The sequence below is a fragment of the Microcoleus sp. T3_D1 genome, assembly GCF_036700405.1.
In the GTDB taxonomy this organism is placed as follows: domain Bacteria; phylum Cyanobacteriota; class Cyanobacteriia; order Cyanobacteriales; family Microcoleaceae; genus Microcoleus.
In genome coordinates this window covers 1-57177 of sequence record NZ_JAUBOV010000047.1, presented here as the reverse complement: position 1 = coordinate 57177, position 57177 = coordinate 1, and the positions used below count along the sequence as shown (strand labels likewise).

At 45.1% G+C, this 57177-nt stretch carries 54 protein-coding genes and 1 tRNA gene; 28 read left to right on the top strand and 27 right to left on the bottom strand.

The window, feature by feature from the left end; genetic code table 11:
• The first annotated feature begins 364 nt into the window (after positions 1-364).
• Positions 365-1318: a 7,8-didemethyl-8-hydroxy-5-deazariboflavin synthase subunit CofG gene (gene cofG, locus QT992_RS20850; protein WP_333337401.1), complete on the top strand. Its 954-nt coding sequence runs from the start codon at positions 365-367 to the stop codon at positions 1316-1318.
• Positions 1319-1676: 358 nt separating this feature from the next.
• Here cofG and QT992_RS20845 read toward each other — a convergent pair whose 3' ends face one another.
• The 3 genes from QT992_RS20845 to cpdA form a co-directional block, all read right to left on the bottom strand.
• Positions 1677-2453, bottom strand: a complete 777-nt coding sequence (locus QT992_RS20845) for an SDR family NAD(P)-dependent oxidoreductase (RefSeq protein ID WP_333314277.1) — start codon at positions 2451-2453, stop codon at positions 1677-1679.
• A 202-nt stretch (positions 2454-2655) separates the two neighbouring features.
• Positions 2656-4134: an alpha-amylase gene (locus QT992_RS20840; protein WP_333314275.1), complete on the bottom strand. Its 1479-nt coding sequence runs from the start codon at positions 4132-4134 to the stop codon at positions 2656-2658.
• Between the two features lie 191 nt (positions 4135-4325).
• The gene (gene cpdA, locus QT992_RS20835) at positions 4326-5105 is read right to left on the bottom strand and encodes a 3',5'-cyclic-AMP phosphodiesterase (RefSeq protein ID WP_333337403.1); all 780 of its coding nucleotides are present in this window, start codon (positions 5103-5105) and stop codon (positions 4326-4328) included.
• 197 nt (positions 5106-5302) lie between these two features.
• Between cpdA and QT992_RS20830 the strand changes: the two genes are divergently transcribed.
• Positions 5303-5373: transfer RNA gene (locus QT992_RS20830), tRNA-Cys, on the top strand.
• A gap of 355 nt (positions 5374-5728) precedes the next feature.
• On the opposite strand, the gene QT992_RS20825 is transcribed toward QT992_RS20830, so the two are convergent.
• Entirely contained in the window at positions 5729-6541 is an 813-nt protein-coding gene (locus tag QT992_RS20825) for a hypothetical protein (protein ID WP_333337405.1), read from the bottom strand.
• Between the two features lie 118 nt (positions 6542-6659).
• Here QT992_RS20825 and QT992_RS20820 point away from each other — a divergent pair, with 118 nt between their 5' ends.
• Together QT992_RS20820 and QT992_RS20815 are read left to right on the top strand one after the other, a co-directional pair.
• The gene (locus QT992_RS20820) at positions 6660-7685 is read left to right on the top strand and encodes a hypothetical protein (protein WP_333337407.1); all 1026 of its coding nucleotides are present in this window, start codon (positions 6660-6662) and stop codon (positions 7683-7685) included.
• A gap of 8 nt (positions 7686-7693) precedes the next feature.
• Entirely contained in the window at positions 7694-8329 is a 636-nt protein-coding gene (locus tag QT992_RS20815; protein ID WP_333337409.1) for a hypothetical protein, read from the top strand.
• Here QT992_RS20815 and QT992_RS20810 read toward each other — a convergent pair.
• The 3 genes from QT992_RS20810 to QT992_RS20800 all read right to left on the bottom strand — a co-directional run bounded on the left by QT992_RS20810 (position 8326) and on the right by QT992_RS20800 (position 10629).
• Positions 8326-8898, bottom strand: coding sequence for a hypothetical protein (locus QT992_RS20810; protein ID WP_333337411.1), 573 nt, complete (start codon positions 8896-8898; stop codon positions 8326-8328). The two genes, QT992_RS20815 and QT992_RS20810, sit on opposite strands and share 4 nt — an antisense overlap.
• Positions 8882-9727: a bis-aminopropyl spermidine synthase family protein gene (locus tag QT992_RS20805; RefSeq protein WP_333337413.1), complete on the bottom strand. Its 846-nt coding sequence runs from the start codon at positions 9725-9727 to the stop codon at positions 8882-8884. The genes QT992_RS20810 and QT992_RS20805 overlap by 17 nt, the downstream gene beginning before the upstream one ends.
• A 431-nt stretch (positions 9728-10158) precedes the next feature.
• Positions 10159-10629, bottom strand: a complete 471-nt coding sequence (locus tag QT992_RS20800) for a DUF4079 domain-containing protein (RefSeq protein WP_333337415.1) — start codon at positions 10627-10629, stop codon at positions 10159-10161.
• 96 nt (positions 10630-10725) lie between these two features.
• Between QT992_RS20800 and QT992_RS20795 the strand changes: the two genes are divergently transcribed.
• Positions 10726-12207 (top strand): ankyrin repeat domain-containing protein, encoded by a 1482-nt coding sequence (locus tag QT992_RS20795; RefSeq protein WP_333337417.1) that lies wholly within the window; start codon positions 10726-10728, stop codon positions 12205-12207.
• 401 nt (positions 12208-12608) lie between these two features.
• Here the strand turns inward: QT992_RS20795 and QT992_RS20790 are convergent, their stop codons facing one another.
• Entirely contained in the window at positions 12609-13541 is a 933-nt protein-coding gene (locus QT992_RS20790; RefSeq protein WP_333314260.1) for a 2OG-Fe(II) oxygenase, read from the bottom strand.
• A 236-nt stretch (positions 13542-13777) separates the two neighbouring features.
• Positions 13778-15322 carry a bifunctional phosphoribosylaminoimidazolecarboxamide formyltransferase/IMP cyclohydrolase gene (gene purH / locus QT992_RS20785; RefSeq protein ID WP_333337419.1) on the bottom strand — a complete coding sequence of 515 codons (1545 nt, stop codon included), beginning with the start codon at positions 15320-15322 and terminating at the stop codon, positions 13778-13780.
• A 473-nt stretch (positions 15323-15795) separates the two neighbouring features.
• On the opposite strand from purH, the gene QT992_RS20780 reads away from it, so the two are divergent.
• Positions 15796-17688, top strand: coding sequence for a PAS domain S-box protein (locus tag QT992_RS20780; RefSeq protein WP_333314257.1), 1893 nt, complete (start codon positions 15796-15798; stop codon positions 17686-17688).
• A 204-nt stretch (positions 17689-17892) separates the two neighbouring features.
• Here QT992_RS20780 and glcD read toward each other — a convergent pair whose 3' ends face one another.
• The 3 genes from glcD to QT992_RS20765 form a co-directional block, all read right to left on the bottom strand.
• Positions 17893-19368 carry a glycolate oxidase subunit GlcD gene (gene glcD / locus QT992_RS20775; RefSeq protein ID WP_333314255.1) on the bottom strand — a complete coding sequence of 492 codons (1476 nt, stop codon included), beginning with the start codon at positions 19366-19368 and terminating at the stop codon, positions 17893-17895.
• Between the two features lie 69 nt (positions 19369-19437).
• A complete protein-coding gene (locus QT992_RS20770; protein ID WP_333337421.1) occupies positions 19438-20322 on the bottom strand; it encodes a DUF6671 family protein in 885 nt (294 codons plus the stop codon).
• 193 nt (positions 20323-20515) lie between these two features.
• Positions 20516-20908: a transporter gene (locus tag QT992_RS20765; RefSeq protein WP_333085435.1), complete on the bottom strand. Its 393-nt coding sequence runs from the start codon at positions 20906-20908 to the stop codon at positions 20516-20518.
• Positions 20909-21031: 123 nt separating this feature from the next.
• On the opposite strand from QT992_RS20765, the gene QT992_RS20760 reads away from it, so the two are divergent.
• From QT992_RS20760 to QT992_RS20750, 3 genes are all read left to right on the top strand, one after another.
• Complete coding sequence (locus QT992_RS20760) at positions 21032-22243, top strand: glycosyltransferase family 2 protein (protein WP_333314252.1); 1212 nt, start codon at positions 21032-21034, stop codon at positions 22241-22243.
• A 162-nt stretch (positions 22244-22405) separates the two neighbouring features.
• Entirely contained in the window at positions 22406-22636 is a 231-nt protein-coding gene (locus QT992_RS20755) for a hypothetical protein (protein WP_333314250.1), read from the top strand.
• The gene (locus QT992_RS20750; protein ID WP_242719033.1) at positions 22611-22907 is read left to right on the top strand and encodes a type II toxin-antitoxin system RelE family toxin; all 297 of its coding nucleotides are present in this window, start codon (positions 22611-22613) and stop codon (positions 22905-22907) included. The genes QT992_RS20755 and QT992_RS20750 overlap by 26 nt, the downstream gene beginning before the upstream one ends.
• 38 nt (positions 22908-22945) lie before the next feature.
• Here QT992_RS20750 and QT992_RS20745 read toward each other — a convergent pair whose 3' ends face one another.
• Positions 22946-23203, bottom strand: a complete 258-nt coding sequence (locus QT992_RS20745; protein ID WP_333227602.1) for a BrnA antitoxin family protein — start codon at positions 23201-23203, stop codon at positions 22946-22948.
• A gap of 205 nt (positions 23204-23408) precedes the next feature.
• Between QT992_RS20745 and QT992_RS20740 the strand changes: the two genes are divergently transcribed.
• From QT992_RS20740 to QT992_RS20710, 7 genes are all read left to right on the top strand, one after another.
• Complete coding sequence (locus QT992_RS20740; RefSeq protein ID WP_333314248.1) at positions 23409-23624, top strand: hypothetical protein; 216 nt, start codon at positions 23409-23411, stop codon at positions 23622-23624.
• On the top strand, positions 23617-23910 hold the full coding sequence (locus QT992_RS20735) for a hypothetical protein (protein WP_333314247.1): 294 nt from the start codon (positions 23617-23619) through the stop codon (positions 23908-23910). The genes QT992_RS20740 and QT992_RS20735 overlap by 8 nt, the downstream gene beginning before the upstream one ends.
• Before the next feature lie 83 nt (positions 23911-23993).
• Positions 23994-24254: a hypothetical protein gene (locus QT992_RS20730; RefSeq protein WP_333314246.1), complete on the top strand. Its 261-nt coding sequence runs from the start codon at positions 23994-23996 to the stop codon at positions 24252-24254.
• 181 nt (positions 24255-24435) lie between these two features.
• Positions 24436-24636 carry a hypothetical protein gene (locus QT992_RS20725; RefSeq protein WP_333314245.1) on the top strand — a complete coding sequence of 67 codons (201 nt, stop codon included), beginning with the start codon at positions 24436-24438 and terminating at the stop codon, positions 24634-24636.
• A gap of 42 nt (positions 24637-24678) precedes the next feature.
• Positions 24679-24891, top strand: coding sequence for a hypothetical protein (locus QT992_RS20720; protein WP_333337427.1), 213 nt, complete (start codon positions 24679-24681; stop codon positions 24889-24891).
• A 79-nt stretch (positions 24892-24970) separates the two neighbouring features.
• Positions 24971-25195 (top strand): DUF433 domain-containing protein, encoded by a 225-nt coding sequence (locus QT992_RS20715; RefSeq protein ID WP_333031785.1) that lies wholly within the window; start codon positions 24971-24973, stop codon positions 25193-25195.
• Positions 25196-25198: 3 nt separating this feature from the next.
• Positions 25199-25558: a DUF5615 family PIN-like protein gene (locus QT992_RS20710; RefSeq protein ID WP_333243936.1), complete on the top strand. Its 360-nt coding sequence runs from the start codon at positions 25199-25201 to the stop codon at positions 25556-25558.
• Positions 25559-25637: 79 nt separating this feature from the next.
• On the opposite strand, the gene QT992_RS20705 is transcribed toward QT992_RS20710, so the two are convergent.
• From QT992_RS20705 to QT992_RS20685, 5 genes are all read right to left on the bottom strand, one after another.
• Positions 25638-26690 carry a YqaE/Pmp3 family membrane protein gene (locus tag QT992_RS20705; RefSeq protein ID WP_333337431.1) on the bottom strand — a complete coding sequence of 351 codons (1053 nt, stop codon included), beginning with the start codon at positions 26688-26690 and terminating at the stop codon, positions 25638-25640.
• Positions 26691-26791: 101 nt separating this feature from the next.
• Complete coding sequence (locus QT992_RS20700; RefSeq protein WP_333377631.1) at positions 26792-27412, bottom strand: tetratricopeptide repeat protein; 621 nt, start codon at positions 27410-27412, stop codon at positions 26792-26794.
• Between the two features lie 235 nt (positions 27413-27647).
• A complete protein-coding gene (locus tag QT992_RS20695) occupies positions 27648-27881 on the bottom strand; it encodes a hypothetical protein (RefSeq protein ID WP_333337436.1) in 234 nt (77 codons plus the stop codon).
• A gap of 86 nt (positions 27882-27967) precedes the next feature.
• Positions 27968-28282, bottom strand: coding sequence for a hypothetical protein (locus QT992_RS20690; RefSeq protein ID WP_333337438.1), 315 nt, complete (start codon positions 28280-28282; stop codon positions 27968-27970).
• An 87-nt stretch (positions 28283-28369) separates the two neighbouring features.
• Positions 28370-28651, bottom strand: a complete 282-nt coding sequence (locus QT992_RS20685; protein ID WP_333337441.1) for a hypothetical protein — start codon at positions 28649-28651, stop codon at positions 28370-28372.
• A gap of 117 nt (positions 28652-28768) precedes the next feature.
• Here QT992_RS20685 and QT992_RS20680 point away from each other — a divergent pair, with 117 nt between their 5' ends.
• Entirely contained in the window at positions 28769-30142 is a 1374-nt protein-coding gene (locus tag QT992_RS20680; protein ID WP_333337444.1) for an ATP-binding protein, read from the top strand.
• Between the two features lie 303 nt (positions 30143-30445).
• On the opposite strand, the gene QT992_RS20675 is transcribed toward QT992_RS20680, so the two are convergent.
• The 3 genes from QT992_RS20675 to QT992_RS20665 all read right to left on the bottom strand — a co-directional run bounded on the left by QT992_RS20675 (position 30446) and on the right by QT992_RS20665 (position 35955).
• Positions 30446-31108, bottom strand: coding sequence for a Uma2 family endonuclease (locus QT992_RS20675; RefSeq protein WP_333337447.1), 663 nt, complete (start codon positions 31106-31108; stop codon positions 30446-30448).
• 93 nt (positions 31109-31201) lie between these two features.
• Entirely contained in the window at positions 31202-31777 is a 576-nt protein-coding gene (locus tag QT992_RS20670) for a Uma2 family endonuclease (protein WP_333337449.1), read from the bottom strand.
• Positions 31778-31941: 164 nt separating this feature from the next.
• Complete coding sequence (locus QT992_RS20665; RefSeq protein WP_333337452.1) at positions 31942-35955, bottom strand: magnesium chelatase subunit H; 4014 nt, start codon at positions 35953-35955, stop codon at positions 31942-31944.
• A gap of 534 nt (positions 35956-36489) precedes the next feature.
• On the opposite strand from QT992_RS20665, the gene QT992_RS20660 reads away from it, so the two are divergent.
• The 3 genes from QT992_RS20660 (at position 36490) to QT992_RS20650 (ending at position 39894) form a co-directional block, all read left to right on the top strand.
• Complete coding sequence (locus QT992_RS20660) at positions 36490-37479, top strand: calcium-binding protein (protein ID WP_333337454.1); 990 nt, start codon at positions 36490-36492, stop codon at positions 37477-37479.
• Positions 37480-37648: 169 nt separating this feature from the next.
• Positions 37649-38698, top strand: a complete 1050-nt coding sequence (locus tag QT992_RS20655; protein ID WP_333314229.1) for a calcium-binding protein — start codon at positions 37649-37651, stop codon at positions 38696-38698.
• 71 nt (positions 38699-38769) lie between these two features.
• Positions 38770-39894 carry a calcium-binding protein gene (locus tag QT992_RS20650; RefSeq protein WP_333337457.1) on the top strand — a complete coding sequence of 375 codons (1125 nt, stop codon included), beginning with the start codon at positions 38770-38772 and terminating at the stop codon, positions 39892-39894.
• Positions 39895-40000: 106 nt separating this feature from the next.
• Here the strand turns inward: QT992_RS20650 and QT992_RS20645 are convergent, their stop codons facing one another.
• On the bottom strand, positions 40001-40477 hold the full coding sequence (locus tag QT992_RS20645; protein WP_333314227.1) for an ankyrin repeat domain-containing protein: 477 nt from the start codon (positions 40475-40477) through the stop codon (positions 40001-40003).
• 39 nt (positions 40478-40516) lie between these two features.
• Between QT992_RS20645 and QT992_RS20640 the strand changes: the two genes are divergently transcribed.
• Positions 40517-41779: a lipid-A-disaccharide synthase gene (locus QT992_RS20640; RefSeq protein ID WP_333337460.1), complete on the top strand. Its 1263-nt coding sequence runs from the start codon at positions 40517-40519 to the stop codon at positions 41777-41779.
• Positions 41780-42117: 338 nt separating this feature from the next.
• Here the strand turns inward: QT992_RS20640 and QT992_RS20635 are convergent, their stop codons facing one another.
• Together QT992_RS20635 and QT992_RS20630 are read right to left on the bottom strand one after the other, a co-directional pair.
• Complete coding sequence (locus tag QT992_RS20635) at positions 42118-42288, bottom strand: YqaE/Pmp3 family membrane protein (RefSeq protein ID WP_333314223.1); 171 nt, start codon at positions 42286-42288, stop codon at positions 42118-42120.
• 39 nt (positions 42289-42327) lie between these two features.
• Entirely contained in the window at positions 42328-43272 is a 945-nt protein-coding gene (locus tag QT992_RS20630) for a fused MFS/spermidine synthase (protein WP_333337463.1), read from the bottom strand.
• A 614-nt stretch (positions 43273-43886) separates the two neighbouring features.
• Between QT992_RS20630 and QT992_RS20625 the strand changes: the two genes are divergently transcribed.
• The 4 genes from QT992_RS20625 (at position 43887) to QT992_RS20610 (ending at position 48848) form a co-directional block, all read left to right on the top strand.
• Positions 43887-44957 (top strand): ATP-binding protein, encoded by a 1071-nt coding sequence (locus QT992_RS20625; protein ID WP_333337465.1) that lies wholly within the window; start codon positions 43887-43889, stop codon positions 44955-44957.
• Positions 44958-45475: 518 nt separating this feature from the next.
• On the top strand, positions 45476-48037 hold the full coding sequence (gene priA / locus QT992_RS20620; protein ID WP_333337468.1) for a primosomal protein N': 2562 nt from the start codon (positions 45476-45478) through the stop codon (positions 48035-48037).
• 120 nt (positions 48038-48157) lie between these two features.
• Positions 48158-48466 (top strand): type II toxin-antitoxin system HigB family toxin, encoded by a 309-nt coding sequence (locus QT992_RS20615; protein WP_333310847.1) that lies wholly within the window; start codon positions 48158-48160, stop codon positions 48464-48466.
• Positions 48441-48848 carry a transcriptional regulator gene (locus QT992_RS20610; RefSeq protein WP_333310845.1) on the top strand — a complete coding sequence of 136 codons (408 nt, stop codon included), beginning with the start codon at positions 48441-48443 and terminating at the stop codon, positions 48846-48848. Before QT992_RS20615 ends, QT992_RS20610 begins: the two co-directional genes overlap by 26 nt.
• A gap of 2 nt (positions 48849-48850) precedes the next feature.
• On the opposite strand, the gene QT992_RS20605 is transcribed toward QT992_RS20610, so the two are convergent.
• The 3 genes from QT992_RS20605 to gltD all read right to left on the bottom strand — a co-directional run bounded on the left by QT992_RS20605 (position 48851) and on the right by gltD (position 54292).
• On the bottom strand, positions 48851-50989 hold the full coding sequence (locus QT992_RS20605) for a tetratricopeptide repeat protein (protein WP_333377627.1): 2139 nt from the start codon (positions 50987-50989) through the stop codon (positions 48851-48853).
• Positions 50967-52334 (bottom strand): P-loop NTPase fold protein, encoded by a 1368-nt coding sequence (locus tag QT992_RS20600; RefSeq protein ID WP_333337473.1) that lies wholly within the window; start codon positions 52332-52334, stop codon positions 50967-50969. Before QT992_RS20600 ends, QT992_RS20605 begins: the two co-directional genes overlap by 23 nt.
• 473 nt (positions 52335-52807) lie before the next feature.
• Positions 52808-54292 carry a glutamate synthase small subunit gene (gltD, locus tag QT992_RS20595; protein ID WP_333337476.1) on the bottom strand — a complete coding sequence of 495 codons (1485 nt, stop codon included), beginning with the start codon at positions 54290-54292 and terminating at the stop codon, positions 52808-52810.
• 183 nt (positions 54293-54475) lie between these two features.
• On the opposite strand from gltD, the gene QT992_RS20590 reads away from it, so the two are divergent.
• The 3 genes from QT992_RS20590 to QT992_RS20580 all read left to right on the top strand — a co-directional run bounded on the left by QT992_RS20590 (position 54476) and on the right by QT992_RS20580 (position 57124).
• Complete coding sequence (locus tag QT992_RS20590) at positions 54476-54640, top strand: hypothetical protein (RefSeq protein ID WP_333337478.1); 165 nt, start codon at positions 54476-54478, stop codon at positions 54638-54640.
• Between the two features lie 172 nt (positions 54641-54812).
• Entirely contained in the window at positions 54813-55844 is a 1032-nt protein-coding gene (locus QT992_RS20585) for a sulfate ABC transporter ATP-binding protein (protein ID WP_333337481.1), read from the top strand.
• Positions 55845-56059: 215 nt separating this feature from the next.
• Positions 56060-57124 (top strand): CHASE domain-containing protein, encoded by a 1065-nt coding sequence (locus tag QT992_RS20580; RefSeq protein WP_333337484.1) that lies wholly within the window; start codon positions 56060-56062, stop codon positions 57122-57124.
• The last annotated feature ends 53 nt before the right edge of the window (positions 57125-57177 follow it).

Here is a 57177-nt window from a genome sequence, read left to right as displayed (position 1 = left end):
ATTTGTTTATGATTGCTTTATTTGGTTTTCAATGTTCGTGACGGCTTTGTGTTCCGCCATGTAAATAAACATAAAGCTTTTATTTCAGTTTGTAAAGGCCTTTTAAGAACAGTTTTTCTTATATGTGTCATAAATTATGCTTTTTAAAAGCCAGAAGGCTTGCTATATAAGGAGTTGAAAAGCTGAATGCGGAATTTGTGGACGATCGCCCACAAATGAAGAATACTCATAATCTACCTGGGGAACGAGATTCGGGATGGGCGTCAGTGTTAAGATAGATTAAGGGTTGCGATCGCCAACCGCAAAACTCGCACTGCACAGATATATGTTGTTGCGTAAGTCCGATCGATAAAAATCCCAAGGAATGTCTCGCACCGTCACCTACAGCCCTGCTTATACCCTCGTTCCCACTTACGAGTGTTTTAACCGCTGCACCTATTGCAATTTTCGGGCAGAACCGCTGCAAAGTCCTTGGCTAACACTCGCAGAAGCCGAAAAACAGCTTTTGCTGCTGCAAACTCAAGGTGTAATTGAAATTCTCATCCTCAGCGGCGAGGTACATCCTCAAAGTAAACGGCGAAAAGCTTGGTTGCAGCGGATTTACGATTTGTGCGAACTGGCACTTGCTCTGGGATTTTTGCCGCATACTAATGTGGGGCCGCTCAGCTTTGAGGAGATGGCACTGTTAAAAGAGGTAAATGTATCGATGGGGCTGATGCTAGAACAGCTTACCCCACATTTGTTACAAACTGTTCACAGGCACGCACCGAGTAAAGTGCCGGCGCTGCGGCTGCAACAGTTAGAATGGGCTGGGGAATTAAAGATTCCATTCACAACTGGTTTGCTGCTGGGAATTGGGGAAAGTGAGGCAGATTGGGTGGAGACTTTAGAGGCGATCGCCGGCATTCATTCGCGTTACCATCACATTCAAGAAGTTATCCTCCAGCCACACAGTCCCGGAAATCAGCAAAGTTGGGACGGTGAAGTTTTTGATGCTACAAAAATGCCGGAAGTAATTGCGATCGCCCGCAGCATTTTACCATCGGAAATCAGGTTGCAAATTCCCCCGAATTTAGTTGCACAGCCAGACATATTGCTGGCTTGTTTAGAAGCAGGTGCTAGAGATTTAGGAGGAATTGGACCGCGGGATGAAGTTAATCCCGATTATCCTCACCTGCAACACCAAACTTTAACAGAAATTTTAGCAGCAGCGGGATGGCAACTTGTGCAGCGTTTGCCTGTTTATCCTCAGTACGATAAGTGGCTGCCACAGACATTGCAAACTGCTGTTAAACAAAGGAGAGTCAATCGATTTTAGATTTTAGATTTTAGATTGAAGAATTGAAGAATTGAGCCTAGGGATAAATCCGGGGGCTTGTGACCAAATTGCTTGATAGTCAGTCAATCGATTGAAGAATTGAAGAATTGAAGAATTGAAGAATTGAAGAATTGAGCCTAGGGATAAATCCGGGGGCTTGTGACCAAATTGCTTGATAGTCGGTCAATCGATTGAAGAATTGAAGAATTGAAGAATTGAAGAATTGAAGAATTGAGCCTAGGGATAAATCCGGGGGCTTGTGACCAAATTGCTTGATAGTCAGTCAATCGATTTTAGATTGAAGAATTGAAGATGGGTAATTGGTAGCAAGATTCTTTAAATTGCTGCTATAGAGATTTCAAATCAAAGAACCGCCACCATCAATCCAGACTTCAGTACCTGTAATGAAGCTGGAGGAATGTGATACCAGAAACAACACTAATTGGGCGACTTCTTCGCTAGAACCTGCGGTATTATCCGTCAAAGGAATCATGTCTTGAATGGAATCAGGCGGGACTGGAATGCGATCGAGATGGCGCTTAACGGTGCTTTCTTCAATTGCAGTTAGCACCCCGCCCGGACAGATCACATTGACTCTGATTTGGCAGGCTGCGAGTTCTAGCGCCAGCATTTTTGCAAAGGCTACTTGGGCAGCTTTTGAACAAGCGTAGGCCGTGGCACCAACTTTCCTGAAACTTCGGGTGCCATTAATCGATGATGTAATTACAATTGAACCTCCTTGTTTTTTCAGATGAGGAACAGCATACTTAACAGCCAAAAATGTTCCTCTGAGGTTGGTGTTAATTGTCCGATCCCACTCATCGGGTTCTATCTCCTCTATCGGCGACCATACACCGTTAATACCCGCATTTGCAAACAAAATATCAATTCTTTGATATTCATCAAAAATTGTTTGAAACGCTTTTTGCATTTGCCCAGAATCTCCAACATCTGCGGCAATAGCCAGCCCGCCGCCTCCTTCATTGACCAACTGGCGGACGGTTTCTTGCCCCGTTTCCAAAATGCGATCGATAATAGCAACTTTTGCGCCTTCCTTGGCCATTAAAATTGCTGCTGAACGACCAATTCCCGACCCACCGCCGGTAATAACGGCAACTTTTTGTGAAAGTTTCATATTTTTTTAGATAAATATTTTTTTGCGCGATCGCATAGCATAAAAATAATACTCGATAGAGGACTAAAGTCCTCACTACAAACAACTTTCCGTCATCAAAATCATGAAATTCAAAAGTGGTTTAATGTACTAATTATAGCGGTAAGGTGTGCACTGCACACCCTACTTTAGGCAGAGGAGTACCTCAATTTTAATGCTGTTCTTACGGCTGTGGAACCCAGACAGAAACTGAACCGGCGTTACACCTAAAATCAGCCCAACCATCCTCATTCGTGGTGATGGGCTCTTGGATGTGTTCGGTGATGTCAATATAAGTTCGATTCGGTTGTCCGACTTCCATAAACTTGGTGCCATCGCCTCCGTTACTGAGTACCACAGCCATGCCGCCCGGATGTTCTTCATCTCCGAGTCGCGTCCAGCCAATAGTGTTGGCGTGGTCGAAGTAATCGTACTGATTGCCGTAGGAATAGGTTTGGCGCGCTAACAAGAATTTATCTACCATAAACTGATGTTTGTCTAACCAAATCTCGTATTCGTTGCCATCGTTTGCTGTATCCTTATAGTTAGCGCCGTAATAATCCGGGTAAAAAATGCACGGATATCCTTCGCGCCGCAGCAGAATTAAAGCGTAGGCAAGGGGTTTAAACCAAGCCTCGACAACTGATTCTAGGGATTGTAAGGGTTGGGAATCATGGTTGTCAACCAAGGTAACGGCGAGGGCTGGTTGCTGTTGGACGAGGGTGTTATCAAAAATTGTTCGTAAGTCGTAGCTATTGCCGGCTTTGCTAGCAGCGTAGAAGTTGTAGTGGAGGGGCGCGTCAAATAAGGAGACTTTACCATCGGTTGCTTGGATGAAGCTGTGCAAAGCTTCAACTTCATAAGACCAATATTCGCCGACTGCAAATAAGTCGCGTTTGACATAGTTACGAACGTGTTCTAACCATTCTTGGAAAAATTCTGCTTTAACGTGTTTGACGGCATCGAAGCGAAAGCCGTCAACGTTTGTTGTATCGACATACCACTCACCCCAGTATTTTAATTCCCCGGTGACTTCTGGGTTGTCCATATCTAAATCGCAACCCATCAGGTAGTCATAATTACCTTTTTCTAAGTCTACTCCGGGATCGAATTCTTTACCTTTGAGTAGGTAAACGGCATGGGTTTCTGTGTTGTAAACGTTGTAATCAATGGCGTCAAAATGCCACCAATGCCACTCCATGCTGGAATATTTTTTATCGCGACCGGGAAAAGTAAAATGCGTCCAAGCTTTAATGTTTTGATATTCGCCTACTGTGGCATTGCGGTCATCGGGATTGAAGGGTGTGGCTTCGGCTTCTTCTTCTGCATCTGCACCTAATTTGTGGTTGAAGACTACATCGGCATAAATCCGAATTCCTGCATCTTGGGCAGCTTTTATCGCGGCCAAATACTCATCTTTTGTCCCGTATTTCGTCCGTACCGACCCTTTTTGGTCGAACTCGCCTAAATCGAATAAGTCGTAGACGCCGTAACCCACATCCGTACCGCCGCCAGTTCCTTTATAGGCGGGTGGCAACCAAAGGGATGTAACGCCTATTTTGGCTAAATCTTTTGCAGATTTCGCTAGCTGATTCCACAGGCTGCCGTCGTCGGGGCTGTACCAGTGGAAATACTGCATCATCACGCCATTGGCTTCAGACATATATTTAGTTTTTCCTATTTTGTAATATTGCCAGATAGATTTTTGTTCGTAGCTTGCTAGTTTACGTAGGTCTACAATCTATCGTTAATAAATATCATAATAGATGGGGTTGCTCACCACAATCTATCTGTTGATGGATTGACAAAAAAATGTAAATTTGATAATAATTATTTTCAGGCTATCGAAAATTATTAAAAGGGTGGCGATGCTTCGGCAACTCGCTCAACTCTGGTGTTCCAAGTACCGTCGATCGCCAATTCAAGCAATCTAAATCCCGGCGGGATTTCGTCAAGTATAATCGGATGGCTTTTGGGTAAAAGTTGGATGCAGGTGCTGGGTGTCCCCAAGTAGGTAACTGAGCCCCGCTGTTGGTGAAATTCTTGGTGAATGTGGCCGCAGAGGACAATTTTGATTTGAGGATATCGATCGACAATTGCCAAAAATTCATCGGCATTGTGCAGCATCATTCCATCCATGATTTCAGAGTCGATCGGCAAAGGATGATGGTGCAAGGCAATGATAACAGGTCGATCGCCCGTTTCTTGCAGTTGAGAGTCGAGCCAATGCAAGCTTTCTGGGGAAAGCCGCCCGCCGTCGCATCCGGCTTCCACACTCGAAAGTAATAGAAATTGCCAGTTTCCTAGCATCCATGATTTTTCTGGGGAAAGGGGCGACTGATTTAAGATTTCTGCCATGACTGGGATGTTGTCGTGGTTCCCAGGTATCCAGTAGGCGGGTATTCCGAGGGGGGCGATGAGGGAGACGAGGCGCTGGTAGGATTCGGGTGTTTCGTCTTGGGACAAGTCGCCTGTGAGTAGGAGTAAGTCGGGCGGCGGCTGTATCTGTTGCAAGCGATCGAGAACTGCTTGGAGGGTGCGGGTTGTTGAGAGGCCTTTCCATTCTCGATCGATCTCTGCGAATAGGTGAGTGTCGGTGATTTGGGCGACGAGTAGGGGAGAAACTGGTGTCATGGCTGGTGTTGCGGGTCGTTGCTATAGTTCTAGAGTACCTTCCCACAAGGGTTTTGGGGATATGGAAAGGGCGATTCCCTACCCTTCGGGAACCCGCGCGCGATCGGGATAGCTGCGCTTGACGAAATTTTTGACAGGTATGTTAAAATTTTCGAGATTTGGTGTACTATAAGAAAACGTCAAATTTGAGACGTGACGGCGGCATAGCCAAGTGGTAAGGCAGAGGTCTGCAAAACCTCCACCCCCAGTTCAAATCTGGGTGCCGCCTTTTTTAATTTCTACCGTAACAAGTTGTTTGTCAGTGATGACAGAGTTTTGTCCAGGCTACCAGCTTGGTTTTTTTGTGCGATCGCAACAATCTCTTTAGTCACTAATCTGTCAATATATTGACCTAACTCGGATTCTCCAAATTGATTGAAAGCACCTACTCTTTGGGCATTTTGACGTTCATGCGATATTGACTATGGTGTTGAGGTAGAGAAGCAATCAGAAAACGATTCTTAATCTCTTCAAGACGGTCGTTCACCAGCTAATATCCCCACTATGAATGCGATGGTTTGGAAGACGGTTTCACCGTCGCCATCCTAGCCCTAATGACTTGCGCCATCTGGCTTTAATGGAGTTCAGCTTGGAGCATTTTGAGGAGATTCTTGAAGAGCTGAAGAATTTACTCTATCCTCCCAATCAAGGAGCATAGACATCTCACCCAAGTCCAGCGTGCATTGAACCCAATCTATCTGATCGAGTATACGGAAACGCAGACGTCTCACCAGAGTGCTCCACGATTCGATGTCGCCCGATTCTGAAATCGCCTTAATCTCAACAAGTTCGGGTGCAGTCAGTGTTGCTGGCTGAGCCAGTTGTACACAATAGGGCGACCGGAGTTCGGTGGTAAAGCTAACGGAATAGCTTTTGGTATCAGGTATTTCATCTGTCTGGCTCACGGCACGTACAACGGCCGTCACCTGTGACGCTCCGAGAGGTTTATTTGTTGTCACGTTACGAAGGTGGTTCGGAAAAATGCAGATGTCTTCTCGCTGTGCATTCAATTCCCTCTCCGAAAAACACACCAAGGCGTAATGGCTCTCCTTTTTTCTGCCCGAAGGCAAAGACGCACGGCTCGTGACGAAGCAGTGTATTGGTAATTGTCGTGTTTGACCTTGTGCGTCAACCCATGCGTTCCACAAGACCACGCCCCCCGGTGCCACGTCGATAGCCTTTGGTTTGCTGAGCATCGGAGAAAAAATCGCACGCAAAGACGCTATGTCACGGGCAGCAACTTTGGCGTTTTCACCCAGAGACTGACCAATCCCCCAGAAGAAGTACCCGCGACATAATTGTCGTTCCCATTCCTTCCTGCGAATAATTGCTGCCAATTCTTCGCTAGCCTCCGTTCCCATTTTTGTCCAGCAGAATGTCGGTGGCAGTTTGTTCATTGTCATATGCGTCTCCAAGTGCTTAGATCATATCAGCAGGTGGACGAGCGTTGCTCATGATTATCATAAGGAATGGAAGGGCTAAAAAGAAAAACAGATGACATAGAAGGAGATTCACTTGACCACACCTAATCGCCAGATCGACACGATCTTTGGATCCCTCGAGTCTGCAGGCTTCCCGCGCATCCTGCAAAGTATACTGCTGCCCGAGTGGGTAACACCAGAAGTGCTATCGGATGCTACAGTGTCATCGGAGATCGCGGCAATTCTTGCAAAGCGATTGGGTCTTCGTACAAGTCCTCTTTTTGCTGCAAGTCCGCGAGTTGAATCACTTCGGCGGCGTGACATAAAGTACAAGCGCTCGATTCCGAACAAGTCAAAGAACCTAACGGCTGCGACATCAATTGCTATTAGTGTTGCTGAATCTGTTGCATCGGCTTGCCGAGTGGAATTCAGTCCGTTGACAGGCAGTGCTGATGCTCTTCGCAAAGAGGTGCTTGCTTCTTTTCCAGGTAAATGGCTAGGACTGAGAAATTTGTTGATGACCTGCTGGTCACATGGCGTACCTGTTGTTTATTTAGCAGGACTGGGTCAAGGTGTGGCGAAGATGGATGGCATGGTGGTCTATACGGGCGATCGACCAGTCATTATTTTGTCAAAAGTGTCACCAGTTTGGGCGTGGCAACTCTTTATCTTGGCTCACGAAGTTGCCCACGTAGTGCTTGGGCATGTAGCTCCTGGCGAAATATTAGTCGATGAGGAACTGAGTGAAGCCTCTTATGCCTTAAAGGATAACGACTTGGACGAACGCGCGGCAGATAGGTTCGCGATCGAGCTGTTAAACGGTAGACGAAACGCGACTTACACGCTGTCGGAGAATCGGGCTAATTTTAGGGAGCTGGCGGATGTTGCATATGAGTTTGGTAAGGCCAACCAAATCGATCCTGGGCATATAGTATTGAATTTTGCAAATCAGTCCGGCAAATGGGACGTTGGTATTGCTGCGGCGAAGGTGTTGCAGGGTGAGAATCCGCCTGCATCGGTAGTCATCAGTGAAGCAATGTGGCGCGGCATCGACCCTGAAGCACTACCAATGGACACCATCGAGTTCCTTGGTAGGGTTACTGGTTCACCCCTTGAGTAAGGTAACTCATGAGCCAGCCAATTCTGATCGATAATGATGTCTTACTCAAACTTGCGCGTTACGGGCTGCTTGATGAGGCTATAGCTCTATTCAAGTGTACTCCTACCGATGTGCGCGTACTGGCAACTGCGAAATATCGGCTCTTGCCTGCTAAAAATCGCTTGCGGTTTTGTAAAGATGAGGAAAGTGCCGCTAGGCTGGAAGCATTCCTTAAAACCTCTAATCCACTCGATGCTGGATTAGCCGACCCGGATCAATTGGACGTACTGAACGCTGTTCCAAATATTGATTCTGGAGAAGCACTACTGTTCGCAGTGGGTGCTAATAACAGGGACACACTCGTAATTACAGGTGATAAGCGCTCTCTAGCAGCGCTTTGCTCTGATGATTCTGTCGCTGAGGTCTCCAAAGCGCTAGCAGGTCGTGTAGTTTCGATGGAAGTGCTTTTCTCCATGTTAACTGAGTATCAATTTACCCTTATTCAAGAGCGTGTAAGAGACAAACCGGATGTTGATATGACCCTGAAGATCGTGTTCGGGGTAACTGTCCCGGCTGATTTTGAATCAGTGAAGGAAGCCTTTAATTCGTATATTAGTGACTTACGCAGCAGAACTGGTACTCTGCTTTATGTACCATCCAGTTAATTTCTGAGCAGAACTGCATATGGTTCCTTAACGCGAGCAACAAGTTCAATGCGCTTTAGAGTCTGTTCATCCTGTGCAACTGCTAGCTCTTGAGGCTTGTAAAGAAAGCATCCTTTGTCTGCTCGACCAATCAAATACTTATCAGCTTTACGTCCACGGCTAGGACCTACTCCAACCTCTAATTCGCGTAAATCCAAGTTGAATTCCTTCTCCTGAATCTCATCCAGAACCAAAGCGTACCGTGACCCACGGACTTCTATACCCTTGGGAATTGGCTGCCAATCGACCCCGTCATCCGAGTATTGTTTAGCAATTTCGGGCGGGGCAGCGTGTCTAGAGTTCATCTTCTGCATAACAAAGAGAACTTGGTTTGCGCTACTTTCCACCTCTTTGGCAAACGGTTGAACCATAGTCAGAGGATGGCAGGTATTACCGCCATAACCCCAGAAAATCGAGCCTGTCTCTTCAAACTCGCGTTGTTTACGCTTGATGATGTCTTCGATGCTCTCTTGCGCGTGCAGACCCACTTTCATAAATATCAGACCTGCTTTCTTAATCGTGTCGTCCATTGTTGACCTCAAGTTTTTCAAGTATGTAGAGCTGGTCTGATTCCCTGCCTGGGTTCAGCGTCGTCCGCTCACGCACGTATCGAAACCGCAGCGGAGAATTCTTACCGTAGAAATTCTCAAGTCGTGCCGACTCAAGAGGTTCTGATGTTGTCTCCATGAGACCGGAGTCAATACGACGGAACAGAGAGGAACATGAACGCAGATCAGGGGCATCGTCGAGGTGATAAGAGTGCAACTGTGGCAGTAGTTCGGACACCACGTATCCAAGTTCAATCGCACGGCGTTGCGTATCGCGTAATACTTCCTGAGTCCACAGTAGGTCAGGATCGTCCGCTATAACGACGATGCCCAGGCTCTTCTCCTTAGTTGCCTGACTGCCGCGCTCGAAAAAAGCGATAACACTTTCTCCGCTGTTACTTGCCCCCCAAGGTGGATTGATGTGAAACCCATCGTATTCACCAAAATGCTCTGATGGCAGCGCTTCCGCCACGTTATAAAGGTGTGCTGAAATCTCAATCTTCGGGTGAAGCTTCTCACCGAATCGCCGCACAGAATTGACAATTCGTTCGTCAAAATCAAGCAAGGTGATCGACTTTGGCCCATAATCGATGACGTTTTGGGCTTTCAAATGAGCGGCGGACAGGGCAATTCCATCACCGTCCCCGACAAATACGACATCCTTGTTGTTAAAAACACGAGCCACGTACTCTGCTTGTATCACCATGTCGGCGACCTTCATGTATATTTGGTCGAATTCGCGCAGAGGAATTGGTCGGTTCTGGACAACGTCTGAAATTGCATTGATCGCCTTTCGCAAGTCAAAGTCCATAGAAACCCCCATATACTACTCTTATGGAAAGTTGACTACCCCTGGTTCCCAAAGTCTTAACCCTCGTCATTATATAGTGTGCGTTATCAAGCAAACATACGACAGCTTTCTTAACGTAGAGTTGAATGCGTTACATCACTGTGTCCCCTAACTCTTTATTTATCATAAAGGCTTAGTTTTCAGGGGGCGACAACTAGGATGAAAGCCTGTTGGCTCAGATTTTTAGCCGGGTTAGCTTTAAAAAATGAGAATACTTGCCTTACTTATACATTTATTAAAGCACCATTTTGATGGTAATTTAATTATTATCATATAAATATGTACAAATAAAAGTCGATGGCTCGGCACTCCAACTTAACGAATATGACAACTTAATTGCTAATCACTAATCGCCCCACGGCAATTAGCAATTAGCAATCTTACCCAAATTATCACATTTTGCTGATAATTCTTTGGAGGATTTCCACGCCTGATACCGCTTGCCAGCCAAACAGCCCTAACAGCACAATATTCAGAAAGATGTGAGTGTTTCTCGCCCAATCATTGCCTTTTTGCATCAAAGGAGTCAGCGAGGCTGCGATCGCAATTATTGCCATCATTCCCAACCCTGCTAGCAAGTGCGGGCCGACAAATAGCTTGCCGTTGTTGATGTAGGTGACAGCCATCCCGACGATCGCAACTGTAACCATCAAGGCTAACAGCAAAGAACCCATCTGGTGGTGCTTGACGTTGAATTTGCCCTTAATTAACTCTTTTTTGAGCTCGCCTTCCGCACTTCTGGTACGTCGGATTTGAATGCCCAGATACAAAGCATAAAATGAGATAGCCAGCAGTACCCACATTAAAACTGGGTGGATGAATTGGCTCCAAACTTTCACTGACTGAGGAATTTCGAGATTCATAGTGTTCTGAGGATTAGCAAACATACTTCATAAAACTTAGCATACCAGTCAGGCCGTCTCGTGCGACGGTAAAAATATACGGTATGAGAGACTATTATGCCTGCCACTAAACAAGACGCTGTATTAATCCAAGCCGCCAAGACTGGCAACATTATTCACGTCCAAGCTTTACTCGCTAAGGGAGTTGACGCAAACGCCAAAGACTCTGAGGGGACGACGGCTTTGATGTTTGCTGCCCAAAAGGGCTATACAGAAATCGTGCGTATTCTACTAAACAATGACGCTAATGTCAACCAGGTGAGCAGGCGTTTTGGCTTGACAGCTTTGATGCTGGCGGCGGCTCACAAGCAGGCTGACTCTGTGCGGCTGTTGCTGGCTGCGGGTGCTGATGTTAATGCTAAAAATGATGATGGAAGTACGGCTTTGATGGCCGCTTCTCTCAAGGGCGATATCAATGTTGTGCGGATGTTACTTGATGCTAATGCTGATGTAAATGTCCGAGATAAAGATGGAGATTCTGCTCTGAAAATAGCTGCTTTATCGGGACACGAAGCTGTTGTCAAAGCTTTGGCAGATGCGGGTGCTGTTGCTGACAATTCTATGCTGTTTTTAGCTGTCCGTCAAGGTAGCGCTGAAATTGTGCGAATTTTGCTCAATTGTGGGGCGGATGCTAATGTTAAAAATCTAGAGAGCAAAACAGCTTTGATGCTGGCTGCGACGGCGGGAAATTTGGCTGTTGTCGAGGCGCTGTTGGCTGCTGGTGCTGATGTCGAAATTCGCGACAAAAACGGCGAAACTGCTTTAACTTTGGCAGCGGATTCCGGCAATACTGATGTGGTGCAAACTTTGCTTGGTGCGGGTGCTGATGCGAATGTGAAAAATGGAGATGGGGGCACGGCTTTGATGGCCGCTGCTGCTGGAGGAAATGCGCCGATCGCCCATATCTTACTCGATGCTGGCGCGGATATCAACGCTAAAGATAAAGATGATGAAACTGCTTTGAATTTTGCGGTGGTTGAAGGCTGGGAAGATGTCGTGGAATTGCTCTTAAACCGAGGTGCTAGTGTCGGTGCTCGAAATCGGTTGGGCGATACGCCTTTACTGGTGGCGGCTGTTCACGGCCATAGTGCGATCGTATCGGCTTTGCTGCAAAAAGTAAACTCAAATCGGGATGAGTTTCTGAATGCGAAAAACTTTGGGGAGACGGCTTTGACGCTGGCTGCGTTTCACGGACATACCGAGACTGTGAAAGCTTTGCTTGACGGCGGTGCTGATCCGAATATCCCGGCGGATTTGGGGAAAACGGCTTTAATGAAGGCGTGCGATCGAGGTTATGTGGCGATCGTCCAATTATTAGTCGAAAAAGGTGCGGATCTCAACTTGCTCGATGATTCGGGCGCAACGGCTGTAATGTGGGCTGCACATCGGGGCTGTGTCGGTGCTGTACAGGTTTTAATTGATGCTGGTGCAGAACTAAACCACAAAAATCCGGGCAATTATACAGCTTTAATGCTGGCTGAGTTTAAACGTTATTCCAGCGTGGTGAAATTGCTCAAAAGTGCTGGAGCACTGGAGTAAGAATCAAATAGTTTTGAGTAACTTAATTCTGTCATTCTGAGGGTAGGCTTTGGGAAGTGAAGAATCTCAGATATAGCCTTTCGAGCTCTCATATGAGGTACTCATGGGCAGAGGGCATAGGGCATAAGCCTCCGTGGGCATACCTCACTTTTTTAAGAACCGCTATATCTGGACTTACGCATTGTAACGGTGTGGCAATAGTTTGAGATTCTTCGCTTCACTCAAAATGACAAAATTATGTGATTAGTGCGTCCCGGACGATGAATTATATCATGTCCGATCGATTAACCATAATATCCCGGTCGGGGCGGGTTTTTGAGATTGTCAATTATTGGCGATTATGGTTGGTGGAACCCGCCCCTACAAAAATCGCGGTAGCTCGACCCGACATGATATTAACCTCAATTTGCTTTGCGTACCCAGCCGTTAATAGTAAAGCGGCTATCAGCAAAAGCTTTTGAGGGACAGCTAACTCGCAAAACTTCGTGCATATAGCGACTCAGAAAAAATACGATGCTATTATTGCGCGGTTCAACAGTTCTGAATGTCTCGTCCGCAACATAGAAATTGTTCTCGATTTTGCTGTCATAAATCAGCAATTCACCACCTGAAAAAGCCTTGGGCTCTCGATAGAAATAGTAAACGTAAGTAAAAAACCGGCTGGCTGTATCTGGCGAGCCGCTGTCGTTGTGAAGTTTGTAAAAGTTGTTGTCATTGTGCATGGTTAACTGAGCTTCTATTTCACCCAGCGGAAATGAGGGAATATTTAATTTGTGCAGCACGTCGGGGAGAATTGCTTTGATGCGATTAACCATCAGTTCGGAAAATTCTGGGAACGAGTGGAGTACCATCGAACGGCGGTAATCTTCGGCATTGGTTGAGGTGCTGGTAGTCACAAATTCTGATTCTTTTGCTAAGACATATTTAATGAGTTTGTTTTTTTCAGCAGGTGTCAAAAAGTTGTCAATTTGGGCGTAGCGAGATATTAAGTCGTCATTTACAGGCGGCGCTGGGGCGGGAATTTCTGCGGGAATTTCTACAGGAGTTGCAGGCTGCTGCGGTTGCAGTTGCTGCAAGTAAATTGGGGGTTCTGTGACTAATCCGACTAGGTGTTCGGCGGGAAAAAAAAGGGTGGAACGCCCGTCGTCTATGGGGATTTGAAATAAGGGCGAAAAACCGAGTGTTTGTTGGGTGCGATCGACTAATGTTTTGATCAGGCTGTGCAATAATGGTGTATCAGATTTGAGGGTGACGGTGCATTGATGTCCCCCGGTGAGCAGAATTTTGACTTTTATGTCTTGGGGTTTAATTTGCTGTTGAATTGTGCTAGTCATAGCCGTTAGTTATAGAAGAAGAAGGAAGTTCGGCAACGGATTCTGTAACGGATGTAACGGATGGAGGGATGGGAGAAGAAAGAAGGAAGATGCAAGAAGGAAGATGGAAGAACAAAAATTCAATCATTGCTTGAGGGCGGGCTAGAAGCCCAACCCACAATAGAATTAACTCTTTGTGGAACAGGCATCTTGCCTGTTCATAATAGAGGTGCAAAATGTCATTGCTACGAACTTAATTAATGCAAGAAGTGGCGGATATCAGTGAAAACCATTGTGATTCCGAGTTGGTTGGCGGCTTCAATGGAATCTCGATCGCGCATACTTCCTCCCGGTTGGACGATCGCAATTATGCCCGCCTCAGCCGCAGTTTTGACTGAATCGTCGAAGGGGAAGAAACCATCGCTAGCCAAAATCGCTCCTTTGCTTTTGTCTCCTGCTTGTTCCAATGCTAGTTTAACCGATCCCACGCGATTCATTTGTCCTGCGCCGACACCGATTGTAGTCCGATCGCGCGTGACAACGATCGCATTAGATTTGACGTGTTTCGCTACTTTCCAAGCAAACAGCAATTCTTCCAACTCTCCCGCCGTCGGCTGTTTCTCAGTAACCATCCGCCATTTGCTAGTTTCTTCTACTACATTATCTGAGTCTTGCACCAGCAAACCGCCTGCAATTATTTTAACAGTTTGTGGCGGCCCTTGAGTCAAATTTGGCAAAATTAATACTCTAACTTTCGCCTTCTTCTTGATAATTTCTTCGGCTTCTGGTTCGCACCCCGGCGCGACGATACATTCTAAAAATGTTTGAGTTAACGCCGTTGCGGTAGCAGCATCAATCGGGCGGTTGAGGGCGACAATTCCACCGAAAGCTGAGACGGAATCAGTGTCGAAGGCTTTTTGATACGCTTCAGAAATAGTTGTTCCCAAGGCTGTACCGCAAGGATTTGTATGCTTCAGAATAGCGGCGGCGGGGGTGTCGGGGAATTCTACGATTAGCCGCCTTGCTGCTTCTAAATCTACTAAATTGTTGTAACTTAATTCTTTTCCTTGCAGGATGGTGCTAGTCGTCCAGCCTGTCGGTGTACTTCCGCTTTGATACCAGGTGGCGGCTTGATGGGGATTTTCGCCGTAGCGGAGAGTTTGCAACTCTTTTCCTGATAAATTAAACTCGTCTGGTAGCGCCGATTTTTCAGCGGATTGGCTGCTGAGATAAGTTGCGATCGCGCGATCGTAGTTGGCTGTATGTTTGAAGGTTTCCAGCGCACATTTTTGCCTAAACTCTAAGGATGCTTCGCCGCCATTTTCCCGCAGTTCTTTTAAATAAGTATTGTACTGTTCTGGGTCGCACAAAACTGTCAAATGAGCGTGGTTTTTGGCGGAAGCTCTCAACATTGCTGGGCCGCCGATATCTATCTGCTCAATTGCGTCTGCTAGAGTAACTCCTGGTTTAGAAATTGTCTCTTCAAATGGATACAGATTGACTACAACTAGATCGATCGCCCGAATTTGATTGGCGGTTAAATCTGCGAGGTCTTCCGGTACATCGCGGCGTGCTAAAATGCCACCGTGGATTCGCGGGTGAAGTGTTTTGACTCGCCCTCCCAAAATTTCGGGGGAACCAGTATATTCCGCAACTTTGGTGACTGGGATGCCTGCTTCTTTGAGGGCCGTTGCTGTCCCGCCACTACTAATTATGTCAAATTCAAATTCTTCTACTAGACTGCGCGCTAAGTCGATTAGTCCGGTTTTATTGGATGTGCTCAGAAGTGCTAGACGTGCCATTGGTTTGAAGTTGCGATCGCAAAAATAGACAGGTTATATTCTATACCAAGTCTGGTGGCAGGCACATGATTTGCTAATGGCTAATTATGATTATTTTTAATAAACAAAGATGAGTTCGCTTATTTTTGCCCAGATTTTTTGTCAAACCTATATAATATTTTATACTGACCCGTGGCTTCTAAATATTTAGGACTTGCGCGTGGAACTGATTATTTTGTGAGTGCGAGGGGGATTGCAGCCATATCCAGCTTGCACAGTTCGTGTCGCTACGTAAGTGTCAATGTTGTTGAAATTACTTAATAAAACTTAATAGATAATTCTAGGGCGATCGCTCTGGAATTTTAACGATGTTTTAGGATGAATTCTCAAAGTAATGTGCTAGCATCGGGTGTAAATTGCTGTCTCCGTAATATTACGGGAAATTGGGCGATCGCAACACCTTAATCTAGAAAATAATTTGGTAGGGTTGAAATATGTTTTTTCAAGAAGCCGATTCCGAAAATAAACTCAGTAATATTAGCAGGAACCATAAAAAAACTGCTCCCAATCTTGCCAATAGAACAGGCTACCAACAGATTCCCAAAAAAAGAGCCGAGAATTCGACCGAGGCCAACATTTCCGAAGCTTATAGTGTTAGTTTGTGCGAATTGCAGCAGATGGAGCGAGCAATGGAACAACTAAAGCAGGATTTGAAAGCTAGCGAATCTCGGTTTCGGAATGCGATCGAAAAAAATGCCGACGGCATCGCAATCGTTAACAAGCGAGGACTTGTCTGTTTTGCCAACCCGTCAGCAGAAGCGCTGTTTAACTGCAAAGCAGAGGAACTTTTAGGTCAAGCATTTTTTGGCAATTTAGTAGTAGAAGTTTCAGCTTGCGACATTGAGATGGCGACGGATATTATTCCCCAAGTTGGAAAAACAGAAGCACCCGGAACTCGCGTCGTGCAAACAGAAGTTGAAGCTATTCGCAAGCAAAAAGCAAATGCTGTAGTAGAAATGCGGGTGGTGGAAACGGAATGGGACGGAGAAATGGCTTATTTAGCTACGCTGCGGGACATTACCGATCGCAAGCGCGCAGAAGAAATGCTTTGGTTGTACGATCGAGCTATAGCAGCTACTAGCACCGGAGTTACGATTTCTGACGCCACTGACCCCGAACATCCAATTATTTATTGCAATCCCGCATTTGAAACCATGACAGGTTATCGGCGGCAGGAAATTATCGGAAAAAACGGCCGATTTTTGCACGGAAGGGATACCGATCCGGCGGCGGTAGAAATAATTCGCCAAGCCTTGCAAACAGAAAGCGAATGCAAGGTAATATTAAAGAATTACCGCAAAGACGGAACCGCTTTCTGGAATTGTTTCTCAATATCTCCCGTGCGCGATCGACTGGGCAAATTAACTCATTTTATAGGCGTACAGAGAGACATCACTGAGCGCAAACAAGCCGAAGAAGCCTTGCATAATTCCGAAGCACAAAGCAGAGAACAAGCCGCTCAACTAGCAGCCACACTTGAGCAACTCAAAGCCACTAATTCCCAATTAGTTCAAAGCGAAAAAATGTCGAGTTTGGGATTGCTACTTGCCGGCGTCGCTCACGAAATTAACAACCCAGTCAGCTTCATTTACGGCAATCTCGCTCATCTCACCAATTATACTCAAGACTTGTTTGGGCACCTCCAACTTTATCAACAGCACTATCCTAATCCAGTAGCCGAAATTCTAGAGGCAAGAGAAAAAAATGATCTCGATTTTTTAGCTGAAGATTTACCTAAAATACTGTCTTCAATGAGCGTTGGTGTCGAGCGGATTTGCCAGATTGTGCAGTCGCTGCGGAACTTTTCGCGGCATGACGATTCACAGATGAAACCCGTGAACCTCCACGAAGGTATTGACAGCACGCTGTTAATTCTCAATCACCGTTTGAAAGGGAGCGGAGAAAAGCCGCCAATTCAAATTGTCAAACAATACGGAGAATTGCCGACTGTTGAGTGTTTTGCGGGGCCGATCAATCAAGTTTTTATGAATATTCTCAGCAATGCGATCGATGCTTTAGAAGATGCGAACAGTAGGCAAAATTGTCAAGAAATGGCAGAAAAACCCAGCCAGATTAGGATTGGTACGGAAGTTGTCGGCAATTTTGTAGAAATTAAAATTGCTGACAACGGGCCGGGAATACCTGAGCAAGTCAAACAGCAGATATTCGATACATTTTTTACTACCAAGCCCATTGGCAAAGGCACGGGAATGGGTTTGTCAATTAGCTATCAAATTATTGTAGAAAGACACAAAGGCGAATTATATTGTACTTCGGAATTGGGCAAGGGCACGGAATTTACTATCAAAATGCCGATCGCACATTAGTGCCGAATGTGCAATCTGCACCTTACCAACGTGATATATAGGCAAGCAAGCGATCGGGATGCTCGCATTCCTAAAAAACGAGAAAAATCGTTTTTTCTCGTTCCCAGACTCTGGCTGGGAACGCATACTTAGAGGCTCTGCCTCCCCATTCTAGAAATAATTTCAGGGTGTTTTTCTGCTCACATTACCCGCCTAAATAGGCAATTAAAAAACCTCTGCACCCTCCAACTTCTTAACAGTTTCAACCTTAGCCCTCGCCGCTTCCCCGCAAGTCTTCGGCGTCGGAAACATCTTCCCAGGATTCGCCAAACCTTTCGGATTAAACACCTGACGCACCCACTGCATAGTCTCCAAATCTACCTCGGAAAACATATCCGGCATAAAACACTTCTTGTCAGCGCCGATGCCGTGTTCCCCCGAAAGACTTCCCCCAACTTTCACGCAAAGCCTGAGAATTTCCCCGCCCAATTCTTCCACCTTTTCCAGCGCACCTTTTACCGAGTTATCGTACAGAATCAGCGGGTGCAAATTCCCGTCTCCCGCGTGAAATACATTAGCAATTCGATAACCGTATTTCTCGCTCAAGCCCTCAATTTCTTTCAAAACATAAGCCATTTGCGTTCGCGGAATTACGCCGTCTTGCACGTAATAATCCGGGCTGAGATGACCCGCCGCCGCAAAAGCAGCTTTCCGGCCTTTCCAAATTTTTAGGCGCGTTTCCGGGTCAGTTGCCGTGGTGATATTTCGTGCTCCGTTATGCTTGCAAATATCAGCAATCCGCTGTTTGTTTGTGGCAACTTCCACTTCTAAACCGTCGATTTCTACGAGGAGAATTGCCGCCGCATCGCGGGGATAACATCCAGTTGCTACCACATCTTCCACAGCATTGATGCTGATGTTGTCCATGATTTCCATGCCGCCGGGAATAATGCCAGCGCTGATAATATCGGAAACTGATTCGCCCGCTGCTTCTATACTGGAAAAATCCGCTAGGAGAACGCAAATCGATTCCGGCGCTTTGAGAATTCGCAAAGTAACTTCTGTGGCGATTCCTAAAGTGCCTTCAGAACCGACAAATACACCAGTTAAATCGTAACCGGGCATTTCGGGAATTTCGCCACCGACATCGACAATAGAACCGTCGGGAAGTACCAATTTTAATCCTAAAACGTGATTGGTTGTGACTCCGTATTTGAGGCAGTGAACACCGCCAGAATTTTCGGCAACGTTGCCGCCAATCGAACAAATAATTTGACTGGAAGGATCTGGCGCGTAGTAGAAACCAGCGCCGCTAACTGCTTGCGTTACCCAGTTATTAATTACTCCCGGTTGCACGACTACTTGCTGATTTTCTAAGTCTACTTTCAGGATTTTTCGCATCAGGGCTGTGACAATCAGCACGCAGTTTTCTACAGGCAAAGCGCCGCCGGAAAGGCCGGTGCCTGCGCCTCTAGCCACCCAGGGAATTGAGTTGCGATCGCATATTTTGACCACTTGCGCCACTTCCTCCGTAGTTCGAGGCAATACCACCAGGGCGGGGCGCTGGCGGTAGCTGGCGAGTCCGTCGCACTCGTAGACAATCAATTCTTCGCGGCGCTGTACGACGCCATTTTTGCCGACTACAGCCTCGAATTCTTTAATAACGGGTTTCCAGTTGCGTTCTGTTTCTACGGCTATCATTAGTGAATTTAATTAGGGAACTCTCAATAATATTGTTGCAAATTTTACTAAGTTTAGCCAATTATTTTTCTAAGGGTTGCAATATTGACACAGGGAAGGATCGGCAGTCTCTCGACCGTCGGGAAATAGTTTTTCTTTAGTATAACCGCAGTTTTTGCATTTATAGATTGCCGATCGCACTAGCTGAGTCGGAAAATAGCAAAGTTCGCAGGGCAATCCGATTTTCCTCTCAGCTATATCGAATCCCGGCCAACCGCACTCCGGGCAGAATTGCTTAAATTTTTTAACTAAATCGAGAGTTGCATTTTCGATGTTTTTCATCCGAGTTGGATTGTACATCGCCCGCATATCTGTTTCGATATGAACTCGGCCGGTTGACGATTTTTTTAAGCCTGCTGTCACAGCGTCAAAAAGTTGTTTTTCTGTCCTAATGCCCTTGACAATTTCGCCGTTACCGAGGGCAGCATCGCCAACTATAACCACCAGTGCGTGTTCGGGAAATCCAGCTTTTTTAGCAAAATCATCTGCTTCTTCTATACTGGAAACTAACAGGTGACTGTAGTTAGTTTCAACGGAGAAAGAGTCGCCGATGAGTTCTAGATTGTTGGCTATATCTAATAAAATTACAATTTCTCTGTTAGCTGGCAGATACGGCATCATTGGGTGAGGGCCGAAAGTGCCTTCGCTGGCAAAGGCAAGAGTTTCGCCCGCAATTTCTAGAGCTTTTTGTGCTTTATGGCGCGCCGCTTCTATTTGTGTTCCTAAGCGTTTAACTTCTCTGGTGAAGGTGCCGAATGCGTCAGTGTCAAGTGCCGCAGGTACTAGGATATTTACGCCCAATTCTCGTTCCAAAATGGGAGCCATTACCCGTTCTTTTTGGTGCATGGTAGCAATAACTGCGGTGCGATCGCTCAATAATTGATAGGGATTCACAGGCTCAGAAATATTAGACATACAGCAGCATCATTTTAGGAAAAAAAACTCACATACACCCTTTCCACCGCCCCACAACCGATAGAAACCCTGACTTAACTTCCGAGTAAAAATTTTAGACCTCAGTTAAATATTCATGATATTCACCTGTGGACTTAATTTAAAATTCTTCAATCTTCAATCGTCAATCTAAAATCTAAAATCTAAAATCGTATTAGTTGCCCCCAGTCACTCCCCCAGCTTGACCTCTGAGTACAAAAATTACTCCTGTCATAATTAGCGCCACGCCTACCAACCGCAGCGGCGGCAAAGGCTCGTGAAATATCAGTTTGCCACCTAAAACAGTAAACAAGTAACTAATTGACAGTAAGGGCGAGACTATGCTAAGGTTGGCCCGCGACAAAACTACAATAAAGCCGATCGAAGAAATTGCATACAAAGAAAGACCACTTACTATCAAAGGCTGAGTAGCCATTGCTATAATTTTTTCTATTAAATTAGCAGCGCCAATGGGCCCTAATATTTTAGCTCCTGCCTTCAGACTAAATTGACCTGCGACGCCGCACAATATTGCAGCAAGCAATAAGAGAAAAACGCTTCTATTCATAAGTTTACTAACCTATAGTACAATCAAAAATTGCCGTTCGCAAAAACCTGAAAAAGTTTAATTAAGTTTTGTTAGGTTTTATTCACCACCAATATTTTAAGCAGAGATACGGGAAAATCAAGTATGGTCGATCGCGATCGAGAGTGGAACAAATATATGGCAGAGCAGACCAACGCAAGCGGAGAATACACTCTAGAACTATCGATACTCATGCCTTGTCTGAACGAAGCAGAAACTTTAGAAATCTGCATCGACAAGGCACAGAAGTCCCTGCGCGAACTTGATATTGCAGGCGAGGTCATCATAGCAGACAACGGCAGCACTGACGGTTCTCAAGATATCGCTACCAGAATGGGAGCGAGAGTCGTGCCCGTAGCAGCCAAAGGCTACGGCAGCGCCCTGATGGGAGGCATCATCGCAGCGCGCGGAGTTTATATTATCATGGGCGATGCTGACGACAGCTACAATTTTTCAAACCTCGGCGCTTTTGTCAACAAATTGCGAGAAGGTTTCGACTTAGTAATGGGAAACCGGTTTCAAGGGGGCATCAAACCGGGTGCAATGCCGCCGCTGCACAAATATTTAGGAAATCCGGTGCTGACATGGGTTGGGCGGCTATTCTTTGCAAGTCCCGTCGGCGATTTTCACTGCGGACTCAGGGGTTTTAGGAGAGACTCAATTTTGAAACTCGACTTGCAAACAACGGGGATGGAATTTGCTAGCGAAATGGTAGTCAAAGCATCTCTGTACACCTTGCGGATAACTGAAGTCCCAACCGTACTTTCTCCCGACGGCCGCAGCCGCCCGCCGCACTTGCGAACTTGGCGAGATGGCTGGCGACACCTCCGATTTCTGCTGCTTTACAGTCCTCGGTGGCTGTTTTTGTATCCGGGTACTGCGCTGATGATTTGGGGTCTAATTGTTAGCATTTGGCTGTTGCCCGGTACTCAAAAAATCGGGGGTATCAGCTTTGATGTACACACGCTGCTGTATGGTGCGATCGCAATTATCATCGGTTTTCAAGCAGTAACTTTCGCTTTTTTCACCAAAATTTTCGCCATCAGCGAGAAATTCCTGCCCGAAGACCCCAAACTCAACAAAATATTTCGCTATGTCACCCTAGAGACAGGATTGATTGTCGGAGTCACGCTGATTTTACTCGGAATAGTTGGCTCGTTCTTGTCATTAACTATCTGGAGCGAAACGGCTTTTGGTACTCTCGATCCTTCTAAAACTCTGCGTTTGGTTATTCCCTCGCTCACTTGCCTGACTGTTGGTTTGCAGATGGTTTTGTCGAGCTTTTTTCTCAGCGTGCTGAGCTTGAAGCGTAGGTGATAACATTAAAGTTCCTGCCAACCTTCCTCACAACTAAATTTCCACGCAGGGGAAGTTCAGGGCGATCGCACTGCAGGGAAAATCAGGGCCGCAGGAGCAAAATTTCAGATTATCTGGTATAATAAAACAGCCAGCTCTAATAATTTTCAATAGCTATGAACTATGAAAACTCAAGAACTTCGCCAGAATCTTAAGCAATCCATAGATCGCTTATCTCCTGAACGGCTGATCGTTGTGGCTGATTTCTTAGCTTATTTAGCAGAACGTGAAAGCAATGAAGCTACGGTGGAATTATTGAAAATTCCCGGTTTTCTTGAAGTATTTAATAAAGCCCAAAAAGATGTAGCTGCAGGTAAGGTGACTTCTGTTGAGCAACTCAAACGAAAATACTGATGAAAGTCTAAAGTTTTATTCAGTCGTTCTTAGCTTTGATGCTCAGGAGTTTTTTGAAGAAGCATCAGCTTCTTTACAACGCAAGCTAGATAGATGTTTTGAGATGTTGAAAACAGACCCTCGCAGTCATCCAAATATTAAGCAACTCAAAGGCGAATTAGCTGGATACTATCGCTATCGCGTTGGAGATTATCGGGTAGTTTATGACATTGATGATGAGCAAAAGCGTGTGGTTGTGACTGTTATTGCTCATCGTCGTGAAGTGTATTAGGGCGCACTTTGGGAAGATAAGGGAGATCGCACATTTATTTATTCACTGCTTTTTACATGATGTTCAACATAAGAGCGCAGCACAGCGTTCATTAGAGATTGATAGCCTTTTCCTTGGCTTTTAAACCAATCTAATACATCGCTATCAACTCTTAAAGAAATAGCTTGTTTTGTCAGTGGTGTTACGAGTTTTGCTTTTTCCCAAAAATTCGCATCTAATTCAGGAATATCAGAGGTATCGATCGCAGATTCTGGAATATTCTCTAATTCTTCAAGTCGTTTGCGCGAGATAGTCATATTCAAACTGCATGAGGCTGTATATAGAAAACGTATCTACTTATAATAGAGCACAAAGGCGCTCGCCCTTCGAGAATACTGCCCAAAGTTCGATCGGGGGAAAGCTCTGGGGCGATCGCACTTTAGGAAGATAAGGGCGATCGTACTTCCCTCGATCCTAAATTGCTATAATGACAATCAGCCAAAAAATATTAATGCAGAGTCTATGTCTACTTACAGCACGGTACTGAGTCAGGTTCTAAGACTTGCACCAGATGAGCAACTGCGACTCATCTCTGAATTATTAGTATATGTTCGTCAGCGGGTTCAGGCTAAACCTAGGCGGAGCATTTTAGAATTAGAAGGGTTGGGTGAGGAAATGTGGAATAGAATTGATGCTCAAGAGTATGTGAATCAGGAACGAGATTCATGGAATGGATAGCTCAGTTAGAGATACAACCGTACTAAAGTTGCTATTATTTATTGATAATCCCACAGACGAGGAGATTAAGATGCAAGTCAAAGACATGACAGTTGACCAATTGCGGGACTTAATTCGGCATACCGTGGAACAGTGTTTAGAAGAATATTTGGGCGATCCTGATGCAGGTTTAGAAGTTAAGGAAGAAGTCAAGCAGAAATTGTTAGAGTCAATGAAGCGCAAACAATCAGGAGAAAGCTGTCTTGAACCTGGGGAAGTTTATCAAAAACTTGGCATGAAATCGTAATGACCTATTCGGTTGAGTTGACATCAGAAGCAAAAGAACTAAAATTGAAGTTATCCTAAAAAGCAGAGGAAAGAAAAAAAAATATGAGTACAGAGCGCTGGGATGATGATAGGCTAGACCGCTTGGCTAGCATTGTAGATAGTAACGCCCGCGTCATTCAAGCTTTGGCTAATGTGGCAGCAGAGGCAAGGGAAGAACGGCTGCAAATTTTACAAATGATTGCTCAACAGCAGGCTAGTATTGACCGACAACAGGCTGAAATTGTGGGTTTAAGAACCGAGACTGTGCGGATGCTTGATATCCTGCTAAATCAGCGGAATCAGGGAGATAATCCAACGGCTTAAGTAAATAAGAAAGTACGGGCGATCGCACTTTGGGAAAATAAGGGCGCTCGCACTTTGGGAAAATAAGGGCGCTCGTACTTTGGGAAAATAAGGGCGAACGCTTTTCCCCGAATCCCGAATTGAGATAGAATAAATAACAAGCAAAAAAATTAACGAACTTTAGTGTAAGTTAAGATAGCCTATGTTGAGTATTGAACAGATAGAAAATGCGATTCTCCAACTTCCGCCCAACAAGATTGGAGAGTTGTTAGAGTGGTTTATGAATTTGGATTACCAACGATGGGATCTTCAGTTAGAGAAAGATATTGCTGAGGGTAAACTGGATGCTTTAGCAGCAGAGGCGAACGCAGATTGTGAGAGTGGTAATTATCGAGCGATTTAATGCACTATACGAAGGAGAAAATTTTGGGATTGTTACAATGCTTTGCCATCAAATGTACAAGCTACAGCAGATCAGTGTTATGAGTTGCTGAAGGCAGATCCGTCTCATCCTTCTCTGCATTTTAAGAAGGTTGGTAATTATTGGTATGTAAGGGCCGGACAAGCTTATCGGGCGTTGGGTATTGAAATTAAAACAGGTATTTTGTGGTTTTGGATTGGTACTCACGCAGAGTACGATCGGCTGATTGGTAAATAATGCCGCTGGTGAAAAATACAGGTTGCGATCGCCTACCTGATGACTTAAAATAGAAGAGACATATAGCTCTGTGGTCAAAATGGACAGAATCTCCGTCAACCCTCAAATTCACTTCGGTAAGCCTTGCATAATGGGTACGCGCATTACTGTACAGAGCGTTCTCGAATTACTAAATGAAGGGCTTTCTTTTGGAGAAATTATCCGAGACTACTATCCCGATCTGGAAATGGATGATATTCGGGCGTGCTTGCGTTATGCGATCGCACTGGTGGCGGCTGAAGATGTGCATTTGGCATTAGCTTAAATTATGAAATTTCTGATTGATCAAGATGTGTATGCTGTCACCACAAAGTTTTTGATTGATGCAGGACATGATGTAATTGTTGTCGCTCAAATGGGTCTAGCGCAAGCAAGTGATGAAGAAATACTGAGAGTAGCGCAAGCAGAAAATCGCATCCTGGTTACGCGAGACAGAGATTACGGAAATCTTGTTTTTGTGAGGGCGATCGGAACAGGTGTGATTTACCTTCGAGTCTTACCTAAAATGCTGAATGAAGTTCATAATGAACTAGCAGGAGTTATAGAAAATTACTCTGAAGTAGAACTAAGAGGAGCATTTGTGGTTGTAGAACCTGATGGATATCGGTTTAGAAAACCGCTTATATAGGGTATTAATTAGTTTGGTGTGGGAAAGCAAAGGGCGATCGCACTTTGGGAAGATAAGGGCGATCGTATTTCCCCACTGCTTAACTTCGATCGTTATTAAACATCAGCCAAAGAGCGTGGATAACTCCGGGAATCCATGTAAAAGCGAATGTGAGCACCAGGTTTATCCAAAAATGAATGCCAAGCCCAACCGTCAAAAATACACCCAGTGGGGGAAAGAAAATCGCAGCGACTATGTGCAGCATTGGAACGGGGCTTTGCTTATTATCAGTGATATCGCTGTCACTAATTCTGCGCTTAATCCCCAATACTTCCATCACCTTCATAGCATTCTGGTATCCCTCAGTATCTCCCTGAGCCTGGGATAGTCTAGCTGCTGTTTCTAAGTCTGAAGCTGCACTTTCCCTGTCATTCAAGAACCTATAAGCTCCACCTCGCCCAATGTAAGCATGATAGTAAGTAGGATCTCTACGAATTACCTCTGTATAATCTCTAATTGCTTCCTCCCAATCGCGAAGACTTTGATGGCATCCAGCGCGAAGGTGATAACAGTGAACTAATTCTGAATCTTCTGAATTGCGACGCAATACTTTAGTTAAATCTTCAATCGCTTCATGATAATTTTCGAGTTTTTCGTAAATAAAGCCTCTTTTTTGGTAGTTTTTAATTTCTTCGGGATCTAAACGGATGCTTTGGTTATAATCTTGAAGCGCAGCCTGATAGTTGTTTAACAGACCATAACAATCGCCTCTGCAACTGTATGCCATCTGAGCCCAATCACTACTCAAACCACCCAACGATAAAGCGTGAGTGCAATCATCTATTGCTCTTTGTAAGTTACCTGTATCCTTAAATAGACCGGCACGGGATATATAGCCTTGAACAAAATCAGGTCTAAGTTTCAAATATTGAGTGCAATCTTTAATAGACTCCTGATAATTTCCCAACTCTACCCAAGCAAGACATCTGTGCCAGTAAGCTTGGGATTCATTGGGGTTTAGTTGCAATAATCGTGTATAGTCTTCAATAGCTGCTTGATAATTTTCATTTTGAATATTTAATTCGCCACTACGCAACAATTCTTTGACCGCTAGTTGATAATCAGAACTGTCAAACTGATCGGAATAATTCATGTTAATTAGTACCTTTTAAAACTCTACTAACTTTTAAATTTTCGGCTACGTATCCACATCGTCTAATAACCAACTAATATCACTGCCTACCAGTGTCCTTGCTACATTCCTCTTGGGTAAATATCGGAGTCTTCCTCAAGCCAGCTAAGATCACCTTCACCTAGCATCATCCTAGCTAGATTCCACGTCCGAACTGTATCCATTTTCATAGTTGTGTCCATATTTTCAGGTTCATTTTCCAAGATAAAATTTAAATCTTCTACAGCCAGCCGCAGCAATTCGTCAGGGCGATCGGCATTCGTTCCTATATAGTAATAAAGATTACCTCTGCGATAGCGGGCTGGTATACATTTGGGATGTATTTGAAGAATTTTGGTGTAGATTTTAATAGCTTGTGCTAGATATTCTACAGATTCCAAAAATTCTTTGGCGAAATAAATGGATTCATGTACGTTACCTAGATAATAATAAATTTCGAGAGTAAAACTATCATCTACATTACTATCATTCAAAGAGATGTCAATCGCTCGCTTAAAATCTTCTATGGCTTTTTGATAATTCTTCAAACCCGCATAAATTATACCGCGACACTTGTAAGCGAACAAGTGCATAGGATTTACAGATAAAACCTCATTCAAGAGCGGGAGAGCTTTATGGCCGTTGCCTTTCTCCATTTCATCAGCGGCTTTGTCCATTAATTCTAATTCTAATTTCCATGCCATTCGTTCCGATCTATCCATATTTTTTCACTCTCGTTTTGAACTTTATTTACTTAAGAAAGAAACCAAAGTCTAGGTTCTGGGTTTTATAAGATAAACTAAATGAAATGATCGCCTCCAAGTAGATTTCAAGAAGCGATCGCCTAATCTATAAATGTTGGCGATCGCAACTTGTCTCAATCAATCCTTCCATTTCTGAAGCGTAGTTGCGTAGTAGTTCGCTTTACGCCAAGCTTCATTAGGATTTTTCATTTAGTCTTTTGGTTTGCAAGAGAAGCTTAATTGCTTTCTTTGCTTCTGCATCACCGTCTTTAGCCAGTTCCTCTAGCTCTGTAAAAGTATTACGTTTTACACCACCTGGATATTCATATTGAATTTTGGAAAGTTCAAAATCTTTCTTGATTTGTCGCAACTGATCATAAGTGTAGTCGCCACCAAACTTATCTATGAGTGCTTCTGCTTGTTTTCCCATTTTTTGCTTAATATTAGTGAATGTACAAATCCTTTATCCTTAGACACTGGCTTTTATTCAGCAATCGTAATGATGTACCATTGTTTTTATGATAAAAGCCATTTCTGATTGTTCCACCAATACTCTGGGTAGTTGCTGGTCATAAACTCTTTGGCAGCATCCTGTAGCGCCTGATAAGTCATACTATCTTTTTCTTCCCAGTAATTATTGGTTAAATAATCATGGAACTCCTGCTCTTGAGGGTCATCCATCCCCTTCGTTACTTGTCTAAACAGAGTAGTTCTGAAATCATGGTCGGATTTATATGCCATTTCAATTCCATCCTTTGGAGCGCCGTATAGTAGATTATCAAGAGCGATCGCCCAACCTTTAACTTTTCCTGTCAATGTGGGCGATCGCAATTTTTCTCAATCAATCCTTCCATTTCTGAAGCGTAGTTGCGTAGAAATTCGCTTTACGCCAAGCTTCATAAGTTTAATTTTGTACATCTAATCACCACCTTCTGTAATATCATAATAATCTTCTTCTTTACAACTGTTGCAAATTAAAGTAAGACGTGTAGTTCCGTATCCTTTTTTAACATTATTCACTGCCTTCATATCCGTAGATCCGCAGCGATCACAAATGAAATTTCCATTTCTGTCCCTCTTAGCCATAGCCAATCTCCTCGCTTGATTTTTATTCGCCAAGATCCTAAAATCACAAATATCGACCAGCCCGGATGTGGCCTGATCGCTCTGAGCACCAGCAACCTCAACTAAAAAAATCATACAATGACCCCATTTCCCCATCCCCCACTCACTCACGTTAGAAAATGTTATGTAATGTTATCTAAAAAGTTATAAAAAATAAGTTATAATAACTAAAAATTACCCCAGACGCGATCTATGGAGCTTAAGGAAGTCTTAAGATTTGCCGATGAAAAAGTTTTTTCCACAACAGGGAAGCACTTAGACGACCTGCAAGAAGCTATTTTAAAAGAAACGCTCCAAGGTCGAAAATATGCAACAAAAATAGCGCAAGACCGTGATTGTACTGAAGGTTATGTTAGGGTTGCTGCTTCTGAATTATGGAAGATATTATCAGATGTCTTCGGCGAAGACGTTACTAAAGTAAATGTTAGAGCGATACTGGAAAGGGCAAAGTTTTATAATTCTCCATCAGCTATTTTGAGCAATCATGTAACGTTTAATAACGTCAACATTTGTCAAGAAAGGGCGAGAAGTCCAACAGAACCTCAAAACCCCCAACCAACTTCTCAACAACTCCACATAGACTTAGGCGACGCACCCGAAATATTCACGTTTTTCGATCGCACTTCTGAACTCTCCACCCTCGAAAACTGGATAAGACACGATCGCACTCGCCTCATCGCACTCCTCGGAATCAGCGGCATCGGCAAAACAACCCTCTCCCTAAGCCTGATCGATCGCATCAAAACCCAATTCGATTACGTCATCTATCGCAGCCTCCGCTTTTCCCCAACCCTCGATGCAACCCTCACCAACCTGCTGCAAATCTTTTCCCAACAATCAGAAATTCCCCAAAATATCGAAACCAAGATTGCCCAAATCCTCGATTACCTGCGAAAAAACCGATGTCTGATTGTCCTCGATGACGTACAGATGCTTTTGGGCAGCGGGCAAGTAGGGGGACAATATAAAACTGGATATGAAGATTATCAGTTGTTTTTTAAACTAATTGCCGAAGTTTGTCATCAAAGCTGTTTGATATTGAATAGTTGGGAAAAACCCAGAGAAATTGCCAGATTATCAAAAGATCATCATCCCGTGCGATCTTTTGTATTGGGAAGTTTGGGAGAAGCAGCTAAAGAGATTTTGAACTCACAAAAGTTATCCGATGAGGAAACATGGTCAACTTTGATTGATATTTATCAAGGCAATCCTCTGTGGTTGGAGTTCACTGCAACGCTGATTCAAGAGTTGTTTGGGGGAAGAGTTTCTGAGTTTTTGCACTGCGAGATGCCGATTTTAGATGAAGGGTTGCAATCTCAGTTATCTCAACCTTTTGGGCGTTTGACTCCGGCAGAGTTGGCAGTGATGACTTACCTGGCTAATCAACCTGAACCCGTTGCTGTGTCGCAAATTTTCAACAAAATACCATTTTCGGCGTCAGAAATAGTCAATGCGGTGCGATCTCTTGGAAATCGGTTTTTATTGGATACGCAGGAACAGGAAAAGATAACTTTGTTTAGTTTAAATCCTGTGCTGAAACAGTATGTAAAAACTCAGTCTTCTTAGTCCGCGTAGGCGGACTTTGTTTGTGTAGAAGCGGTTTCAACCGCCGTCTTTATTTTTCCAGACAGGGTTATTCGTGGGGAGTAGGGGACGAGGGCGGGTTTATTTAATCTGTCTGCAAGCTTTCAGGCTATTGGCGAACCCGCCCCTACAGGTTATTAAAAATGGTGCAAAATGTCGAGGTAACAAACCCCGATTTAATTTACAGCATATTCCATATATGTGTAGTACAGAGAAACCGGGTTTCTTGAAGAGAATCAGTTTAAAGGCTAGAACTGTAAAGAAACCCGGTTTCTGAGGTGTACTTCATAAACCTGGAATATGCTGTAAGTGCGATCGCACCCACTCTCTAAACTCTCTAATTCTCGCATTCTCTCCCTTTTCTGAGTCTAGGTGCATAAACTGTGCGAGTTCTTTGACAGGAAACGAGCCAAATGCCAAACTGGTTTCGGACTCGACATAACCCGTATCATTTAAAATGTTAATTATTAGTTTCCCCTTCTTCCAAATCCAAACCTCCGGCACTTTAAGTTCCGCATAAACCGCCATTTTATTGATAGATGAGCTAGTCAAATCCATTTCTACAGCTAAGTCTGGCGGCGGGTCATTTTTGAGATCGATAGTTAACTTTCCCCGCATTAAAGCTTCATTTTGGATATAAAAACATTCATCAGCTTCGTTGCCAGCTTTTTTCGGTTCCGAACGCCAAGTAGATGATTTTAATCCGATAATTTCAATCCCAATTTCCTCAGACAGCGCTACAATTAGCCGACCGAGAGTCCAGCTATACCTCTCATGTTCTGGTAAAGGTACCATGAGTTCTAAAGTTCCTTGGTAGTAAGTCATGCGCGGCGTTGAACGTTCGGCAAATATTTCTAACAAGTGTTCGTAGGTTTCCCAACTGATATCATGTAAAACCAGGTGAGAACCTGCAAGCTCTTCTTTACTGTACGCCAGGGTTTGAACCATTGCAAATACTCCACGAGAACTTTAACCCTATTTTACTCTATTGAACATTGGACAGGTGCGATTCCCTGCGGGATAGCTTCGCACGCGCGTACATTACCAGATTGATTCAAGATTCAAAATAAATCCGGGGAGAACATCTTCACCTGATACAGTGGCTGGAGATTCCAACACTTCAACTTCTTGATTTTGACGATAAATCTCTACTTGCCGTGATTTGCGATTAATTAACAAACCCAAACGTGCACCATTATCGCGATACTCTTTCATCTTATCCTGAGTTTCTTTCAAACTATCGCTGGGAGACATTAACTCAACGACAAAATCAGGACAAATGGGGGGAAATTTCTTTTGTTGTTCAGGAGTTAGTGCATTCCAGCGTTCTAATTTTACCCAAGAAGCGTCAGGAGAGCGATCGGCCCCATTGGGAAGTTTGAAGCCTGTTGAGGAATCAAAAGCAATACCGCTGTCATCGTTATCCGCCCAGTTAAATAATTGCTGGGTTAATCTTCCATTCCGGTTTCCAGTTTCTCCTCCTGCTGGTGACATGATAATTAATTCTCCTTTGGCTGTGCGTTCCAATCTAATATTTTCATTTTCTTGACAGAGTTCAAAAAACTGATCGTCTGTCAGCTTAATAATTGGGTTGAGGTTGAGGGTGAGGGTAGTCATAGCGGTATTTTATCGTGGCTAAACGACCTTTATTAAGGATTGTAGCATATTGAGTGAGTTGTGAGGGCGATCGCTTCCTACTCATCAAAACCCTCCCAAAAATATAAGGACACAGCATTGCTGTGTCCCTACAGATTAAAGGCTATCGTCCGAAATTCGGAGGTTTATTCTACCCCCTCAATCCGGTCTTCCACCTCCTGATAAAGTTCACGCAAGCGATCCAAATTGTTCTCCGAAGTCTCCCAATAACCCCGGCCATTCACCTCAAGCAAAGTGCTGACAATCTTGCGGAACGAATGAGGATTTAAGTTAAGCAAACGCTTCTGCATCTCCTCATCTTGGATAAACGTAGTGTTGACATCCTCATACACCCAATTATCCACAGCGCCCGCAGTCGCACTCCATCCAGTTGTATTCACCAGACGCTTAGAAATCTCCCGCACGCCTTCATAACCGTGCGACAACATCCCCTCATACCACTTAGGATTCAGCAGCTTAGTCCGCGAATCTAAACGCACGGTTTCTGATAGCGTCCGCACCTGCGCGTTGGCTGTCGTTGTATCAGCAACAAAGGATGTCGGTTGCTTCCCATCTGCGCGCAAACTGCCGATCAATTTAGTCGGATCGGAGTCGAAATAGTGCGACACGTCGGTTAGGGAAATCTCGGCAGAATCCAAGTTTTGGAATGTGACTTCCGCAGTTTTCAAAGATGATTCAAAAATCTGCCGATCTTGTTCCATTGTTCCGGGATTGTCGGAAGAAAAGGCGAAGGATTTGCGAGTTAAGTACATTTCCTGCAACTCTGCTTCGCTTTCCCAAGTGCTGTTTTCCACCGCCAAGTTGATGTTAGATGAATAGGAACCCGAAGCATTGGAAAATACGCGGGTTGCTGCTTGTCGCAGGTTGATTCCCATTTCTTCCGCTTGCTTCAGGGCGTGTTTGCGGACGAAGTTCATCTCTAACGGTTCGTCGGCTTCCGCTGCCATTTTCACGGCTTTATCTAACAAATTCATTTGGTTGATGAACAAGTCGCGGAATACGCCAGAACAGTTAATTACTACGTCGATCCGAGGGCGTCCCAACTCTTCTAAAGAAAGCAATTCGAGTTTGTTTACCCGGCCCAAAGCGTCGGGAACTGGCTTCACTCCCACCATCCACATTACTTGGGCGAGGGATTCGCCGTAAGTCTTGATGTTGTCGGTTCCCCACAACACAACGGCGATCGTCTCTGGGTAATTTCCGCCGTTATCAACGCGCTGTCTTTCTAATAGCCGATCGACTACAAGCTTAGCAGACTTAACCGCCCCCGTTGTAGGGATTGACTGCGGGTCCAAAGCGTGCATATTCTTGCCCGTCGGCAAAACATCCGGGTTGCGAATCGGATCGCCACCGGGGCCGGGCAGAACATACTCGCCTTCTAACGCGCGCAACAAAGCGCCTAATTCGTTGTCAGCACAAACTTGCTGCAAGCAGAATTCCAGATACTCAAACAGCGGTTTAATCGGTTCTGGATCGATTTTTTTGTAACCTGCGGCGTGCAAAGCTTCAACCCAAGGTGTTTTCTTGCCCATGTTGAAGAAATTCAACTTAGAAACAAGGGAAACTCTACCCTCAGCGTCGGTTTGTTCCTTCACCAAAGCGCCAACGGCATCCCGACAGGCCAAGGTGATGTTTTGCAGCAATTCAACATCAGTTAAAATGCCTTTGTCGCTGTTGGTGTAAATTTCGCCGATATCGCGTCCGAGACTGTTAGCAATAATCCGTGGCAAGCTGATCAGCCCGTCTTCTTCGCGGTCTAAATTGGCGATATTTACCAAAGTTGCGATCGCCTCTTCAGCAGTCGGCGGCTTACCGATAACGTGCAAACCGCAAGGTAACAACCGCGACTCAATTTCCATCAACTTGCGGTAAACCAAGCCAACTAAATTGTCGCGTTCCTCCGCAGTCATTCCCGCAGCAACCCCTCTTTCTTGTTCCGGAGGTAGGGCGATATCCTTGTCCAAATTCACCAAACGGCATTTTTCGACGATCGCATCCACAATCGGCACACCGCGCCCAGTCTCTTTCAAAGTTTGATAAGAAGCAATTAACTCGCTGAGTTCCTGCAAACCTTTGTACAAACCAGCATTTTCAGCCGGAGGAGTCAGATAGCTGATTGTTTCAGCATAACTGCGGCGCTTAGCAATTGTTGCCTCGCTGGGATTGTTGGCGGCGTAATAATAGAGGTTAGGAATTTTGCCGATCAAACTGTCGGGATAACAATCCCCAGACATCCCCATCTGCTTACCGGGCATGAATTCTAGCGAACCGTGAGTGCCAAAGTGCAGCACCGCATCCGCACCCCAAATGCGCTCCAAATATGTGTAGTAAGCAGCAAAACCGTGGTGCGGGCTGGCAGAACGAGAGAATAACAACCGCATCGGATCGCCTTCGTATCCAAAAGTAGGTTGCACTCCGATAAACACATTGCCGAAATGTTTGCCGAAAATCAGCAAATTTTGTCCGTCGCTGTTCAAATGTCCCGGAGGCGGCCCCCAATTTTCTTGCAACCGTTCCGAGTAAGGAGTGAATTCTTCGTATTCAGCTACGGACATCCGGTAAGCAACATTTAATTCGGGACTTTGGTATTGGGCTGTTGCGTCGTGGATGACTTCTTGCATCAGTTTTTCGGCGGAATCCGGCAATTCTGGCAAGTCGTAACCGTTGCCTTTTAAGGCTTTCAATACTTGGTAAATCGAGCCAAAAACGTCCAGATACGCGGCAGTTCCGACGTTGCCTTTGTCCGGCGGGAAACTGAAAACTGTGATCGCAACTTTTTTATCTAATTTTGGTTTGCGGCGCAGCATTGCCCACTTCATCGCGCGCTGGGAAATTGCTTCGATCCGGTCTTGTAGGGCGATCGCCTTGCCAGTTGCGCCATCTCTTCCCGACAATATAATCGGTTCGATCGCGCCATCCAACTCGGGAATCGCAATTTGCAAAGCAACTTGAATCGGGTGCAAGCCTAAATCGCTATTTTCCCACTCTTCCGTCGTTTGGAAAACCAGCGGCAAAGCCACCATGTAAGGGCAGTTTAGCTTTTTCAAAGTCTCGATCGCCTTCGGGTGATCTTGTTTCGCCGGGCCGCCCACCAGGGCAAAACCAGTCAGAGAAACCACCGCATCAACGATCGGCAGTGGCGCAACACCTTTGGTTCCAACTTCCAAGAAAAAAGTTTCCACTGGTTTCGAGAAGTCCAAACCGCCGGCAAAAATCGGCACCACCCGCGCCCCCATTGCCTCCAATTCCTGCACCATTGCTACATAGTGCGCGTCATCTCCGGTGACTAAGTGAGTCCGCTGCAACACCAAGCCGATGCAAGGTGCGAGGGGGTCTTTGAGGTCTGCGGAAATATCTTTGCGGGCGTTGTACCAGGTGAGGTATCCTTTTACATCCTCAAACATGGACGGTGCCAAAGGATGCCAAATTCCCATATCCGGGTAGACAACGGGCTCTTGGTATTGTAGGGGCAATCCCCCCGTGGTTGCCCCCTGGCCTTTGAACACATATTTATGTGACAGCATCAGCAAGAAGTTTTCCAAGTTTTCTTGGGAACCGCCCAGCCAATACTGGAAACTCAGCATGAAGTTGCGCGCATCTTGGGCTTTGTCGATGGGCAAATATTTCAGCACTTTCGGCAAAGTTTGCAGCAGTTTCAGCATTCCGTCTTGGAAGGAACTCCCGGATTTTTCCTTCCGTTTTTTCATGAATTCGCCGATCGCACTTTTGCTTTGTCCCAACTGTGCCATCGAGAAACTGCCCATTTTATTGAGTCGCATCACCCCTGGCATCGACGGGAAGACGACGGCGACATCCAAGCTGTCGCGCAGCGGTTCAACTGCCGCTACCACTTTTTCGGCCAAATCTTCAATGAAAATTAGAGAAGCAATAAATACATTGGCATCCGCCACATCCCGCTTGAAGGCTTCGTAATTTTCCGGGCTGCGGAGTTCCTCGATCAGGTAGCCGCTGATTTCTATTGCCAGATTCGGATTTTTCTTGTTTATCGATCGAACCGCTGCCGACAGGGCGCTTTGATACTGCGGTTCCAGTACGACATAGACCACCTTCATTAGCGATCGCCCCTGCAAGTTTTCCGGCACGACATGGCGAATGGTGGGCTTGACGTGAGTGAACATCCGGTTAGGCTCCTTTAAGATGCTGTTTTCTGGAATCGGGAATTTTTTTATCCCATAAGCATTTTTACCAGAAAACGCTTGCCATTAGGCGATTTGAGCCTGCACATGACACAATTCGACAAATTTAGGTCAACTTTTCGTTACATTTTTTTATAAATTCCTTGAGCAAATACTCCATTTTTTCTTTACAAAAATTTACTTGACATAAAGTTAATTGTATGTAAGTAAGTAATAATGGGGAGAAAAATAATTAAAAATTAACCAAGGATTGAGAAAGAAATCCTGAAAAAAGTTCCAAGTTTTGTAGAAGTGATCGAACTTGCGATCGGGCAATTAACTGAGGGGAAAAAGGCATAATTTCTGAAAGCAGAATGTAGCCTTGGGATAATTGCTGCGTCATCAAAATTGACATTTTACCAGGAATTTAAAACCCTTTCATAACGTCTGTTTTCTGTAAGTTCCTGATCGGCGATCGAGTTCATGGAGAACTAATTGCTATAGAATCTCAAACTCATCAAAACTTTAGGGGGAAACATGGCTAACTACGCAATTTTCGACGAACAATTCTACCTCGCCTCATATCCTTGGATCAAACCAGCCATTGATGCCGGAGTCATCAAATCCGGGAGAGAACACTTTGAAAAATTCGGGCGAGAAGGCGGTCTAACTAAAGTATCGCGTTATTTTGACGAAAATGCTTACCTTGCTGGGAATCCCGACCTCGCACCCTTTGTCCGCACAGTCAATCCAAACGCACCTTTTGCGACAGGCCTCGATCACTTTATCCAGTTCGGTTACGATGAAGGACAGCGCCGCAGCGCAGTATCGCCTGAGTACAGCGAAGATTTTTATTTAGCAAATAACTCAGAGTTGCGATCGTTTGTCGGCCCCAATGCACCTTTCAAATCGGGATACCAGCATTTCATTCAATTCGGCTCAAAAGAAGGTCGTTTTGGAACTTCATTTTTTGAACCGGAATACTTAAAAGAAAACCCCGACATTGTGCCGTTTATAAACTCTGGAGCCCTGAGAACTGGTCGGGATCACTACTTCAATTTCGGGAAAAACGAGCCAAGCCGCAACGCAACTTTTGTTGGTAGCCGCAGCACCGATATTCTCACTGGTGTTGGTGTGGGGAATACCGAACTGATTGGAGTGGAAGTAGGTATCGATCCCAGGGGCAACCGGCAGTATGAAAGCTTTGGCACCAATGAATTCGATGTCCTGATTGGCAGTCCGGGAGCTGATAGATTCGTACTGGGAGTTCCTGCTACAGCCGGGAATGTCACCCCGACACCGCTGTATTTGGGTAACGGTCAAGCTACGATTCGTAACTTCAACATAGAAAGCGATTTTATCCAACTGCAAGGAAATTCTTTAAACGACGGCTACAGCCTGACTCCGGTTGGCAACAATTTGGCAATCCAGCGTTTTGGAGATGTGCTCGGCGTGATTGAAGGAGCAGCAACCTTGGGTTTAACTTTCCAAGAATCTAACGGTAACGGTACTTTCTTGATTGGATAGTCATTGGTCATTGGTCATTAGTCATTGGTCATTAGTCATTGGTCATTAGTCATTAGCTAATGCTGATGATTAATGATTTTTTAGTGGTTGTAGGCTAATGTGCTATAAAAAAGTACGATCCTCTTCGAGGGCTTCGCTAACGCACTTTACATTCTTTAAACTGCAAACTATGAATTACGATATCTTCGACGAACAATACTACCTTTCGCAATATCCGTGGCTGAAACCAGCCATTGATGCAGGCATCATCCAATCGGGAAGAGAACACTTTGAAAAATACGGTCAAGCCAGCGGCCTCACAAAAATATCGCGGTGCTTTGACGAAGATACATATCTAGCTCAAAATCAAGATATTGCACCCTTTGTTCGCACCGCCAACAACCAAAACCAACCTTTTGCTTCAGGTTTAGACCACTTTATCCAGTTTGGTTACGAAGAAGGTCGCACGCGAGTATCGCCTGACTACGACGAAGTTTTTTATTTAAAGCGCCACCCGGAAATAACTCCCTTCGTGCAGAACGGAATTTTTAAATCCGGCTTTCAACACTTTATCCAATTCGGAAAAACAGAAGGTAGGTACGGGACAAGTTTCTTTGAACCACGTTACTTGGGAGATAACCCAGATGTGGCGGCAGTTGTGGAGGCTGGAAGTTTAAAAACGGGTCGAGAACACTATCTAAATTTTGGGCAATTTGAGTCAAATCGATACGGATTTTTTACAGGAACCAACGGTAATGATATCGTCACGGGATTTACAGCGGGAAAAAATCAAATTATCGGACTGCAAGTAGCTTTCGCCGGCCCTAATCCACCTTTTGGGATTAATAAGAATAAGTATGACGCTTTGAAATTGGATGACATCACGAGAGAGCCTTTCCTGACTACCACTGAATTCGATACATTGATTGGCACTTCTGGCATTGATTACTTCGTACTCGGAGATGCTGTTCCCAACAACCGACGTAGTTTTATCAGCCGGGTAGATTTCTATACGGGCAGTGGGGAGGCCAGGATTGTCAATTTTGAAAAAGGAAAAGATTTTATTCAGTTGGTGGAAAGCTTTAATGAACTGAGTATATTTCCATCAGGGGCGGACTTATTAATTCAAAAATCTGGAGATACACTTGCCAGAATTCAGGGCGGATCAAATCTAACTCTGCAAACGATTGAGATGATAAATCCGTTTAGTCCTCCAGTCGGTCTCACTTTCCTCGGCTAGAAAACATAGAGTTTAAGTGAGATTTGACACTTGGAAAAAATCACCCGATCGGGTAATTGTCTCAGTTTCGGATGATTGATAAAGTCATAAACAGCTCATTAAAGTCGCCGCAACAAAAAATAGCTAGTTACGCAATTTTTGACGAAAAATACTACCTCGATCAATATCCTTGGGTCAAACCAGCCATTGATCCAGGAGTCATCAAATCGGGACTAGAACACTTTCAAAAATTTGGTGAAGCAGGCGGCTTAACCAAAGTATCGCGATATTTTGACGAAGCTACTTACCTCGCTGGCAACCCAGATATCGCTGCTTTAGTCCGCACCCCCAACAACCCAAATGCACCTTTTGCGACCGGACTAGACCACTTTATCCAATATGGTTACGAAGAAGGTCGCACGCGCGTATCGCCTGAGTATGACGAAGCGTTTTATGTAGCAAATAACCAACACTTGCAGCCGTTTATTCAGAATGGAACTTTTAAAAACGGCTACCAGCATTTCATTGAATTCGGTCTCAAAGACGGTCAGTTTGGAACTTCATTTTTTGAAACAGAATACTTAAACAAATACTCCGATGTTCTGCCGCTTGTCGCATCTGGAGCCTTGAAAACCGGTCGCGAACACTACTTCAAGTTCGGAACTTCCGATCCAAGCCGCTCTGCGACTTTTATCGGAACTTCCGGGAATGACATGATTGCCGGTGCTGGGGTGGGAAATACCGAATTAATGGGAGTTGAAGTAGGTTTAGGTACAGGTGGTGCCTTTTCCATCCCAGGTCGAAATTATGAAAGTGACTGCAGTAATGAATTCGATACTCTCACTGGCGGTAGCGGCCACGATAAATTCGTACTCGGAGACCTTATGCAAGGTACTGGTGGTAAGGGATACAGTTCCCCAACAAGGCTCTATATCGGGCCGGGTTTTGCTACAATTCGGAACTTTACCGAAGGTCAGGATAGCATTCAGCTAGCATCAGATATTTTTGTTGAGGGAAGTCCCTTAGATCAATTCTTGGTATTTCCCATCAACAACAATCGAGATTTAGCTATCCAGACGAACGGCTTGTCAGTATTAAGTCCCAATGGAGATTACGAAATTAGTAGATTTGACACGATCGCTGTTATTGAACGCGGCGGAAATCTTAAGTTGAATCTATTACCAGAATCTAGAGGTTCTCTATCTCTACTTGGCTAGAAATCTCGAAGCTATTCGGGATTTGCCTGATTGCTGCTGGGAAGTACGATAATTAATTGTACCCTCCAGAAACCGGATTTATCGAATCAACCCGGTTTCTAAGTTTTTAATGCCGATCGCGCGCTAGCTTCAAAACCTCAACCGCATCTTTGTGACCCTCCGAAGACGCCCAAATTAACGCAGTCCAAGTATTATTATCATACGCTTTGATATCAGCTCCTTTATCGATTAAAACTTCCACAACTTGAGTGCGCCCGCTGCCTGCAGCACTCATCAAAGCCGTCAAACCAAAATTAGTTTTAGCATTCACATCCGCTCCCGCCTCCAGCAAAAGCTGTACAATCTCGGTATGTCCGGCAGCAGCGGCACTCATTAACGCCGTCCACCCGTCATTATCTTGACTGTTGGGCCCGGCACCTGCAGCCAGCAATTTTTTGACGATCGCCGAATTGCCAGCCTCAGCCGCAGCCGTCAAAGCAGTCCCGCCTTCCTCATCTTTAGCATTGATATCTGCACACTGTTCGATCGCACTTTCTACAGCCGCAACATCACCCGTCTTGACGGCATCAATTAAATCTGTCATAAAATCTCCCTTCTTGCATCCTCTCAAATCTTAAATCCTATGGCAGTAGATATTTTAATCCTCTCCAACGGCCCCGGAGAATTGGCAACTTGGGTGCGTCCCGCCGTGCAAGCTTTGCGCGAGCAATTGGCAAACGCGGGCACTCAAGCGCGAATCTCTGTGGTGCTGTCCCCCTGTCCGCACGCCACCGGGAAAGAAGCGCAAATCGCTTGTTCCTACCCAGAAGTTGACAGAGTGCAAGCACCGGAGCATTTTTTTCCATTCTTATTGTCGGGCAAAACGGCTGAAAATTGGGATTGGTATGAAACAGGAGTTGTTTTGTTTTTAGGCGGCGATCAATTTTTTACAGTTGTTATTGGCAAAAGACTCAAATATCGCACTGTTATTTATGCTGAATGGGACGCGCGGTGGTATCGCTGGATTGATAAATTTGCGGCGATGAAACCAGAAGTTTTTGCTAAAATTCCCCAAAAATATGCTAAGAAATTTACAGTTGTCGGAGATTTGATAGCTGAAGTAGGGAACGGGAAATCGGGCAGGGCGGGCACGGGGGCACCGCCCCTACGGAAAATAGAATTAATTGGATTGTTGCCCGGTTCTAAAGCGGCTAAATTAGCTTTAGGTGTACCGTTATGTTTGTCGATCGCCCAATCTATCCATCGCCTCCGCCCTGAAACTCGCTTTGTAATTCCCGTTGCTCCTACCTTAGATGTGCAAACTCTAGCACGTTTTGCCGACCCCAAACAAAATCCTTGCCTGCATTTATTTGAGAACGCCAGCGCCGAACTTCATTTAACAGAACCGCCGTTTTTGGAGACAGCAAATAAGCTGCAAGTAGAACTTTGGACGCCGACACCCGCCTACGATTTGCTATCAGAATGCAGCTTATGTTTAACTACTGTGGGAGCGAATACTGCGGAATTGGGTTCCTTAGCTGTACCGATGATTGTTTTGATTCCGACGCAGCAATTGGATGCGATGAAAGCTTGGGACGGATTGCCGGGTTTGCTGGCAAATTTGCCGTTAGTCGGTTCAGTTTTTGCTACGGTGATTAATTGGCTAATCTGGCAATTGGGAAAGGGAAAGCTTTATGCTTGGCCGAATATTTGGGCACGGGAGGAGATTGTGCCGGAGTTAATTGGGAAGCTGGAACCAGAAGTAATTGCTCAATTGGCGATCGACTATTTGAGCCATCCTGATAAATTAGCACAGATGGGCGATCGTTTGCGTGCGGTGCGGGGAGAATCGGGGGCGGCGAAAAAAATTGCTGAATTGGTTTGTGAAGAAATTGAGGTGCAATAATCAATAAAACCTCGTAGGGGCGGGTTCACCAACAATCTCTGACTGTAATTCATAATCTAAATAAACCCGCCCCCGCCCAACAGTAAATATCAATCTGCATTATTCCCGTATTTTATAAATAAAATAGGAAATAATTTGATTTGTATCGTAGGGGCGGGTTCACCACAAATCTCTGACGGTAATTCACGATCTAAATAAACCCGCCCCCCCAACTCAATCTGCATTATTCCAGTATTTTATAAATAAAGGTTGATACAGGCTATTAGTTGGGTGGGGGCGGGTTTTTGAGATTGTCGGTTTGTGGCAATTATTGCAGGTTTACCCGCCCCTACAGGAGATTAACCTCGATCGTGCTTAGCAATTATCCAAATGGCGTGGATCGTACCCGGAAACAAGAAAAAACAGCTTAGAACCAGGTTGATCCAAAAATCTCTGCCCAGGCCGACCGTCATAAATACGCCCAGAGGGGGAACAAAAATTGCAGCGACTATGCGAATTAAATTGCCCATCTCAGTTACTCCAAACGAGTTTTCTCTTTCAATTTAACTTCACTGACCAACCGAACCTTTCCCGAAAAACTTAGGCGGTGCTGCCATAGTGTAAACTTCGGTTTCAGCGGCGATTACCTGTCGTAAGTGACCGGGAAGCTGCATCAACCCCAACAGTGTAATTCCGTCGAACATCCGCAACCCGCCTGTTGTTTTCTCGGCGAGTAATTTGTCAGTAGCTTCGGGATCTGGTCGCGTATTTATTTCTTGATTAGAAGCTATCGCAAAACCCCAAGGAGCTCCATAAGTAGAAATAAAGCTGGTGCAGGATTGAACATTGGAGAAAACAGATTTCAGGGTATTTACAATGCGAGCGTGCATTTTCATTTCTGCCGGAGAAACGGGGCCCGCTTGCACTACGAAATATCCGTTAGGTGACATTACGCTGCGAACTTTCTCAAAATACTCCTTGGTAAACAACTGGAAAGATGGGCCTTCTTCAATGGGATCGGACAAGTCAGAAATGACAATATCCCAATCATTGTCAGTTTTATCTAAATAGTCCAAAGCATCGCCGATTACTACTTCGCAGCGGGGGTCGTCAAAGGCATTTTGGTGCATTTCGGGCAGGTGTTCGCGGCAAGCTTCTACTACTTCGCCGTCAATGTCGATCATCACGACTTTTTCAACTGTTTTCCAGCGCAGCACTTCTCTAATTGTAGCTCCTTCTCCGCCGCCGAGAACGAGGACTTTTTTGGGTGAACCGTGACACATCATGGCTGGGTGCACCAGGGGTTCGTGGTACAGAAACTCGTCGCCTGTACAAGATTGCCACTTACCGTCCAAAACTAAGCCTTTCCCGTAGGTACCGGTTTGAACTACGTACATTTCTTGATAGGCAGTTTTTTTGTAAGCGAGCACGGCGATGACGCCGTGAACGTAAATATCCCAAGGGGTAATGTACTCGCTCATCCAAAAGTCTGCACGAACTTCGCTACCTGACATCAATTACTCTCCAAATATAAACTGCTGTGTCGATGTTGTCACAAGTAGTAGTTATTAGCACAAAATGGTGCGGGTGTGTGAGTACGATCGACACACTAAACTGAGATTTCTCAGCAATGGTATAGTGTGATTGCGTTCTGGGATAGAGCAAGTGCCTTGGTAGTTGAGATTGCTTGTGGGATCTCGCGCGCCCAGTCGAGATCACTTTTCCCGTCGCCCCCACTCCATCGCACTCACATTTAATATTTTCGCTTTGCATTGCCGGCGGGTTTTATACAAAAGTTGTCTGAATCGGGCAATTTTTCGCGCTGGGCCCGCCTTTATAAGTTTGCGATCGGCCTGCTTATTTATCAACAATCGGATGAAAACCACGCAAATGCGAGAGCCGAGAATAAAAGTAGCGATCGGTTTTAACCAGATTTGTTATTAATATGTTGACATTTTGAATGTATATTAGATAAGATTTTTAGATCGAGCCAATTAAAGGAAGTGTGGAATTTTTAGGACAAAATTGGCTAGGCGATGTGTGCCGCGATTCTAACTAGGTAAAGGGTGCAACTAAATTTCCTAATAAAACTGTTATGACACTATTTTTAGGTTCAAAATAATAGCCGATGGAACCAACAGACTGGGACAACCGAATCAAAGAGCTAGAAAAAGAAAATCGAATCCTGCGGGAAAAACTTGAAACTTCGGAAACCGAACGCAGCCAATTACAAGTCATTAATCACAAAAAAGAATCTTTGCTAAAAACACTCAGTGAGGAATTTAAAGATTCCGAAAATATTTTAAAAGCAAGAATCTCTACGCTAGAAAAAGCTCTCTTAAACCAGCAAACAACACAGATCAAATTGATCGAAGCCGAAAAAATGTCGGCTTTGGGCATTTTGGTAGCTGGTATTGCCCACGAAATCAACAATCCCGTCAACTTCATTTACGGCAATATTACCTATGTCAATGACTACGCTGGCGACCTTTTAAAATTGCTAGCAATGTACCAGGATAGGTATCCCGAAACAGATCCAGAGATTGAAGATTTTCTGGAAAAAATTGACATCGACTTTTTGCGCGAAGATTTGTTGAAAACTCTTTCCTCAATGAAAGTTGGCTCCGAGCGCATCCGCGAAATAGTCCTGACTTTACGCAACTTTGCGAGGGTAGATGAAGGTGAAAAGAAACCCGTTAACATTCACGAAGGAATTGACAGCACCTTGTTAATTTTGCAGCACTTAACTAAAGAAAAACCAGGTCATTCTGCTATTAATTTTATTAAAAACTATGGAGACTTGCCCAAGGTAGAGTGTTATGCGGGACAATTAAATCAGGTATTTATGAACATCATTAATAATGCTGTTGATGCCCTGCGGGAGCGAGAGCAAAAGTCTTCACTGGAGGAGATAGAAGCAAACCCTATCCAGATGACAATTACTACTTCTATTATTTCCCCAAACTGGGCCAGAATTAGCATCAAAGATAATGGTCTGGGAATGAATGAAGCTGTAAAAGCGAAAATTTTCGATCCGTTTTTTACCACAAAACAAGTTGGTCACGGGACGGGTTTGGGATTGTCAATTAGCTATCAGATTGTTGTGGACAAACACGGCGGGAGGTTGGAGTGCATATCCGCAATTGGAGAAGGGACTGAATTCGCGATCGAGATTCCGATCGCCAATTCCCGCAGCTAAGAGCGATCGATCGAGCTAAACTGAGGGATATTGACACTCAAGCGGGCTGAAGCCACTGAGATTCTGCTAACAGAATAGCTTTAGTTATTACTAAAGTCTGATTCTCGCTACGACCGCCAAACGCCGTCTACTTAGTCGCCCAAATCAAGTTTAGGTTTCTAGCTACTTTTGTCGTTTTGCTTTCCGAACCCATCGCCCTTGCCAAAATGCGGTACGCTCAACAACCTGCTATTACTTGCCCTTTACTGTCATACTGTCATCAAGTTTGCACTTGACCGTTGTTTCCAGGGGCGGGAATTTCTCCGCACTAGGATGTCTCTACACGTAGATGGTTGTTCTTACTCACTTCTGGATTATAATACAATATTTCAACAGAAATAGCAACAAAGACACGGGGACTTCCATCCCCGCGTCGCTTCCCACGAGCGGGCTAAAGCCGCGCTCGTTTCCCGCTTCCCGTATTGTTTCTATGAAAACTCCCTTTGACCGCAGATCCTCCTAGTTTGATGTGCAACCTTATGTCTACTGTCACTTTTGGTTTGTCAACCCCTATAGCGGCAGAGCCCGGGGCATCTTACGGTAGCAGCCAACCGCCACAGCGCCCCACCGTGCAAGCAGAGTGGATCGAGGTATTGGTGGACTCTCCTTTCAGGGTTGCGGGGGACTCGCCTGGGGAGGAAAATAAGTTATTTACCTATCGTTTACCTGCGGAACTTACCGTGCAACCAGGGGATATTTTGAGTGTACCCTTTGGCAGTCAACAGGTAGGGGCGATCGCGATTCGATTCATTTCTCAACTGCCGCCAGACTTAGATCCCACAAGGGTTAAAGATGTCGAAGATGTTGTCAGTGCGGGTTTTTTCCCGCCTAATTACTGGGAATTACTCGATCGCACTGCCACCTATTATTGCACACCTTTAATTCAAGTAATTAGAGCCTCACTGCCGCCCGGTTTGTTAAGCCGTTCCGTGCGCCGCATTCGCTTAATTAAAGACGCAATTTCTCCGAATGCCGAAACATTTCTCAATCCCGCAGCCAGTCAAATTTTGCAATTGCTGCAAGCTCAAAAAAACGGCGATTACACTTGGCAATACCTCCAGCGACAAGTCAAGGGAAGTTATCGGGGATTGAAAGATTTATTGAAACGCGGTTGGGTAGAAAGTTATTTAGAACCTCCCAATCCTCCCAAACCACAACTCAAACCGGCAGTGACATTAATTGCTAGTGCATTTGTCACAGATTTAACCAAGCGGCAACAAGAAGTATTGGAAGTTTTGCGGCGTGGCGGCGGTGAAATGTGGATGAATGATTTGTTGAGAATTTGCAGCGCGAGTTCTTCTGTTGTCAAAAATTTGGAGCAAAAAGGTAGTGTTGTTATCGATCAAAGGGAAGTGCTCAGGGGCGATCGCGGAATTTCTCAATTGCCCGATGCACCGAAGACTTTAACTCATTTTCAAGCTCAAGCCTTAGCGTTTATTAACTCTTTTTCGGGATTCCGTCAAGTGCTGCTGCACGGCGTTACAGGTTCCGGGAAAACCGAAGTGTATTTGCAGGCGATCGCCCCCATCTTAGCCAGCGGCAAATCCGCCCTCGTACTCGTTCCCGAAATCGGTTTGACGCCACAACTTACCGATCGATTCCGAGCCCGTTTTGGCGAGCAAATTTGCGTGTACCACAGCGCCCTATCCGACGGCGAACGTTACGATACATGGCGTCAGATGCTGACTGGAACGCCGCAAATTGTCATCGGCACGCGATCGGCCATTTTTGCGCCATTACCTCACCTCGGCTTAATTATCCTCGATGAAGAACACGACAGCAGCTTCAAACAAGACCAACCAGCCCCCTGCTACCACGCCCGCACCGTTGCCAAATGGCGCGCCGAATTAGAAAATTGTCCCTTAATTTTAGGTTCCGCAACGCCTGCTTTAGAGACTTTTGTCGGGACGCGCCGAGATTATTACTCGTTACCAAATATCCATTATTTATCATTGCCCGATCGCATTTATTCCCGACCGATGCCGCCTGTGGAAATAGTCGATATGCGCCAAGAATTGCGACAAGGAAACCGCTCAATTTTCAGCGCTTCCCTGCAAAACGCGCTGGAACAATTGCAAGCAAGACAACAGCAAGGTATCCTGTTTATTCACAGAAGAGGACACAGTACCTTTGTCTCTTGTCGGAGTTGCGGCTATGTGATGGAATGCCCGAATTGCGATGTTTCCCTGTCTTATCACCACGTCGGCGAAGGAACAGCAGAAATATTGCGGTGTCACTACTGCAACCACACGGAACGACACCCCCAAAACTGCCCGGATTGCAGTTCTCCTTACTTCAAAAACTTTGGCAGTGGCACTCAGCGAGTCGAACAGGAATTAACGAGATTGTTTCCTGAATTGCGGGCTATTCGGTTTGACAGCGATACGACTAGAAATAAGGGCGACCACCGCAGATTGTTAACGCAATTTGCTAATGGGGAAGCTGACATTTTGTTGGGTACGCAAATGCTGACGAAAGGGTTAGATTTAGCTGGAGTCACATTGGTGGGAGTTGTGTCTGCTGACGGGTTGCTAAACTTATCCGATTATCGGGCCAGCGAACGAGCTTTTCAAACATTAACTCAAGTCGCGGGACGTGCGGGCAGAGGCGACGATCCGGGGCGGGTAATTATTCAAACTTACACTCCCGAACATCGGGTTATTCAAGCAGTTAGGCGACACGAATATGCGGGTTTTGTGGAAACAGAATTAGCAGAAAGAGCGGCGCTGAATTATCCACCTTCGGGGCGGCTTGTATTGTTGCGATTGAGCAGTGCAGATGCGGCGGAAGTTGCGGTGACGGCGGTACAATTGGCGTCTGTTTGTCAGGAGTATATTGAGCGATTGTCTGTACCGGGGTGTGAATTGTTGGGGCCTGCACCTGCGGCGATTATGCGGGTGGCAAATCGCTATCGGTGGCAGATTTTGCTGAAGTTGCCTTTGGATGAGTCGGTGGATTTGTCGGATTTGATCGGATTGCGCGATCGCACGCCGCGTTCTGTTAGTTTAATTATTGATGTCGATCCGTTGAATTTTGGTTGATTGGTGGTGTAATCGTAGGGTGTGTCAGCTTCGACAATTGTATCAATAATCGAAAATCTCCAAGCTGACGCACCTTAAAAGCTATGATACTTATCAAGCAAGGAATAAAATAATTATCTAATGCGTGTCATCAGCCGAAAACCACTGAGAGAATTTTGGGAAAAACACCCCAATGCTGAACCAAGTCTATTAATATGGTATCAGCGTACTTCTGAGGCTGAATGGCAAAATTTTGTCGAGGTACGCCAAGTCTTTCCCTCCGCTGACTTAGTAGGTAATTTTACAGTCTTTAATATTGGTGGCAATAATTATCGGCTAATCTGTTTTATTGATTATGAATACCAAATAGTATTCGTCCGCAGTGTATTAATTCATTCAGAATACGACAAGGAGAATTGGAAAAATGACGATTGGTTTGAAAACTCCTAGTAGCGATTACATTGAGTTAATCGTAGCTTTTCCCCCGCGCCCGATTAGTTGTGAAGCTGAGTTAATTGCTACCCAAAATCGGATTAATTATATTTTGGATCGCCGAAAACTGACGCAAGATGACCGAGATTACTTAAATGTGCTCGGTATTCTTGTCTATGATTACGAACAAAAACATGAGCCAATGCCTGTGCTGAAGGGGATTAAATTGCTCAAGGCTTTGATGGTTGAAGCTGAGCTTTCAGAAAAAGACTTGGTTGATATTTTTGCTACTGAGTCTCTGGTGGCTGAGGTGTTGAATGGTAACAGGGAACTGACGGTGAGTCAAATTCAGAAATTAGCTGAGTTTTTCCACCTATCGCCTGCGGCATTTATTGAGTGAACTTAATCGGATTCCCACTCTCGCTCGATTCTTTCTAAGTCTTTCGCGGCTCCCAATTGTTGAAATATTTGATGGGCACTGTTGTAATGTTGTTGGGCAAGTTCTGGGTAGTTGCGCTGGCGGTAAAGCTGTGCTAAATCGTAGTTAGTCTCGGCAATATGCCAAGTCATTCCTAGTTCTTGCATTTTCACTAAAGCTTCTTGTAAAAGCGGTTCTGCTGCATCTAGGTTGCCTCTACCGAGTTCCGTTTCTCCCAGACAACCGATCGAAGTTGCCATACCAGAGCGATCGCCCAATTCTGTCATTAATTCCAAAGATTGGCGGTACAATCTCTCTGCTTCATCCCAATTGCCACGATTTCCCTCGATCTGTCCCAACAATGCCCAACTTGTTGCGATACCATAGCGATCGCCCAATTCTGTCATTAATTCCAAAGATTGCCGATACAATCTCTCTGCGTCATCCCAATTGCCGCGATTTCCCTCGATATATCCCAATACTCCCCACATAGTTGCCATACCAGACCGATCGCCCAATTCTGTCTCCACTTCCAAACATTGCCGATACAATCTCTCTGCTTCATCCCAATTGCCGCGATTTCCCTCGATATATCCCAATACTCCCCAACTTGTTGCCATACCATAGCGATCATTATATTCTGTCCTTAATTCCAAAGATTGGCGGTACAATCTCTCTGCTTCATCCCAATTGCCGCGATTTCGCTCGATCTCTCCCAATACTCCCGAAATTTTTGCCATACCATAGCGATCGCCCAATTCTGTCATTAATTCCAAAGATTGGCGGTACAATCTCTCTGCTTCATCCCAATTGCCCCGATTTCCCTCGATCTGTCCCAACAATGCCCAACTTGTTGCGATACCATAGCGATCGCCCAATTCTGTCATTAATTCCAAACATTGCCGGTACAAGCTCTCTGCTTCATCCCAATTGCCGCGATTTCCCTCGAGCTCTGCCAATAGTCCCCAACTACTTGCCATACCATAGCGATCGCCCAATGCGCTGAAAATCTGTAAAGCGTGTTGATAATAACGCTCAGCTTCAGTCAGATTCCCCATTTGCTGTGCCACCCATCCTAACTGCGGGTAGGTGCTAGCTTGAGAATAGATATCTCCAATTTCTTGTGCAATCTCTAAACCTTGCTGATAAAAAACAGTCGCCTGTTGCCAATCTCGCAAATCCTGACAGACATTCCCCAAATAATACAAAGCATTAGCTTCACCGCGACGGTTTCCCAGTGTGCGGCTAATTTCCAGCGATGCTTGATACTCACTCATTGCCGTCGAAAATTGTCCCTCTTGCTTGTAAGATTTACCCAATTCATTGTAAACTTCTGCTCGCAGCGATAAATTTTCCGCTCCCTTTGTCAACTCCAAAGCTTTTTCTAAATACTCCCTCGCTTTAACTGGCTTTCCTTGGCTGAGATAAGCAACTCCTAATTGATGTAAAATATTGCTACAAGCACTAGGATTTTTTTCCGATCCAGAATGACTCGGACTGTATTCCATCAACAAAGACTCTAAAAGTTCAATTCTTTCTTGCTTTTCAGGCGTTTGTAATGTACTAAAACTCCTTTCCGAGTCGAGAGTCCGAGCAAGGGCATCATCTCTAGTAGATTGAGTAGTTTTAAACAGAAATACGCCCGATTTCCACGCCCAAAAATCAGGTGCAAACTTCGCCAAACGAGTAATCGCATAGTCCGGCAAAACAAAGAGGATCGGATGGGGAACGCTGGTTTTATAAGCATCTCGTACCCAATTAAGGTCTTGTAATACCGGAGGATATTCGTCAAATTTGCCTATCGACTTTTCCAATCCCCGCACAATTAAAACTAATTTTTTATTTGGCTCTCGCTTAATAGTAGGTAAAATCTTGATAATTTCATCTCGGAGAAAACGCAAATTCTCATCAAAACTCACAACTTCAAATTGAGTTTCTTGAGAAATCGGATGATTTTTCAATACCTCAATTAGCAAATCAGCTTCCGCATTAAAATTAACTTCTGCAAACCCGATAGTCAAATCTTCCGAAAAATCAACAAACGTCAAAAGTTGAGTAAATGCTTGCTGATTGACAGCTAAAAATCGCCCAATTTGTGAATTACGATCGTTCTGGGTTGACATTGGATTCTCTGGCATCTCGGAGAGCTTTTTGGAATTCTTCATTTTGCTTCACCACCGGATTCGGATAGTTCCATCGATTTCTGCCGTTGTATTCCAAAACCGAAAGATTGAATAACATCAATTCACTGATTTCATCTTTATTAATATTTTTTGTCAAACAAACTTGAGCTAAAAGTGGATAATGACTTTGCGGGATAATCCGTTCAAAATTAAATTGTTCTTGTTTGATTGCATAGGTAACATCTTCAGCCATTATTTTATCGTGACCGCGACCTCTAGCTGTTATGGAAGCAGTTCGCATAATCTGGATGAGTTGGCGAACATGACCGCCGCTGGCTTTTGCCACTTCCAGCAATTGTTCGCGAGACTCAAAGATTGTGTCAACTTCAACTCGGCGTTCGATTAAACTAGCCATAGCATTTAAGCTAAGTTCATTGTAGTTTAAGTCACAGCTATCTCGATTAAATTCATAAATATTGACCATCGGGACAATGTGAGGACAGTCAAAATTCTTGACGGCATTTTGAGACGAGTACAGAGCTCCCAGCGGAACTGTATAAATCATCGTACAGTTCAGTTCTTGAAGTTGAGCGGCATAGTCAAAAAATAAATGGTTTGCCACCTTGGGAGGAACGCGGTCTAAATTATCAAATATAATTAAAAAACCTTTATAGTTAGGAAACTTTTTACGCAGCTTTTTGAGAGCATCATTTAACAGCAAGTTGATATCGGCTTTCAATCGAGAGATATCTTTTTCTAAAGTTTGGCGAATTGTTTTTTTCTGCTTATCAGAACCTTTGATTTGTGCCAGTAACTTGACCAACAACTTCGCTAAAAATGGAGCTTCCGGCCCCAAAGTTGCTTCTCCTTCGATGCTGATGGAACTTTCAACGGTTCGTTCTGTTTCTTCGGTGACATCCTTAAACCAAGCCTCAAAATTATCCATCAGCCGAGAATCTAATTTCAGCCCCAGCCGGCGCATTTCAAACTCAACTCGCTTAATGGCAATTAAATAGAAATCTGTATAACCGACATCATTAATATCTGTCTCTTCGTTGACTTCCAGATAAATGACGCGATAATCTTTTTCCCACTCTTTTTGAATTCGCTTCAATTCGGTACTTTTGCCACAGCCGCGATGTCCGGTAAACAGGATTGTGGTAAACTGTTCGGGTTCTTGACAGTCTAAAATATTACTGACACCTGCGATCGCTTCGGTTTTGCGAACATCCGATAAATCAACATAATAGCGATCGAGATCTGCACCTTCTAAGGATTGGAGAGGATTACAGACTTGATAGGCAGTTTTGAGGGTAGTGGCGCGGTTGATAGGATTAGTGGTCATAAGTTTTTAATTTAGTATATTTGTTGCAGGAAACCTGAACAATGTATCAAAGTTAAGTTGTTTATGTACTTGGATTGTAGCAAAATAGGTCCGCACTCAGGACTTTAGCCCTGAGAAAAGAAAGGACGGAATTCCTTACTACAAACTAATGGGTAATATACCAGTTTTCAGTCGAGTGAAGTACAGATTCAACGGTAGGGAAACGGCACGGCGCCGTGTCCTCGATCCTGTCAACAAGGGCGTTAAACCCGCAGTCCGGCAGGGGTTGAAACCCCTGCCTCAAAGCAAAAGTCCTCTTAAGAGGACTGAGAAAAAGACTGGTAAACCGATTAGTCCTCTTCAGAGGACTTTCGCTATTAGACAGGGAATTCATTCCCTGGCGGACTGCCGGGTAGGCGCGAGGACTGGCGGACGAAAAGCTTAAGTTGACACCAATGGGCACGGCGCCGTGTCCCTACTGTAAATCCTACCAACTAAGGCAAATCAGTGCTCCCCATCAGATAAAGGTCGCACTCCCGGGCCACGCCCCGCCCTTCATTAATCGCCCAAACAACCAAACTCTGACCCCGGCGACAGTCTCCAGCCGCGAAAACTCCTGGAATGCTGGTTGTATATTTTTCGTGCTCGGCTTTCACGTTGCTGCGGGCGTCGCGTTCCAATCCCAGGGCATCCAGCAAGGGCTGTTCCGGGCCGAGGAAGCCCATCGCTAGCAACACAAGCTGTGCGGGCAACACTTTTTCGGTGCCTGGGATGTGGTTCGGAATGAACTGCCCTTTCTCGTTTTTCGCCCACTCCACCTCAACGGTGTGCACAGCTTTGACATTGCCGTTTTCGTCGCCCTCGAACTTTGTCGCCGTGGTGAGATAGCCGCGGGGGTCGTCGCCGAATTTGGCTGCTGCTTCTTCTTGGCCGTAGTCGAGACGGTAGACTTTTGGCCATTCCGGCCAGGGATTGTTGGCCGCCCGTTCTGAGGGCGGTTTGGGGAGGATTTCTAGCTGTACGAGGCTTTTGCAGCCGTGGCGGATGGAGGTGCCCACGCAGTCGGTGCCGGTGTCGCCGCCGCCGATGATCGCGATATCTTTGCCTTCGGCGGAGATGAAGTTATCGTTGGTGCTCTTGTCTAAAACTGCTTTGGTGTTCGCAGTCAGAAAGTCCATTGCGAAGTGGATGCCTTTTAATTCCCGGCCGGGGATGCCCAAGTCGCGGGGTTTGGTGGCGCCGGTACAGAGCACAACGGAGTCGTATTCTTTTAGCAGTTGTTCTGCTGGCAAGTCTTTGCCGACTTCGGTGTTGCAGACGAATGTCACGCCTTCGTCTTCGAGGACTTTCAGGCGGCGCATTACGACTTGTTCTTTGTCTAGCTTCATGTTGGGGATGCCATACATTAGCAGCCCGCCTGGTCGATCGGCTCTTTCGTATACAGTTACCCAATGACCGGCTTTGTTGAGTTGCGCGGCGGCGGACAAACCGGCGGGCCCGGAACCGATGACGGCGATTTTTTTGCCGGTGCGTTTGGCGGGTGGTTCGGCAGTAACCCAGCCTTCATCCCAGCCTTTGTCGATAATTGCGGCTTCGATGTTTTTAATCGTCACCGGCGGGTTGGTGATGCCGAGCACGCAAGCGCCTTCGCAGGGTGCGGGACAGACGCGGCCGGTGAATTCAGGGAAGTTGTTGGTTTTGTGGAGTCTGTCTAGGGCTTCTTTCCACAGTCCGCGATATACTAGGTCGTTCCATTCGGGGATGAGGTTGTTAATCGGGCAGCCGCTTGCCATGCCGCTGATAATTGTACCCGTGTGGCAAAACGGAATGCCGCAGTCCATGCAGCGCGCCCCTTGGGTGCGGAGTTTGTCCTCATCCATTGGCAGGTGAAATTCGTCCCAGTTGTGGACTCTCTCGACTGGTGAGAGTTCGGAGGGCAATTCGCGCAAGAATTCGATAAAGCCTGTTGGTTTTCCCATAGTGGTGTTCTGGTTAGAATTTACTATTCTGGTAGTTTGTCAAAGCTGAAGCCTGTATGCTTATGAACTAACTATTGTCATATAAATTGTGGGCGATCGCACCTCAGATTGAGCAATTTGTACATGAAATCTTTAATATCGCCGGGAGTCGGGGAATTGTCGGCAGCGGTAAAATATAGATAGATGGACAGCAAAGAAACCGGGTTTTTTACGGGGATTAAAGGTTTTAAAGGTTTTGATGCAGTATTTTCGTCCATCAAACCCGGTTTCTACGTAATTTCAGCATGGCTTATTCTGGGACGATCGCATTTACCGATAATCCCACATCTGGAAACCCTCGCGGGTTAACTCGGACGACCCGCCAGCGTCAACTTTCAAGCGCCGTCCCCATCAGCAGGGCTCGAAATACAATACAAAAAGTTACAGGCCTTGCCAAATATTAATTTCAGGATATACTACTGTAAATCGGTCAGATATATGGAGTTAATACCGTCAACTCCTAAAATAGGTACACAAAGTCATGAGCATTACAATTGAGAACGTATCGAAACACTTCGGCTCCTTCCACGCCATTGACAACGTGAATTTGGAAATTAAAAGGGGCTCTTTAGTCGCGCTGTTGGGGCCTTCGGGTTCCGGGAAATCGACTCTGCTGAGGATGATCGCGGGGCTAGAGCCGCCGGACAGCGGTCAGATTTACCTGACGGGTGAAAATGCTACTCATCAGTCGGTGCAGGAACGTCATATCGGTTTTGTGTTTCAGCACTACGCTTTGTTCAAACACATGAGTATTCGGAAAAATATTGCTTTTGCGATGGAAATTCGCAAAGTTCCTAAAGACTCTATTCGCAGGCGGGTGGATGAACTTTTGGATTTAGTGCAGTTGACAGGTTTGGGCGATCGCTATCCTTCGCAACTTTCCGGGGGCCAGCGGCAGCGGGTGGCTTTGGCCAGAGCTCTCGCAGTTCAACCGAAAGTGCTGCTGCTAGACGAACCTTTTGGAGCATTAGATGCTAAAGTCCGCAAAGAATTGCGATCGTGGCTGCACAACCTTCACAAAGAAGTTAACATCACCACAGTTTTTGTGACTCACGACCAAGAAGAAGCTATGGAAGTAGCCGATGAAATTGTGGTGATGAACCAAGGTAGAGTCGAACAAGTTGGCACTCCTGCTGAAATTTACGACAAACCGGCATCAGCTTTTGTGATGAGTTTTATTGGGCCTGTCAATGTGCTGTCCAATGCTGCGGGTTTGTTCGCGAGCAACGGTACAACGCCTCAAAATAATGGAGCCGCTCATTGTGAATTAGTATTTTGGCGTCCCCATGACGTGAAAATTCAAACTAAGCCGGAGTCGGGTTTTGCCTTAGCAAAAGTCAGCCGCATCATTCATTTAGGACGGGAAATTCAAACCCAGTTAGTATTAGAATCGGGTCAGGTAGTAACAGCTTACGTGAGTCGCGATCACTTCGACGATCTACAGCTAAAGCAATATCAGCAAGTTTACGTCAAGCCCAAACACGCGATGACTTTCCCTGCTTACTCAGTTTAAATCAGTGGCTGCATCTTACTCAAAATACTATCGGGGAGCTTCTAGACAAAACTGCTGCCACATCGTTACCAGGCTCGTGCCTGGTAATGCTGTCTCGTGGCTCTCAATCGGAGGCCGAGCCTCCTGAAATTCATTCCCAGGCAGAGCCTGGGAACGAGAAAAAGCTTCCCCCTGAAATTTTGAGTGGGAACGATAAAAAAAGGTCAGCGAAGAATATGAATGCTAACAAATTGTTGAACTTAGCAACTAGCACTTTACTTAGTTATCGCCGTTACATCCAGGCAGGATTAACACTTTGTGCAGGATTGGGGCTGTCTGCGATCGCCTCTTCAGTTGCGTACAATTGGGAATATAAATCCATGCAAGCCGAACTGCAAGACCGCCTGGACAAAATAGCTACAGACATTCAGAAAGATGTTAGCGGTAATTTAGAAATCATTCGGGCTGCGGGAGCATTTTACAGCGTATTTGACGGCGTTAAAAAACCAGAAATGAAGACATTTGTTGGGCCGGCCCTCTACCGCCATCCGAGCCTAAAGGCGATCGCTTGGCTGCCTAGTGTTTCTGACTCTCCGCAATTCCTGACAGAGGAAATAGATTTAAATTTAGATTTAACAGCCAATCGGCTAGCGTTAGAAAACGCCACAAAAAGACAAGAAATTACCGCGACCGATCGCCAAAAATGGTCGTCACAAAATCAACCCACAGTCTTCGTCTTCATGCCAATTTTTACTCAAAATTCTGCTGATGATGGCGCCGAATTTCAGCCAAATTTACCTCCTCGGTCACGAGAAAATTTGAAAGGTTTTACTTTTGGCGTTTTGCTGGTTGATGCTATTGTAAAATCGGCTTTACAGGAAACTAACCTCAACTTTGTTAACGTTTATCTTCAAGATGCTATGGCTCCTGAAACAGAAAGATTTCTTGCGTTTTATGAAGCCAAGACCAAAAGGATAATTACCGACGAAAATATCAAAAATCAACTCCAGCTTGGAGAAAGAGCTTACTGCCCAGACGGCAGCAGTTGCACCCGCATTATCAATATTGAAAATCGCAGGTGGTTGCTGCAACTACGGCTAACGCCAGAGTACATTAATCCTCTAAGATTTTGGCGTTCTTTGACTGTTTTAATATTTGGAACAATCTTAAGTTGGGCGGCGACACTTTATCTAATAAGCTTGTTGAATTATACCGACAAAATTGAGAAAATAGCAGCAGAGCGCAGGGCTAAATCTCAACAGCTAGAGCAAACATTGGGGAGCATAACACTTATGCGATGAGTAGAAATACTCACCAATACTATGTCCCTCATTAGTCCATAATTAAATATGTT

Bases quoted from the DNA above. Each gene is read 5' to 3' on its own strand.
- QT992_RS20810 (WP_333337411.1), bottom strand. From the start codon at position 8,898: ATGGACGACACGATTAAGAAAGCAGGTCTGATATTTATGAAAGTGGGT.
- QT992_RS20645 (WP_333314227.1), bottom strand. From the start codon at position 40,477: ATGACAGATTTAATTGATGCCGTCAAGACGGGTGATGTTGCGGCTGTA.
- QT992_RS20710 (WP_333243936.1), top strand. From the start codon at position 25,199: ATGAAATTTCTGATTGATCAAGATGTGTATGCTGTCACCACAAAGTTT.
- QT992_RS20635 (WP_333314223.1), bottom strand. From the start codon at position 42,288: ATGGGCAATTTAATTCGCATAGTCGCTGCAATTTTTGTTCCCCCTCTG.
- QT992_RS20590 (WP_333337478.1), top strand. From the start codon at position 54,476: ATGGACAGCAAAGAAACCGGGTTTTTTACGGGGATTAAAGGTTTTAAA.
- QT992_RS20755 (WP_333314250.1), top strand. From the start codon at position 22,406: ATGAAAACTCAAGAACTTCGCCAGAATCTTAAGCAATCCATAGATCGC.
- QT992_RS20700 (WP_333377631.1), bottom strand. From the start codon at position 27,412: ATGGCATGGAAATTAGAATTAGAATTAATGGACAAAGCCGCTGATGAA.
- QT992_RS20770 (WP_333337421.1), bottom strand. From the start codon at position 20,322: ATGTCTAATATTTCTGAGCCTGTGAATCCCTATCAATTATTGAGCGAT.
- QT992_RS20685 (WP_333337441.1), bottom strand. From the start codon at position 28,651: ATGATTTTTTTAGTTGAGGTTGCTGGTGCTCAGAGCGATCAGGCCACA.
- QT992_RS20795 (WP_333337417.1), top strand. From the start codon at position 10,726: ATGCCTGCCACTAAACAAGACGCTGTATTAATCCAAGCCGCCAAGACT.
- QT992_RS20670 (WP_333337449.1), bottom strand. From the start codon at position 31,777: ATGACTACCCTCACCCTCAACCTCAACCCAATTATTAAGCTGACAGAC.
- gltD (WP_333337476.1), bottom strand. From the start codon at position 54,292: ATGGGAAAACCAACAGGCTTTATCGAATTCTTGCGCGAATTGCCCTCC.
- QT992_RS20825 (WP_333337405.1), bottom strand. From the start codon at position 6,541: ATGAACAAACTGCCACCGACATTCTGCTGGACAAAAATGGGAACGGAG.
- QT992_RS20650 (WP_333337457.1), top strand. From the start codon at position 38,770: ATGATTGATAAAGTCATAAACAGCTCATTAAAGTCGCCGCAACAAAAA.
- priA (WP_333337468.1), top strand. From the start codon at position 45,476: ATGTCTACTGTCACTTTTGGTTTGTCAACCCCTATAGCGGCAGAGCCC.
- QT992_RS20665 (WP_333337452.1), bottom strand. From the start codon at position 35,955: ATGTTCACTCACGTCAAGCCCACCATTCGCCATGTCGTGCCGGAAAAC.
- QT992_RS20765 (WP_333085435.1), bottom strand. From the start codon at position 20,908: ATGAATAGAAGCGTTTTTCTCTTATTGCTTGCTGCAATATTGTGCGGC.
- QT992_RS20610 (WP_333310845.1), top strand. From the start codon at position 48,441: ATGACGATTGGTTTGAAAACTCCTAGTAGCGATTACATTGAGTTAATC.
- QT992_RS20805 (WP_333337413.1), bottom strand. From the start codon at position 9,727: ATGGACTTTGACTTGCGAAAGGCGATCAATGCAATTTCAGACGTTGTC.
- QT992_RS20580 (WP_333337484.1), top strand. From the start codon at position 56,060: ATGAATGCTAACAAATTGTTGAACTTAGCAACTAGCACTTTACTTAGT.
- QT992_RS20725 (WP_333314245.1), top strand. From the start codon at position 24,436: ATGTTGAGTATTGAACAGATAGAAAATGCGATTCTCCAACTTCCGCCC.
- QT992_RS20730 (WP_333314246.1), top strand. From the start codon at position 23,994: ATGAGTACAGAGCGCTGGGATGATGATAGGCTAGACCGCTTGGCTAGC.
- QT992_RS20640 (WP_333337460.1), top strand. From the start codon at position 40,517: ATGGCAGTAGATATTTTAATCCTCTCCAACGGCCCCGGAGAATTGGCA.
- QT992_RS20625 (WP_333337465.1), top strand. From the start codon at position 43,887: ATGGAACCAACAGACTGGGACAACCGAATCAAAGAGCTAGAAAAAGAA.
- cofG (WP_333337401.1), top strand. From the start codon at position 365: ATGTCTCGCACCGTCACCTACAGCCCTGCTTATACCCTCGTTCCCACT.
- purH (WP_333337419.1), bottom strand. From the start codon at position 15,322: ATGGCACGTCTAGCACTTCTGAGCACATCCAATAAAACCGGACTAATC.
- cpdA (WP_333337403.1), bottom strand. From the start codon at position 5,105: ATGACACCAGTTTCTCCCCTACTCGTCGCCCAAATCACCGACACTCAC.
- QT992_RS20715 (WP_333031785.1), top strand. From the start codon at position 24,971: ATGGACAGAATCTCCGTCAACCCTCAAATTCACTTCGGTAAGCCTTGC.
- QT992_RS20680 (WP_333337444.1), top strand. From the start codon at position 28,769: ATGGAGCTTAAGGAAGTCTTAAGATTTGCCGATGAAAAAGTTTTTTCC.
- QT992_RS20630 (WP_333337463.1), bottom strand. From the start codon at position 43,272: ATGTCAGGTAGCGAAGTTCGTGCAGACTTTTGGATGAGCGAGTACATT.
- QT992_RS20845 (WP_333314277.1), bottom strand. From the start codon at position 2,453: ATGAAACTTTCACAAAAAGTTGCCGTTATTACCGGCGGTGGGTCGGGA.
- QT992_RS20655 (WP_333314229.1), top strand. From the start codon at position 37,649: ATGAATTACGATATCTTCGACGAACAATACTACCTTTCGCAATATCCG.
- QT992_RS20815 (WP_333337409.1), top strand. From the start codon at position 7,694: ATGAGCCAGCCAATTCTGATCGATAATGATGTCTTACTCAAACTTGCG.
- QT992_RS20740 (WP_333314248.1), top strand. From the start codon at position 23,409: ATGTCTACTTACAGCACGGTACTGAGTCAGGTTCTAAGACTTGCACCA.
- QT992_RS20615 (WP_333310847.1), top strand. From the start codon at position 48,158: ATGCGTGTCATCAGCCGAAAACCACTGAGAGAATTTTGGGAAAAACAC.
- QT992_RS20660 (WP_333337454.1), top strand. From the start codon at position 36,490: ATGGCTAACTACGCAATTTTCGACGAACAATTCTACCTCGCCTCATAT.
- glcD (WP_333314255.1), bottom strand. From the start codon at position 19,368: ATGATAGCCGTAGAAACAGAACGCAACTGGAAACCCGTTATTAAAGAA.
- QT992_RS20800 (WP_333337415.1), bottom strand. From the start codon at position 10,629: ATGAATCTCGAAATTCCTCAGTCAGTGAAAGTTTGGAGCCAATTCATC.
- QT992_RS20840 (WP_333314275.1), bottom strand. From the start codon at position 4,134: ATGTCTGAAGCCAATGGCGTGATGATGCAGTATTTCCACTGGTACAGC.
- QT992_RS20605 (WP_333377627.1), bottom strand. From the start codon at position 50,989: ATGTCAACCCAGAACGATCGTAATTCACAAATTGGGCGATTTTTAGCT.
- QT992_RS20760 (WP_333314252.1), top strand. From the start codon at position 21,032: ATGGTCGATCGCGATCGAGAGTGGAACAAATATATGGCAGAGCAGACC.
- QT992_RS20695 (WP_333337436.1), bottom strand. From the start codon at position 27,881: ATGGGAAAACAAGCAGAAGCACTCATAGATAAGTTTGGTGGCGACTAC.
- QT992_RS20790 (WP_333314260.1), bottom strand. From the start codon at position 13,541: ATGACTAGCACAATTCAACAGCAAATTAAACCCCAAGACATAAAAGTC.
- QT992_RS20585 (WP_333337481.1), top strand. From the start codon at position 54,813: ATGAGCATTACAATTGAGAACGTATCGAAACACTTCGGCTCCTTCCAC.
- QT992_RS20675 (WP_333337447.1), bottom strand. From the start codon at position 31,108: ATGGTTCAAACCCTGGCGTACAGTAAAGAAGAGCTTGCAGGTTCTCAC.
- QT992_RS20600 (WP_333337473.1), bottom strand. From the start codon at position 52,334: ATGACCACTAATCCTATCAACCGCGCCACTACCCTCAAAACTGCCTAT.
- QT992_RS20735 (WP_333314247.1), top strand. From the start codon at position 23,617: ATGGATAGCTCAGTTAGAGATACAACCGTACTAAAGTTGCTATTATTT.
- QT992_RS20745 (WP_333227602.1), bottom strand. From the start codon at position 23,203: ATGACTATCTCGCGCAAACGACTTGAAGAATTAGAGAATATTCCAGAA.
- QT992_RS20705 (WP_333337431.1), bottom strand. From the start codon at position 26,690: ATGAATTATTCCGATCAGTTTGACAGTTCTGATTATCAACTAGCGGTC.
- QT992_RS20780 (WP_333314257.1), top strand. From the start codon at position 15,796: ATGTTTTTTCAAGAAGCCGATTCCGAAAATAAACTCAGTAATATTAGC.